Genomic DNA, 54,043 nt, shown 5'->3' on the forward strand with positions numbered 1-54,043 from the left:
GCCCTGGCGCAGCGTCCGGATGCGGTCGCGGCGGCCGGTGAGGATCTTGTGGGGGTAGGCCTGGTGTCCGACGTCCCAGATGATGCGGTCGTCGGGGGTGTCGAAGACGTGATGCAGCGCGACCGTGAGCTCGACCACGCCGAGCCCGGAGCCGAGATGGCCGCCGGTGACGGAGACGGCGTCGATCATCTCGGCGCGCACCGCATCGGCGACCGCCTGCAGGCGGCTCTCGGGCAGGTGGCGCAAAGCCGCCGGCTCCTCCAGACCGTCAAGGATCGACGTTACGCTCTCGTTCTCGGCCACGGCATCAATCCTCGTCCTGTCGGGATGGGCGGGCTACTCGACGTCCAGCGGCGCCACGCCCTCGGCGCGTCCCTCGGGGCCGAGCGTGATCCGCTGGATACGGGCCTCGGCCCGCTTGAGCAGCTGCTCGCAGTGCCGCTTCAGCATCTCGCCGCGCTCGTAGATCGCGACGGACTCGTCCAGCGGAACATCCCCCCGCTCAAGGCGGCGCACGATCTCCTCCAGTTGCTCGAGAGCCTTCTCGAAGGGCAGATCGGGCGCGGCGGGGGCATCGGAGCGAGGTGCGGTCATCCCTGTCAGTTTCCTTTGGACCGGTTCTAGGGCGGAGCGTGCGCCCGGGACAACCCGGCGGGCATGGCCGGGCCGCGATGACCCACCGCTTTCGCGCGGCCTGACGTGCCCGGGCAACACCCGCGACGGTGGTACGGTACGCCGCTGTACGCGATCCGGTGGCAGGATTGCGCCTCGCGCTCTTACACCGCGAACTGGAACGGCGCGCCCTCGTAGGCGTCGGCGCCGCGCCCGATCGCGGCGATCGCCGCGACCATGCGCCCGTCGCGCCCGAGGATCCGGTCGGCCAGCGCGACGAAGCGCGGGTTCGGCGTGGCGGAGGGCGAGGCGGCGCGGAGTTCCCGCGCGACCTCGGCCTCGTCGCGCTCGGGGTTCAGGGCGCAGGCCGCGATATAGGCCGCGGCCGTCGATCGGCTGATGCCGGCCCAGCAATGGATGACGAGCGGCCGCTCCCGCGGCCAGGCGCACACGAAGGCGATGATGCGCTCCACGTGGCTCTCGTCGGCGAGAACATGGCCGTCGGTCGCCGCCGCGATGTCGCTCACCGCGATCACCGCGCGGCATTCCGGCGGCACCGTATCCGGAAGGTCCGGAGCGTTGCCGGAGGTGAGCAGGCTGAGGACATGGCCCGCGCCGGTCGCCGCGACGGTCTCGGGCAGGCGCGCGAGGGAGCAGACGTGGAGGGTCGGCATCGGGCCTATCCGGCGAGCGCTTCGAAGCGGGCGATGTAGCGGTCCTGGGCGCGGGCGGTCGGCCAGGGGTCTGCCAGCGCCAGGACCGGTTCGGGCAGGGCCTCGGCCCGGCCGAAATAGCGCGCCGCCTCCTCCCCTGTGAAGCCCGCGAGCCGCACCGCCTCGACATGGGCGGCGATCCGGTCGGCGCGCTTCACGAGGCGGGCGAGGGCCGGGTCCGGTGCGTCGAGCCCGAAGCGGCGGCGGATCGCGGCGAGCAGGCGCCGCTCGACGCCCTTGTAGGCATCGCCGATCGCGGCCTTGAGGGGCGAGATGATGTCGCCGACCACGTATTCGGGCGCGTCGTGGAGCAGGAATTCCAGCCCCTGCGACGCGGTCCGCTCCGGCCGCAGGTGCAGGCCGATCGCCTCGACCAGCAGGGAGTGCTGGGCCACCGAGAAGACGTGCTCGCCCGCCGTCTGCCCGTTCCAGCGCGCGACCCGGGCGAGGCCGTGGGCGATGTCGGCGAGTTCGATGTCGAGCGGCGAGGGATCGAGCAGGTCGAGGCGGCGGCCCGACAGCATGCGCTGCCACGCCCGCGGGGCAGGGGGGCTCACGCGCGGCCCCCGAGCGCCGCGCAGGCCGCGTGCCGGTGGCAGCCGACGAGGTGGTCGTTCACCAGCCCGGTGGCCTGCATGAAGGCGTACACGATGGTCGGCCCGCAGAAGCCGAACCCTTCGGCCTTCAGCGCCTTGCTGACCTGCCGGGAGAGGGGCGTCTCCGGCACGATCTCGGCGCGGGTGCGGGCGCAGCCCTGGAGGGGCGCGCCGTCCACGAAGTCCCAGAGGAAGCGCGAGAAGCCGGGCCCGCGCTCCTCGATGGCGAGCCAGGCGCGGGCGCCGCGGATCGTCGCCTCGATCTTGGCGCGGTTGCGGATGATGCGGGCGTCGCCCATCAGCCGCTCGACATCGGCCGGCGTGAAGCGGGCGATACGCTCCGGCTCGAACCCCGCGAAGGCCTCCCGAAAACCCTCGCGGCGGCGCAGGATGGTGATCCACGAAAGGCCCGCCTGGAAGCCGTCGAGGATCAGCTTCTCGTATAGCGCCCGGCCGTCGTGTTCCGGCACGCCCCATTCGGTGTCGTGGTAGGCCATGTAGAACGGGTCGTGCCCCGGCCACCAGCAGCGGGCGCAGCCGTCGGGGTGCTCGATGAGGCCGGTCTCGGACATGGATCCGCTTTAGCGAGAACAAGAGCGGAACGCTATCGCGCGTGGCGTTGGAAGTCCCGAGCTTTGCACAGGCCTACCTGCGCACGCGCACCCATAACGGGCCCCGCCCTTTCCCGGACGCCTGGAGCGTCAGCGGAAGGTGATCCGGGATCCGGCACAAGGAGACGCGAAGCGTCCGAACCCTGCAACGTCGCTGAAGATCGAGCCGCTTCGCGGCACTTCTCCTGCTGGGTCCCGGATCACCCTCCACTCCGTTCCGGGCGTCCGGGAAAGAGCGCGGGTCCTCTGAAACCGGGCGGCCCGGCACGGGGTCGCGCTCAGGCGGCCGGCGCGCCCGCCGCCTCCGGCATGGCGAAGCCCGCGTAGGATGGGCGCTCCAGCGCCACGGCCCGGTCCCCGGCTCGCAGGGTCTCGCCCGCGGCGAGCGCGTCGCCCAGCCGGTCGATGCGGACCATCGCGAGTCCGCGGTCGCCCGCCGTGCCGCCGGTCGTACCCATCACCTTGCCGCCGGCGGTGATCTCGGTGCCCGGCGCGGCGGCCTCGCCCTCCGGGTAGTGCGCCGCGAGGATCCGGGTTCGCGCGGTGCCGCGGTGCTGCATGCGCGAGACCACCTCCTGGCCGACATAGCAGCCCTTCTTGAAGTCCACCCCGCCGAGCTGGTCCATCAGCGCCTCGTGCGGGAAGGCGTCCCCGAGGGCGAAGTCGCGCCCGCCCTCCGGCACCGCCAGGGCGATGCGGTGGGCGTGGTAATCGTCCGGCGCGGCGTCGGCCGAGAAGGCGCCCTCGGCGGCGTAGAGGCGGGCGCCGAGGCCGGGCGCGCGGGTATCCTCGACGCGCGCGACCTCCGCGGCGGTGGTGGCGCCGTCCCAGGCGGCGGCGACCGCGACGGTCGGATCGGCGGCGATCTCGGCCTTCGCGCGCAGGCGGTAGAGGCCCAGGCGCTTGGCGAGGGCGGGGGCTTGCTCGGCGGCGACGTCGAGGCGGAATCCCCCGGGCAGGCGGGAGATCAGGAAATCGAACAGGATCTTGCCCTGCGGCGTCAGCAGGGCGCCGAGCCGTGCCGCGCCCTCGGGCAGGGTGGCGACGTTGCAGGTCAGCACGCCCTGGAGCAGGTCCGTCGCGTCCGGGCCCGTCACGGTGACGAGGGCGCGGTCGGGAAGCAGCGCGATCGGCATGGAACCTCCATCGCCGCCGCGGGGGTGGCACGCGGCGCGCGCCTGACATAAGCCCCGCGGGAACGGGGCTCAACCGCCCGCCGAACCCGTGGAGACCGTGATGGAGCAGCCCTTCGACCTCGTCCTCGCCGGGGGCACCGTGGTCAACCATGACGGCCAGCACCGGGCCGACATCGGCATCCGGGCTGGCCGGGTCGCGGAGATCGGCGATCTCGGGGGCCGCGACGCCGCCGAGCGCCAGGACTGTACCGGCCTGCACCTGCTGCCCGGCGTGATCGACAGCCAGGTCCATTTCCGGGAGCCCGGCCTCGACCACAAGGAGGATCTCGAATCCGGGTCGCGCGCCGCCGTGATGGGCGGCGTGACCGCGGTGTTCGAGATGCCGAACACGAACCCACTCACCACGACGAGAGAGACGCTCGCCGACAAGGTCGCGCGGGCCCACCACCGCATGCACTGCGACTTCGCCTTCTGGGTCGGCGGCACGCACGAGAACGCCGCCGAGGTGGCCGAGCTGGAGCGCCTGCCGGGGGCCGCCGGCATCAAGGTCTTCGTTGGGTCCTCGACCGGCGCGCTGCTCGTCGAGGACGATGCGGGCGTGCGCGCGATCCTGAAGAACATCCGCCGCCGCGCCGCCTTCCACGCCGAGGACGAACCGATGCTGCGCGCGCGCAAGGGGCTGCGCGTGCCGGGCGACCCGTCCTCGCACCCGGTCTGGCGCTCGCCCGAGGCCGCGCTCAAGGCGACCGAACGCCTCGTGGCGCTTGCGCACGAGACGGGCGCGCGCATCCACATCCTGCACATCTCCACGCAGGAGGAGATGGTGTTCCTGGCCGAGCACAAGGACGTGGCGAGCTGCGAGGTGACGCCCCATCACCTCACCCTCGACGGCACCGAGGCCTACGCCCGCCTCGGCACGCTGGTGCAGATGAACCCGCCGGTGCGCGACGCCGGGCACCGGGCCGGGATCTGGCGCGGTCTCTCGCAGGGCGTCGCCGACGTGCTGGGCTCCGACCACGCGCCCCACACCCTCGAGGAGAAGGCCAAGCCCTATCCCGATTCGCCCTCCGGGATGACCGGCGTGCAGACGCTGGTGCCGATGATGCTCGACCACGTCGCGGCGGGCCGCCTCTCCCTCGCCCGCTTCGTGGACCTGACGAGCGCGGGCCCGCAGCGCCTGTTCGGGATCGCGCGCAAGGGCCGGCTGGCTGCGGGCTACGACGCCGACGTGACCGTGGTGGACCTGAAGCGCCGCGAGACCATCCGCAACGGCTGGATCGCCTCGAAATGCGGGTGGACGCCCTACGACGGCGTCACGGTCACGGGCTGGCCGGTCGGCACGGTGGTGCGCGGCAACCGTGTGATGTGGGAGGGGCAGCTCACCGCGCCCTCGCGCGGCGAGGCGGTGGTGTTCGAGGACGCGCTCGCGGCGGGCTGAGCCCGAATTCTCCCCCCTCTGCGGGGGAGGTCGATCTCCTGGGGCGTGCCCCTTTTCAAAATCGCGCGTGAATCACGACCGGCCCCCTCTCCCATAGGGAGAGGGTTGGGGTGAGGGGTATGACGTATCAGGACCGAGCACGCGGTCGACGCGCGTTCAGCGCCGCGTCCTATCCGGCGGCGTCATACCCCTCACCCGGCTTTCTGCGAAAGCAGACCTCTCCCTATGGGAGAGGGGACCCGCGCCCGATCCGGAATCCGGGCTGCCCCGCGAGGGACCCGGACTGTCCTATCAGGTGCGATCGGCCCGCTCTGCGGGATGGGCTGGCCGCGCGTCACGCCCGCTCGGCGTGCTCCCGCGTCACGAAGGCGATGCGCACGAGGTTCGTGGCGCCCGGCGTCCCGAAGGGCACGCCCGCCACCACGATCACCCGGTCGCCGACGTCCGCGAAGCGCTCGCGCACCGCGAACTTGCAGGCACGCGAGGCCATGTCGTCGACGTCGGACGCGTCCTTCGTCACGATCGGGTGCGTGCCCCAGGCCATGGCGAGCCGCCGGGCGGTCTCGCGCTTCGGGGTGAGCGCGATCACGGTGGCGTTCGGGCGCTCGCGCGAGAGGCGCAGCGCCGTCGAGCCCGAATGCGTCCAGGCCATGATGGCGGTGAGATCCAGCGCATCGACCATCTGGTGGGCGGCCGCCGCGATCGCGTCGGCGGCGGTGTGGTCCGGGGTCGAGGATTGCGCCCGGATGATCGACCAGTAGAGCTGGTCCCGCTCCACCTGCTCGGCGATCCGGCTCATCGTGGTGATCGCCTCGACCGGGAAGGCGCCCGACGCGCTCTCGGCCGAGAGCATCACGGCGTCCGCGCCCTCGTAGACCGCGGTGGCCACGTCCGAGACCTCGGCGCGGGTGGGCACCGGCGCGGTGATCATCGATTCGAGCATCTGGGTCGCCACGACCACCGGCTTGCCGAGGCGACGCGAGGCGCGCGTGATGCGCTTCTGCACGCCCGGCACCTGCTCCAGCGGCATCTCGACCCCGAGATCGCCGCGGGCCACCATCAGCCCGTCCGAGATCTCGATGATCTCCTCGAGCCGCGAGAGCGCCTGCGGCTTCTCGATCTTGGCCATGACCAGGGCGCGGCCGGCCGCGACCTTCTTCACCTCGGCCACGTCCTCGGGCCGCTGGACGAAGGAGACGGCGATCCAGTCGGCGCCCGCGTTCAGCCCGGCCTCCAGGTCGGAGCGGTCCTTGTCGGTCATCGCCGGCAGCGGGATCACCGTATGGGGCAGCGACACGCCCTTGCGGTTGGAGATGCGCCCGCCGACCTCGACGCGCGTCACGGCCCGACCCGCCTCGGCCTCCGTGACGGTGAGGCGCAACTTGCCGTCATCGACCAGGATGGCGTGGCCGGGCTCCAGCGCCTGCAGGATCTCCGGATGGGGCAGGTGCACCCGTTCGGCATTGCCGGGCGCCGGATCCGCGTCGAGCACGAAGGTGGCGCCGTTCTCGATCATCGCCGCGCCCTCCGCGAAGGTGCCGAGGCGCAGCTTCGGGCCCTGGAGATCGACCAGGATCGCGATCGGGCGCTTGGCCTCGCGCTCCACGGCGCGGATCACCTCGACCTTCTCGGGCAGCTTCTCGCGGGCCAGGTGGCTCATGTTGAGCCGGAATACGTCGGCGCCCGCGTGGAAGAGCTTCGCGATCATCTCGGGCGTGTCGGAGGCCGGCCCGAGGGTGGCGACGATCTTCGTGCGGCGCGAGCGTTTCAACAGGGACCTCCGGTCTCTTGTGTCCGGCGGCCGCTCTCTCGATCCGGCGGCCTGATCCGGCATCGCGGCCAATGACCCCGCGCCCGAGCCGGCGTCAAGGCTCGGCGAAGCTTTCGCCGGTGTTTCGCGCCGGGCGAGTTCCCGCATCGACCGACCTCCTGCGTCGGAACGAAGACGAGCCGGCTCGCGACACCGTGTTCCTGCGCGCTGCGGGAAAACTTCACGCCGTCTCGATGCGGCGCGACACGATGCGCGCGGCGCTCGGTCCGCTCAATGGGCCGTGCGCTGCTCCGCGACGGGGACCTCGCGCGGGACGCGTTGCGGGAGACCGATCCGTCTGGGCACGGGATAGGCCGCGAGGCCGAGCAGCATCCGCGCCCCGGCAATCGCCGCGAGCGTTTCCGGACCCGCACCCTCCCAGCGCGCCGCGTATTCGAGCCGGTCGAGCCGCTCGGCGAAACGCTCCGCCGCAGCACGGTCACGGCCCGGCGGGGCCTCGGCCAGCAGGGAGAACAGGCTTTCGAGAACGGGGCTGACCGGATCGACGGACGGCATCGTGCCAATCTCCGCTGCGGCTCGCGTCACGGTTAACGGATCGGACGATCGCGCGCCGCATCAAACGTTAAGCTCAACTGGCGCGGGCCCGGCGCGGGGAAAGCGCGGCGCTACGCCCTATCTGCCGGCGGAGAGGCGGGGGCGCGCGACCCGGCCCGACGGAACCCGAGCGGGAGGAACCGATGCTGCAGAATCCGATCGAGCCGCGACCGCCCGAGCTGCAGGCGCCCTGGCGCACGGAGCGGCGCGCCGCCCTGCAGGCTGAGGCCCGCGCCTTCGCCCGCGACGTCGTGCTGCCGCTCGCCGACGAGCTCGATCCCCGCAAGGGCGAGATGCCGCGCGCGCTCATCGACCAGATGGCGGCGAAGGGCTGGTTCGGCATCACGATCCCGGCCGAGCACGGCGGCATGGGCCTCGGCGTGTTCGAGTACTGCCTCGTCTCGGAGGAACTCGCCCGCGCTTGGCTGTCGGTCGGCAGCATCCTGGCGCGCGGGCAGGGGCTCGGCACCCAGACGATCGACGACGCGCGCCGCCTTGACCTGCTCGCCAAGTCCGCGCGGGGACGGTGGATCGGCAGCATCTCGCTCTCCGAGCCGACCGCCGGCTCGGACCTTGCTGGCGTTCGGACCCGGGCGGTGCGCGAGGGCGACGACTGGATCCTCACCGGCACGAAGCGCTGGGCCGGGTTCGCGCTGGCGGCCGACTTCATCGAGGTCCTGGCCCGCACCCGGGACCCGGAGCCGGGCGAGCCGCGCTCGGCCGGGCTCGAACCCTTCCTGGTGGTGAAGCGGCCCGGCACCTTCCCGGAGGGCATGACGGGCCGGGCCATCGACAAGGTCGGCTATCACGGCTTCCAGACCTACCAGCTCGAACTCGACGGGGTGCGCGTGCCCGAGAGTGACCGGCTCACCGGGCTCTACGGCGACATGGGCGCGGACGCCGATTCGGGCGGCTTCGCCGCCGTGCAGCGCGGCCTCAACATCGCCCGCGTCCACACCGCCGCCCGGGCGGTCGGCGTGGCCCGCGCGGCGGTGGAGGACACCCAAGCCTACCTGCAGGAACGCGAGCAGTTCGGGCACCCAATCGCCGAGTTCCAGGCGCTGCGCTTCGCGCTCGCCGACATGGCCGCCGAGGTCGCGCAGGCGCGGGCCTTCTGGTGCCAGGTCGCCCACCTCCTCGACCAGGGAGAGCCGGCCGAGAGCGAATCCGCGATGGTGAAGCTGCTCGCCACCGAGATGGCCGTGCGGGTGACCAACCAGGCCATGCAGCTCCACGGCGGCAACGGCTACACCACCGAGCGCCGCGTCGAGCGCTACTGGCGCGACGCCCGCCTCACCACGATCTTCGAGGGCACGAGCGAGATCCAGCGCCGCATCATCAGCGACCGGATGCTGCCGCGCGCCTGAGGCGCCTCAGGTCCCGCCGAGGAGCGCCGCGAACCGCTCGACCAGCCGGCGGCCGACCTCGTCCTTCGGAAGCGTCGGCCAGGTCTCCAGCGCGCCGTCGCGGCCCAGAAGGTGGATGGTGTTGCGCTCGCCGCCCATCACCCCGCCCGCGGGCGAGACGTCGTTGGCCACCAGGAGGTCGCAGCCCTTGCGGGCGAGCTTGGCGCGGGCATGCTCCAGCACCCGGTCGGTCTCGGCCGCGAAGCCGACGACGAGGCGCGGCCGGTTCTCCGCCAGACCCGAGACGGTGGCCAGGATGTCGGGATTCTCGACGAGCGCCAGCGGCGGGGGAGCCGAGCCGTCCTTCTTGATCTTGCCCGCCCGCTCGGCGGCCGGACGCCAGTCGCCGACCGCCGCGGCGAAGACCGCGAGGTCGGCCGGCAGCGCGTTCTGCACCGCCGCCAGCATCTCGCGCGCCGTCTCGACGCGCACGACCCTCACCCCGGCCGGATCGGGGATCGCGACCGGCCCGGAGACCAGGGTGACGTCGGCGCCGGCGGCCGCAGCGGCCTCCGCGATGGCGTGGCCCTGGCGGCCCGAGGAGCGGTTGGCGAGGTAGCGCACCGGGTCGATCGGCTCGTGGGTCGGCCCCGAGGTCACCAGCACGCGCCGTCCGGCGAGCGCGCCCGAACGGGCGCCCAGCATCGCCGCGACGGCGTCGGCGATCTCGGTGGGCTCGGCCATCCGGCCGGGGCCGGTCTCGTTCTCGGCCATGCGGCCGGCGTTGGGGCCGACGACCCGCACGCCGTCGCCGACCAGGGTCGCGAGGTTGCGCCGCGTCGCCGGGTGGGCCCACATCCGCACGTTCATGGCGGGCGCGATCAGGATCGGCAGGGTGGTGGCCAGCAGCACCGTGCCGGCGAGGTCCGGCGTCTGGCCGGTCGCCATCCGGGCCATCAGGTTGGCGGTGGCGGGCGCCACCACCACGGCGTCCGCCTGGCGCGCCAGCTTGATGTGGCCGATATCGGCCTCCTCGGCGCGGTCGAACAGGTCGGTATGGGCGCGCTCGCCCGCGAGCGCGGCCGCCGCGAGGGGCGTCACGAATTCCTGCGCGCCCGCGGTGAGCACCGGGCAGACGGAGGCGCCCCGCTCGCGCAGGCGCCGGATCAGGTCCAGCGCCTTGTAGGCCGCGATGCCCCCGCCGATGACGAGGAGGATGCGGCGGTCGGCGAGCGGCAGGGTCATGGGGGAGCGTTCTACCGGAAGGCCAGCACCAGCGCACCGACCGCGATGCCCCAGAGCGCCAGGGTCTGCAGGACGGCCCGGCGGCGCTCGTTGCGGGCGAAGCGCTCGATGCGCTGCGCGTCGCCGGTGCCCGACTCGTCGAGGCGCACGATCACCCGCTTCAGGCGCTGGGCGAGGTCGGGGAACTCCGCCACCACGTCCGCGAGGGTGCGCAGCGCGTCCGCGCCCTGCTCGAGGCGCCCGACGGGGCCGAGGTTGCGCCCGATCCAGGCGCGCACCACGGGCTCGGCGGTCGTCCACATGTCGAGCCGGGGGTCGAGCGAGCGGGCGACGCCCTCGACCACCACCATGGTCTTCTGCAGCATCACCAGTTCGGTGCGCGTGCTCATGTCGAAGAGCGCGGTGACGTCGAACAGGAGCGTCAGCACCTTGGCCATCGAGATCTCGTCGGCCCGGCGCTGGTGGATCGGCTCGCCGATCGCCCGGATCGCCTGCGCGAAATCCTCGACCGAGTGGTGCGCCGGCACGTAGCCGGCCTCGAAATGCACCTGCGCGACGCGGCGGTAGTCGCGCATGATGAAGCCGAGCAGGATCTCGGCCAGGAAGCGCCGCTCGTTGCGCCCGAGCCGGCCCATGATGCCGAAATCGACCGCGACGAGCTTGCCCTCCGCGTCCACGAACAGGTTCCCCTGGTGCATGTCCGCGTGGAAGAAGCCGTCCCGGATGGCGTGGCGCAGGAAGCTCTGGATCACCGCCCGGCCGACCGCCTCGGGGTCGAGCCCGGCCGCCACGATCTCGGCCTTGCTGTGCAGCTTCGTCCCGTCGATCCACTCGGAGGAGAGCACGTCGCGCGCCGTCAGCTCCCATTCGGGCTTCGGCACGCGGAAGTCGGGGTCGTCCCGCGTGTTCTGGGCGAGTTCGGACGCCGCCGCCGCCTCCAGGCGGAAATCCATCTCCATCATCACGGAGCGGGCGAGGATCTCGACCACCTCGCGCGGGCGCAGCCGCTCGGCCTGGGGCGAGAGCGCGTGGACCACGCGGGCGATGAAGCGCATCACCTGCAGGTCGCGCTGGAAGCGCTCGCGCACGCCCGGCCGCATGATCTTCACGGCGAGCGCGCGCTGCGTCCCGTCCGCGTCCTGCACGACCGCCTTGTGCACCTGGGCGATGGAGGCCGCGGCGATCGGCTCGCTGAAGGCCGCGAACAGGGCGGTGATCGGCTTGCCGAAGGCGGCCTCCACCACCCGGACCGCAATCGCCTGCGGGAAGGGCGGCACCCGGTCCTGCAATTGCTCCAGGTCGTGGGCGGCCTTCATGCCGACGATGTCGGGGCGCGTCGCCAGGAACTGGCCGAACTTGACGTAGCTCGGCCCGAGCCGGGTCATCGCCGCCGAGAGGCGGGCAGCGCCGTCGCCGAGGCCGGGCCGCTCCAGCGAGCGGCCGACCTTCAGCGCGAGCCGCAGGTGCGGCGGCAGCTCGGAGGGGTCGACGAAGGACAGAGCGCCCTCGCGCGCCAGCACGAAGCCGACATGGGCGCCGCGCGCCAGGTGGAAGACCGCGCCGAGCATCGGATCAGCCCTCTCGGCCGCGCCGCGACGCGCTCACGAGACCTTCCAGCCGGAATGGATGGCGACGATGCCGCCGGACAGCGGCCGGTCGGTGACGTGGCGGAAGCCCGCCTGCTCGATCAGCCCCGCGAAGGCGCCGCGCGTCGGGAACTTGCGGATCGATTCCACGAGGTAGCGGTAGGATTCCGCGTCGCCCGCCACCCGCGCGCCGATGCGCGGGATCACGTGGAAGGAGTAGGCGTCGTAGATCCTGTCGAGCACCGGCAGGTCGACCTGCGAGAATTCGAGGCAGAGGAAGCGGCCGCCGGGCTTCAGCACGCGCCGGGCCTCGGCGAGCGCGAGGTCGATGCGCGGCACGTTCCGGATGCCGAAGGCGATGGTGTAGGCGTCGAAGGTAGCGTCCGGCAGCGGCAGGCTCTCGGCGTTGCCAGTGACGAAGTCGATCCGCCCCTTGAACCGTTCGGGCGCGCGCTCGGCGCCCACGCGCAGCATCGACTCGTTGATGTCGAGCACCGTCACGTCGGTGCGCGCGCCTCCTGCGTCGAGCACCCGGAAGGCGACGTCGCCGGTGCCGCCCGCCACGTCGAGGTGGCGGTGGGGCCGGCTCCTCGACGGGCGCAGCATCGAGACGAGCTGCGCCTTCCAGGCCCGGTGCAGGCCCGCCGACATCAGGTCGTTCATCACGTCGTAGCGGCGGGCGACCGAGTGGAACACCGCGTCCACGCGGCCCTGCTTCTGCGCGAGCGCCACCCGCTCGTAACCGAAATCGGTGGTCTCGTCGGCGGCCATGGGCTTCTCCATGGCCGCCTCCATAGCGAAGCCGTGCCGGGAGCGCCATCGGGCGCAATCGCACGGGACGGGTTCTCCCAGGCTACGCGACCGTTCGGCCGGCGGTCGGTCCTGGCCGATAGAGACCCAGATCCTCCCAGCCGATCGGCTCCTGCGCGGGATCCAGCCCTTTCAGAAGGGCCGAGTATACGGCCTCGGCCTCGGACGAGCTCGGGTCCTTCCCCGCCGCGATCACGGCGGTCAGCGAGACGCCGCGCCGATCGAGGCCAAGCGCCTTCTCGATCGTGGCGGCGAGCAGGTCGGGCGTCTTCTGTTTCTTCAGGGTCTCTACGGTCTCTTCGTCCAGGCTCAGGCGCTCGGCGATCGTGTCGATCATTTCCGGGTCGCCTGGCTTCGCCGTCAGTTTCGCGAAGGTTTCGCCGAGCGCAGCCACGAATTCGGATTGCGTCGCGTAATCGTCGGGCTCGATCCCGAATACGTGTCCGACGCGCACCAGCATCGCGCTCAGTTCCTTCACGGGATTCGGGCTGTTCACGCTGAACAGGGCCGCGTTGGACTCGGCCTCGGTTCGGTGCGCACTCGGATCGACGGATGACGACAGGAGGTTGTTCGGGTTGGAGTCCGACTTCCGCGCGACGGCCGCTGCGGATGATTGCCGCAACAGCAGGAGAGCCGTCGATCCGGAGGTCACAGATGAGAGCATGTCGTCGACCCCGCGGATCAGGCTCGGCGAGACCGCACCGATAGGCCCGAAATCTAATCGGTCCTGGTGATCGCCGGAGCATCGGATGTCCGGAATTGTTGACTCCGATGCGTGAAGATTGAGTAGCCGTCGCCCGCCTCGGCCGCGAGGGCCGGACCGTGGCACGGGGCGAGGGCCGTTCCCATCTGAGAGGCGCGCCGCTTCCGGCCGCGACATAGGACGACATGCCCGAGCTTCCCGAAGTCGAGACCGTGCGCCGGGGGCTCGTGCCCGCGATGGTCGGCGCCCGCTTCGCCCGCGTCACCCTGCGGCGGCCGAACCTGCGCTTCCCCTTCCCCGAGCGCTTCGCCGAGCGGCTGGAGGGGCGGACGGTCACGGATCTGGCCCGCCGGGCGAAGTACCTGACAGCGCATCTCGATTCCGGCGAGACGCTGGTGATGCATCTCGGCATGAGCGGGCGCTTCGACGTGGCGATGCCGGACGGGCGAAACCTCTCGCCGGGCGACTTCTACCTCGAGGGGGCGCAGGGCGTGCCGAAGCACGACCACGTCGTGATGGCGATGGGCACGGGGGCCACCGTCACCTACAACGACGTGCGCCGCTTCGGCTTCATGGATCTGGTGCCGACGGCCGACCTCGCCGCCTCCCGTCACTTCGCCGGCATGGGCATCGAGCCCCTGGAGCCGGGGCTCGACGGCGCGGTGATCGCGCGGCTCTTCCGCAACCGGTTCACGCCGCTGAAGGCGGCGCTGCTCGACCAGCGGCTGATCGCGGGACTCGGCAACATCTACGTCTGCGAGGCGCTGCACCGGGCGGGGCTCCACCCGGAGACGCCCGCGGGATGTCTGGCGAAGGCGGACGGCAAGCCGACACCGAAGGCGACGCTGCTCGCCCGCACGATCCGGCAGGTGCTGACCGAGGCGGTCGCGGCAGGCGGCTCGACCCTGCGGGACTACGCCCACACCGACGGCAGCGCGGGCGCCTTCCAGCACGCCTTCCGGGTCTACGACCGCGTCAACGAGCCCTGCCGCGCGCCGGGCTGCGGCGGCACGGTGGCGCGCATCGTGCAGTCCGGCCGCTCGACCTTCTTCTGCGCGACGTGTCAGCCAGCGTTCAAGGCGTGAGCGCGGTCAGCAGCTTACCTGCATCTGCGTGATCGCCCCGGAGGATCGGGCTCGAACCGCGCCGCGCCCCCTCTCCCGTGCGGGAGAGGGTTGGGGTGAGGGGTGAGAACTCTACGAAAGAGGCGCAAGGCTGCCGAGCGAGCCTGTCATGCCCGATCCTGACAGTTCTCGTTCCTCACCCGGCTTTCTGCGAAAGCAGACCTCTCCCGCACGGGAGAGGGGACTCGCGCCTCGGCCGGAACTGTGCGGATCGCAACATATCAGTTGAACAGCGAGCCCACCCCGCCCTGCACCCGTCCCAGGCCCTGCTTGGCCACCGCGTTGTTCGGGTCGATGCCGGCGGCGCGCTGGTAGTTCTCCAGCGCCTCCTTGCGGCGGTTCGACTTCTCGTAGGCGAGCCCGCGATAGGCCCAGGAGGTGGCGTCCTTGTTGTTGACGTTGAGGGCCGCGTTGTAGTCCTCGATCGCCTTGTCGTACTGGTTCGTGGCGATCAGGCTCTGGCCGCGGGCCGCGTAGGGCGCGGACACGAAGGGGTTGCGGTCGATGGCCGCGTCGAAGTCGGCGATGGCCTGGCTGTTCTGGCCCTGCTTCTGCCGCACGAGGCCGCGGGCGTGGTAGGCCTCGGCCGATTCCGGCATCAGGCGGATCGCCACGTTGAGGTCGGCCAGCGCGCCCTCCACGTCGCCTTGGGCTCGCAGCACGTTGGCGCGGCCGATATAGGCGGGGCCGTAGTTCGGGTCGGCGTTGATCGCCTTGCCGAAATCCTGCAGCGCGGCGTCGTTGCGGCCGGTCTGGCGCAGTGCCAAAGCGCGGTTGTTGTAGGCCGAGCCCGAGTTCGGGTCGATCTGCACCGCCTTGGTGAAGTCGGCGATGGCCTCGCTGAACTGGCCCGCGCGGGCGTAGGCGGCGCCGCGGGTGTTGTAGGCCGCCGCGTCACCGGGATTGCGCTGCACCACCTCGGTCAGCGAGGCGATGTTCGTGGTGGTCGCGCCGGTGGTGTCGGTCTCCAGCACCGCGAACTGGCGCGGGGCGGTGGCCACGCTGCCCATGGTCTCGCAACCCGCGAGCGCGACGGTCGCCACCAGGGCCGACCCGACCAGCGCCGTCCGCGACGCGCGCACGCTCATCCACCTCATCACCCGCTCCCCTCGGGGCACGATCCGCAGGTTCGTCCCCTCAAAACCCTGTCCGTCGCGCCGATACGCCGACGCTCGCTCCGGTCGGCAATCCCGCTGGACCGGACGGACGGCGGGACGATCGCGCGGCGCGGTGAACGCGCGCTTAAGACCGGGCGACGATGTCCCTGGAAGCCAGAGGATGTGGCGAAGGTATGGCCCCCCGGTCGGACGGCGTCCCCGAGGGCCGCTCGAGCCGCACGCGGCCGGCCGACTGTGTTCCGGTGGACTCAGTCCGCCCGGGGCAAGAGCCGCGTGACGTGGCCCATCTTGCGGCCGGCCCGGGCCTCGCCCTTGCCGTAGAGGTGCAGGTGCGCGCCGGGCTCGGCGAGGATCGCCCGCCAGTCGCCGGCCTCCTCCCCGATCAGGTTGCGCATCTCGACCGCGAGCCCGCCGGTGCGGGCGGCCTCGCCCAGCGGCCAGCCGCAGACGGCGCGCACGTGCTGGGCGAACTGCGAGGTCAGCGCCCCCTCGATCGTCCAGTGCCCGGAATTGTGCACCCGCGGGGCGATCTCGTTGACGATCAGGCGCTCGCCGGCCTCGTCGCGCACCAAGAACATCTCGACCGCCAGCACGCCCACGTAGTCGAGCGCCTCGGCGATGCGCCGGGCGATCTCGTAGGCGGCCGCGCCCGTCTCCGGCGACAGGCCCGGCACCGGTACCTGGGTCAGCGCCAGGATGTGATCCCGGTGCTCGTTCTGGCAGAGGTCGAACGCGGCAAAACCCCCGTCCTGCCCGCGGGCGGCCACCACCGAGACCTCGCGCTCGAAGGGCACGAAGCCTTCAAGGATCAGCGGCGCGCCGCCGAACTCGGCGAAGATCGCGTTGCGGTCGCCCTCGGCCGCGGTGCGGATGATGCGCTGGCCCTTGCCGTCGTAGCCGAAGCGGCGGGTCTTGAGCACCGCCGGCAGGCCGATCGCGTCGAGGGCGCGGGCGAGGTCGTCGGGCGTGTCGACCTGCCGGAACGGCGCGGTCGGGATGCCGAGGCCGTTGATGAAGCTCTTCTCCGAGAGCCGGTCCTGCGTGGTCGAGAGCGCGTCGGCGCTCGGGTGCAGCGGCGCGTGGCGGGCCAAGAGGTCCGCGGTCTCGCGCGGGATGTTCTCGAACTCGTAGGTGATCGCCTCGACGCTCTGGGCGAAGCGGGTCAGCGCCTCGGCGTCGTCGTAGGCGGCGCAGGTCGCGACCGCGGCGACGTCGAAGGCCGGGGAATCGGCGTCGGGCGCGAAGACGTGGACCTTGAGGCCGTAATTCGCCGCCGCGAGCGCGATCATCCGCCCGAGCTGGCCGCCGCCGACGATGCCGAGGGTGGAACCGGGCGCGAGGGTTCTGGCGGTCACGGGTGCTCGGTCTCCGGCCGCTCGGCCACGGCGGCGGTCTGGGCGGCGCGCCACGCGTCGAGGCGGTCGGCCAGTCCCGCATCGGTGAGCGCCAGCACGGCGGCGGCGAGGAGCGCCGCGTTGACGGCGCCCGCCCGGCCGATGGCAAGCGTGCCGACCGGGATGCCGGCCGGCATCTGCACGATCGACAGCAGGCTGTCCTGGCCCGAGAGCGCCTTCGATTCCACGGGCACGCCGAAGACCGGCAGGCTCGTCATCGCGGCGGCCATGCCGGGCAGGTGCGCGGCCCCGCCCGCGCCCGCGATCACCACGCGGAATCCCGCCGCCCGCGCGCCCTTGGCGAAGGCCACGAGCCGGTCCGGCGTGCGGTGGGCGGAGACGATGCGGGCGTCGTAGGCGACGCCCAGCGCGTCGAGGGTCTCGGCGGCGTTGCGCATGGTCGCCCAGTCGGACTGGGAGCCCATGATGATCGCCACGGGTGGCGCTGCCGGGTTGCTCACACGCGTGCTCTCGCGTTGGCGCCGGGTGGGTGAGCCCGGCCGAAGTCCGCCGTTACAGGCGTGCGCCCTGGCCCGCAAGCCATGCGCCCACGCGATCCACGGGCCGGCCCACCCTCAGGCGATGATGTCGGGGGTGATCTGGTCCTCGACGTAGGAGATGCGGTCGCGCAGCGTCAGCTTGCGCTTCTTCAGCCGCTGGATCTGGAGCTGGTCGGCGACGACGTTGCGTTCCAGAGCATCGATCGCGCTGTCGAGGTCGCGGTGCTCCTCCTTGAGCCGGGCGAGCTCCGCGAGGAGGTCCCCCTGGTTGTCGTTCTGGCTCTCTTCGACCGACTCGACCGTCATTGCCGCCCGCTGAAAACACGCACCGCGCCGCGCCCGAGGATGCGTCAGGCGTCCCCGCACGGCAACACAATCTCGCACCGCACCCGGAGCCGATCGACGTGGTTTGCCTTCGACAGCCGGCAAAACCTGTGGCAGGTTGGGTGCGTCGGAACAAGGACAGGAGATTCGCCTCATGTCGCTGCAGACGCATCTGAACCAACTCACCCGAAAGCACGAAGCCCTCGAGCGTGAGATTCAGGAAGCGATCCACAGGCCCTCGGCAAACGACCTTCACATCGCCGAGCTGAAGCGACGGAAACTCCACCTCAAGGACGAGATCAACCGGCTCCAGGACACCGCCGGCACGCTGCACTGAGCCCCGGTTCACGCAACTATCCGGATCGACCCTGCCGCCGCGCCCGAAAGCGCGGCGGTTTTCGTTTCCGGCGGGCTGCCGCAGGCCGGTCGGCCTCTGCTAGAACAGGTGGGCCCGCCCCGAAGAGCGGTTTCGCCGAGGAAACGCCCCATGACGTCCGCCAGCCTGCCCGGCCGCTATCCCGAGGTCTACGCCGCCGCGAGCCGCGATCCGGACGCCTTCTGGCTGGAGGCCGCCCGGGCGCTCGACTGGAACCGGCTGCCGGACCGCGCCTTCGATCCCGATTCGGGCCCCTACGGCCGCTGGTTCCCGGACGGCGAACTCAACGCCTGCCACAACGCGGTCGACCGGCACGCGGACGGGGGGCGCCGCGAGCAGGTCGCGATCCGCTACGATTCGCCGGTGACCGGCACGAAGCGCGCGATCACCTACGGGCAGTTGCAGGACGAGGTGGCGACGCTGGCCGCCGTGCTCGTCGATCTCGGCGTGAGGAAGGGCGACCGTGTCGTCATCTACATGCCCATGGTGCCGGAGGCGATGTTCGCCATGCTGGCCTGCGCGCGGCTCGGGGCGATCCACTCGGTCGTGTTCGGGGGCTTTGCCGCCAACGAGCTCGCCGTGCGCCTGGACGACGCCCGTCCGAAGGTCGTGCTGGCCGCCTCCTGCGGCATCGAGCCGAGCCGCACCGTCGCCTACAAGCCGCTCCTCGACGCCGCGATCGGGATGGCCGCGCACGCGCCGGATTTCTGCCTGATCCTCCAGCGCCCGCAATGCGCCGCCGCCCTGGCCGAGGGGCGCGACCGCGACTGGGCCGAGGCGGTCGGCGCCGCCAGGGCGGCGGGGAAGCGGGCGGCGTGCGTGCCGGTCGCGGCAACCGACCCGCTCTACGTACTCTACACATCGGGCACGACCGGCAAGCCGAAGGGCGTGGTGCGCGACACCGGCGGGCAGCTGGTCTCGCTCGCCTGGACGATGCCGAACCTCTACGGCGTCCAGCCCGGCGAGACCTATTTCTGCGCCTCCGACATCGGCTGGGTGGTCGGCCACTGCTACATCGTCTACGCGCCGCTCCTGCACGGCTGCACCACGGTGCTGTACGAGGGCAAGCCCGTGGGCACGCCGGACGCGGGCGCGCTCTGGCGGGTCGTGGCCGAGACCGGCACGGTCTGCCTCTTCACCGCGCCGACCGCGCTCAGGGCGATCAAGAAGGAGGACCCGCGCGGCGCGCGCGTGGCCGACCACGACCTCTCCGGCTTCCGCACCCTGTTCCTGGCGGGCGAGCGGGCGGACCCGGATTCCGTCGCCTGGGCCGAGCGGGTGCTCGAGCGGCCGGTGATCGACCATTGGTGGCAGACCGAGACCGGCTGGCCGATCGCCGGCAACCCGGTCGGGCTCGGCCTGCTGCCGGTCAAGCACGGCAGCACCTGCGTGCCGATGCCGGGCTACCGGGTCGAGATCCTGGACGAGGGCGGCAAGCCGGTGCCGGCCGGCACGATGGGCACGATCGCGATCCGCCTGCCGCTGCCCCCGGGCTGCCTGCCGACTCTCTGGGGCTCGGACGAGCGCATGCGCGCGAGCTACCTCGCGACCTTCCCGGGCTACTACGACACCTCGGACGCCGGCGTGATCGACGCGGACGGCTACATCACGGTGCTCGGCCGCACCGACGACATCATCAACGTAGCGGGCCACCGGCTCTCGACGGGCGGCATGGAGGCGGTGCTGGCCAGCCATCCCGATGTGGCGGAATGCGCCGTCATCGGCGTCCGCGACGCGCTCAAAGGGGAGGTGCCCTGCGGCTTCGTGGTGCTGAAGGCCGACGTCGCGCGCGAGCCCGCCGAGATCGAGCGGGAGCTCGTCGCCAAGGTGCGCGACGAGATCGGGCCGGTGGCGGCCTTCAAGCTGGCGCTGACGGTGCCGCGCCTGCCCAAGACCCGCTCCGGCAAGATCCTGCGCGCCACCATGAAGCGCATCGCCGACCACGAGCCCTGGACCATGCCGGCCACGATCGACGACGCGACGGCGCTCGACGAGATCGGCGCGCGCCTCGCGCAGCGGGGCGTCGGCGGCGCCTGACGCCGCCCCGCCATGCCGCCGGCCGACTGGCATACCGGGTACCTCCGCGACAGATAGGGTCGGTCCATCCGGAGCGCCCTTCATGACCGCACGCCTGTTCGAACCGCTCACGCTCGACGGCCTGACCCTCGACAACCGCATCCTGATCGCGCCGATGTGCCAGTACTCGGCCCGCGACGGGCAGGCGACCGACTGGCACATGATGCATCTCGGGCAGCTCGCCATGTCGGGCGCCGGGCTGCTGACGCTGGAGGCGACCGCCGTCTCGCCCGAGGCGCGCATCACCGCCTGGGACCTCGGCCTCTACGACGACGGCTGCGAGCGGGCGCTCGCGCGCGTCCTCGACGCGGTGCGGGACTACGCGCCGATCCCGGTCTGCATCCAGATCGCGCATGCGGGCCGGAAGGCGTCGAGCGAGGCGCCCTGGACCGGCGGCGCGCAGATCCCGCCCGAGCACCCCTACGGCTGGCGCACCGAGGCGCCCTCGGCCGTCCCGCACGCGGAGGGCGAGGTGGCGCCCCACGCCCTCGACGCCGCCGACCTGAAGCGGGTGCGCGAGGATTTCGTGGCGACGGCGAAGCGCGCGGTGCGCCTCGGGATCGAGGCGGTCGAGCTGCACGGCGCCCACGGCTACCTGCTGCACCAGTTCCTCTCGCCCCTCGCGAACAAGCGCACGGACCAGTACGGCGGCAGCCTCCAGAACCGGATGCGCTTCCCGCTGGAGATCTACGACGCCGTGCGTCAGGCGGTGCCCGCGGGCAGCCCCGTCTGGCTGCGCGTCTCGGCGACCGACTGGGTCGAGGACGGCTGGGACCTCGAGGAGACCCTCGCGCTGGCGCAGGCCCTGAAGGCGGCGGGCTCGCCCGCGCTCCACGTCTCGACGGGCGGCGTCTCCCCGAAGCAGGCGATCACCCTCGGGCCGGGCTACCAGGTGCCCTTCGCCGAGCGGATCAAGGCGGAGACGGGGCTCGCCACCATCGCGGTCGGCCTGATCACCGAGGCCGAGCAGGCGGAGGCCATCCTGCGCGAGGGACGGGCGGACGCGATCTCGCTCGCCCGCGCCATGCTCTACGACCCGCGCTGGCCCTGGCACGCGGCGGCCGAACTCGGCGCGCAGGTCCGCGCCCCGAAGCAGTACTGGCGCTCCCAGCCGCGCGCGTACAAGGACCTGTTCAAGGACACCGCCTTCGGCCAGCGCTGAGACGGCGGGCGGCGGCGTCTACCGCGCCACCGCCCCCACCATTGGCCCGAGCGGGCGGCTCAGGTCGCTGCGGCCGAGGTTCGGCGCGTAGAGGCTCGACACGCTGCCGTCCAGGAACAGCGCGTTGCGGCAGCCCAGGTCGTCCCGGAACAGGCGCGCGAAGGCGCCGAAGGTCACCGGCCGCTCCGAGATCGCGAAGACCGCGGTGCGGCCGTCGTCGCGCGTGCCGACCCCGTTGCGGATCTTCTGGGACGGACCGTCCGCCGAGATCTTCGGGTGGATCTGGCCGTCGATCACCAGCATCGGGCCGGATTGCGTGGCGAAATCGGGCTTGACCTTCGCCTTGAGGTAGCGGGCGGTGTCGAGCACGCCCGCGCGCTCGCCCTTCACGTAGAACACGCCGTTGGGCTTGAGATGAAAGTTGCCCGGCCCGTTCGCGGTCGAGACCGGCTTCATCTCGCGCCCGTCCTCGACGTAGAGCCCGACCGGCGCCTGGCCCTTGTCGTACATGCCGGCATTCATGGCGAAGCTCAGGCCCGCGCCCTGCCGCGCCGCGAGGCTGCCGAGCGAGGCGTAGGGCAGGCCGTCGGCACCCAGCCAGAACAGGCGCACGCGCTGGCGCCGCAGGTCCACCGTGCAGACCGTGAAGCTCTCGCCCTGGGCCTGAACCGCCGCGCAGGGGGCGCCCGCCCGCGCGGCGTCCGGCGCGGCCACGGCCGGCGCCGCCGCCGGTGCGGCGAGCAGCGATCCGACGAGGCCGGCTGCCGCCAGGCGGACAGGTGCGCGGTGGAGCATGATCGAGGGATCCCAGGAGCGGCCGGAGGGTCCGCAAGCTGGGCCGGTTCCTCACGCCAAAAGACGGCGGCTTTCGGGCCCTCCGCCGTCGCGCGCCCCGCCAGAACACGAATCTTTGAGCCCCGCGGACCGATCTCTCGCGGAGGGGTCACGAACCGTCGCGGGCTCCTGCACGTTTCAGGTGGCGTAGGGGCATTCTCAGGTTGGTCTCGGAGAATCAGATGAAGCGGGTTGTTCTCGCATCCAGCCTCGCGCTCGGCGCGCTCGCGATGGTCCCGGCCTCCGCCGACGCGCGCGGGTTCGGCGGGGGCTTCCACGGCGGCGGCTTCCACGGCGGCGGCTTCGGCGGCTTCCGTGGCGGCGGGTTCGGCGGTTTCCGCGGCGGCGGGTTCGGCTACCGCGGCGCAGGCTTCGGCGGCGGCTGGCGCGGCGGTTACGGCGGCTGGCGCGGCGGCTATTACGGCGGCGGCTGGCGCCGCGGCTACGGCTACGGCCTCGGGGGGCTCGGCCTCGGCGTGGGACTCGGCCTCGCGGCCGGCGGTCTCTACGGCGGATACGGCTACGGCTACCCCGCCTACGGGTACGGCTACGCCCCGGTCGGCTACGGCGCCTACGATTACGGCTACGGCGGGTGCTACACCGTCCCGCGCGTGCGCTGGACGCCCTACGGCTACCGCCGGGTGCTGGTGGAACGCTGCTACTGACACCGAAGCGGCGTCCGCACACGATCCGGAGGGCCGCCCGCGGGCGGCCCTTTCTCGTCGCGCACCGTGGCGGAATGGCTGCGTCAGCGGCTCCCCCGCATCTCGTCGCGCCGCATCGGCATCGCGTCGATCGTCGCGAACAGACGCTCGGGTGCGACCGGTTCGGTCGCGGTCAGTTTCGGCCCGCCGTCCTTGCCGATCAGCACGGCGCGGAACGCCCGGTCCGGCAGGCCGAGGCGGCGCCGGAGCGCGGACGCGTCGGCACCCGCGCCGACCGCCTCGACGACGACGAGATCCCGCTCCCGCAGCCCCGCGCGGGCCGACGCGAGGGCCTCGCGCTGCGCCAGCAGGGCCGGGTCCCGCGCCTCAGGTGCCGCGACCACGAGGATCCGGGCCTGTCCCCGATGGGCCGCGAGCGGATCGGAGGCGGCCGACCCGTCCGCACCGAGCGCGAGCGCGAGGGCAAGTCCGAGGGTGAGGGGCCGCATGTCGGTCTCCGGATGGCGGTTCGTCGGACCGAGACAACGCGCGAGAGCCGGTGAGGCGCCGCCGCGTGCGGATCGGGTTTTCCGGCCGGATTGGCCAGCCGGGTTTGCCAGCCGGGTTTGCCAGCCGGGTTTGCCATGGGCGGCACACGGTCCAGATTGACCGGACGATCGGGATTCCGAGCCAGCAGGAGAAGCCGTGATGGCCGCCATGAACCGTCGCATCGTGCTCGCCTCGCGCCCGCACGGCGAGCCGACGCCCGCACATTTCCGCATGGAGGAGGCTCGGGTGCCGACGCCGCGGGAGGGCGAGATCCTGCTGCGCACCCGCTGGCTCTCCCTCGACCCCTACATGCGCGGGCGCATGAGCGCCGCGAAGTCCTACGCCCAGCCGGTGGCCATCGGCGAGCCGATGGTCGGCGGGACGGTGAGCGAGGTGGTGCAGTCCAACAACCCGGACTACGCGGTGGGCGAGCTGGTCTCGGCCTACGGGGGATGGCAGGACTACGCGATCTCGGACGGTCGCGGCCTGCACCGGCTGCCCCCTGGGCTACCGCCGACGACGGCGCTCGGCATCCTCGGCATGCCCGGCATGACGGCCTATACGGGGCTTCTCACCATCGGTCGGCCGAAGGCGGGCGAGACCGTGGTGGTCGCAGCCGCCGCCGGCCCGGTGGGCTCGCTCGTCGGCCAGATCGCCCGCCTCAAGGGCGCCCGGGCGGTCGGCATCGCGGGCGGACCGGACAAGTGCCGCTACCTCACCGAGACGCTCGGCTTCGACGCCGCGCTCGACCACCGCGCCGACGACTTCGCCGACGCGCTGGCGGCCGCCTGCCCGAAGGGCATCGACGTCTATTTCGAGAATGTCGGCGGCGCGGTCTTCGAGGCGGTGCTGCCGCTCCTCAACGACTTCGCCCGGGTGCCGGTCTGCGGGCTGGTCTCCGGCTACAACGCCACCGAGCTGCCGCCCGGGCCCGACCGGCTGCCGACGCTGATGCGCACGATCCTCACCAAGCGCCTGCACCTGCAGGGCTTCATCGTCTGGGACTTCGCCGACCAGCAGGAGGCCTTCGTCCGCGACGTCGGCGGCTGGCTCGCCGAGGGCAAGGTCCGCCACCGCGAGGACGTCGTCGAGGGCCTGGAACGGGCGCCGGAAGCCTTCATCGGCATGCTGCGGGGCCGGAATTTCGGCAAGCTCGTCGTGCACGTCGCCTGAATCGCCGGCCGTCCGTCCCCGGGGCGCCGGGGCGGGCGGCTTGCCGGCTTTCTCGAACAAAGATAGAACATCACCGCGACCCGCGCCGCATGTGTTTACCGGGAACAAGGGCCCGCCCCGCGTTGCGGCGGCCGCTCCCGGGGCTCATCAAGGACCGGCCCGGGCTCGTGAGACGAACGCCCAGTGAGATCGGAACGGTAGGAGAGAGCGATGGCGGGCAGCGTGAACAAGGTGATCCTGGTGGGCAATCTCGGGCGCGACCCCGAGACGCGCCGCCTCGGATCGGGTGATCCGGTCGTGAACCTCCGGCTCGCCACCTCCGAGACCTGGAAGGACAAGGCCTCCGGCGAGCGCAAGGAGCGCACCGAGTGGCACTCGGTGGTGATCTACAACGAGAACCTCGCCCGCGTGGCCGAGCAGTACCTGCGCAAGGGCTCGAAGGTCTACATCGAGGGATCGCTCCAGACCCGGAAGTGGACGGACAATTCGGGCGTCGAGAAGTACACGACCGAGGTGGTGCTCCAGCGCTTCCGCGGCGAGATGACCATCCTCGACGGGCGCGGCGGCGGTGGCGGCGACTTCGCCTCGGACGAGGAGGGCGGCGGCGGACAGGTCAGCCGCGGCGGCGATTTCGGCGGCGGCCGCGCGCAGGGCGGCGAGCGGGGCGGCGAGCGCAGGCCGGCGCCCGCCAGCGGCGGCGGCGGCTCGCGCGGCAACTACGACCTCGACGACGACATCCCGTTCTAGGCCGCTCCCCCGAGAGGCCGGCCCCGGCCCGGATCGCGAGATCCGGGCCGTTTTTTTGTCCGCGTCCGGACACGGGGCGCGGCGGAACCGCGATGGCGGGCGCCCCGTTCCCGCCGCGCAGGTGGAACGGAGCCGGGGATGGCGCGAGCGACGATCGATCTCAACGCCGCGACGGCCGAGGAGCTGGACGAGATCCCGGCGCTCAGGGGGCACGGGTTCGAGATCGTGCGCACCCGGGAGGAGCGCGGCCGCTTCACCAGCCTGCGCCAGCTCGACGAGGTGCCGGGCCTCGCGGGAAAGACCGGCGACCTCACCGCATCGCTGACCGTCGACGACCGGTCGCAGGAGCCCGGGTGAACCGCGGCGGGTTTCGCGTCGTTCTGGTGCTGTAGCGCCGCGAGGCGGGCGGAAGAGCCGGGGACGAAGCGTGACGACGAGCCGCAACATCGCGGGCCTCCTGTGCCTGGGCCTCCTCCTGGGACTTGGACCATCGGGGCCCGCCTCCGCCGAGGAGGGCGCGCGGCTCTCCACAGCCGCTCCGCGCTTCGTCGAGGGGCCGCTGCCCGGAGCGATCCGGGCCTCCAAGATCATCGGCCTGCCGGTGATCGGGATGGACCACGTCCGCGTCGGCAAGATCGAGGATGTCCTGGTCGACGGGAGCGGGCGCGTGCAGGCGGCCGTCATCGGCGTCGGCGGCTTCCTGGGCCTGGGCGAGAAATCCGTCGCCGTCCCGTTCGACCAGCTCGCCTGGAATTTTCGCGATGCCCCGCTCACGAGCGGCCCGAGCTCGGTCGTGACGCCCGAGACGGCGCCCGGCCCGCGGGAGGCCGCAAAGGCCGGTCCGGAGACGATGCCGGGCGCGGATACGAACCGCGACGTGCTCGCCGCGGTCCAGAACCAGCACAGCGGCCGCGTCACCGAGGCGACCGGCTCCGTGGAGCCGCGCGCAGCGGGCGATGCCCCCGCGACGGTCCTGGCAGGCGACGGGTTGTGGCACGCCGAGATCCGCCTGACCAAGGCGCAGCTGCAGGAGGCCCCGGCCTTCCGCTTCGACGCGGCCCGCCCCTGAGGCGCCGACGAGCGCCACCCCCTTGCGAGGAGACCCGATGCGCAACGCCGTCGCCACCGGCCTGATCTGGACCGCGAGCCTGCACGCGGCCCTGGCCCAGCAGATGAACCCGGCCCCGCCGATCCCCGAGACCGGCCCGGCCGGATCGAGTTCCGGCCCGGCCACGGGCGCGGCGATCGACTTCAACTGGGTCTGGCTCAGCCTCCTCGTGGCGGTAATCGTCCTGGCGCTCTGGTACGTCGCGCGGCGACGCCAGTCCGGCCCGCGGCGCTGACCGGGCCCGGCCTCAGCCGTAGGCCCGGGCGGCGTGGCCGCGCAGGAGGGCGGCGGCGGCGTTCACCACCACGACGAGGCTCATCAGCACGAGGCCGAGGGCGAGGGCGAGGCTCAGGTCTCCCTTCTGGGTCTCCAGCGAGATCGCGGTCGTCATCGTGCGGGTATGCCCGTCGATGTTGCCGCCCACGACCAGGACGGCGCCGATCTCCGAGATCGCGCGGCCGAAGGCCGCCAGCGCCGCCGTCACCAGCGAGAAGCGCACGTCGTAGATCAGGATGCCGGCCTGCCGCGGGGCCGAGAGGCCGAGCGAGCGCAGCTGCTCGCCGAGATGGACCTGCGCGTCGGACACCACCTGCCGGGTCAGCGCTGCGACCAGCGGCGTGGCGAGCGTCGCCTGCGCGGCGACCATCGCGGCAGGCGTGAACAGGAGGCCGAGCGAGCCGAACGGACCGGACCGGGACAGGACGAGGTAGAGGACGAGGCCGACGATGACCGGCGGCAACCCCATGAAGGCGTTCAGCAGCCCCGCCACCGCTCCGCGCCCGGGGAAGCGGGCGACCGCCACGAGGGCGCCGAGCGGGATGCCGAGGAGGAGCCCGATAGAGACCGCCGTCAGGCTGACCCGCAGCGACAGCCACGCGATCGCCAGCACGTCGCGGTCGAGGGTCCAGAGGCGGGACAGGGTTTCGTGGAGGATCGGCACGGACGGACTCACCAGAGGAGCGCGTGCGGGTAGTAGGCGAGGCTCTCGCCCGGCGCGACCGCCGTCGCGGCGTCGGGCAGTTCCACGAGGCCGTCGCTCCCGGTCAGCGAGGTCAGCACGCCGGCCCCGTCGCGGGGGAACTTGCGCGCCTCGAGGCCGCCGTCGGCGGCCCGCGCGAGGCAGACGCGCACGAATTCGCGCCGGCCGGCCTTCTTGCGGTAGGCGAAGGCCGAGCGGACCGGCCAGGGGAGCGGCGCCTCGGGGCTCGCACCGCCGAGGCGGGCGAGGAGCGGGCGCACCACGAAGAGCAGGGTGACGTAGACGGCGACCGGGTTGCCCGGCAGCCCGACGAAGGGCGTGCCATGGACGAGGCCGACCGCGACCGGGCGGCCCGGCTTGATCGCGAGGCGCCAGAGCACGAGCTGCCCCAGGGACTCGACGGCGCCCTTCACGTGGTCCTCCTCGCCGACCGAGACGCCGCCCGAGGTCAGGACGACGTCGTGGTCGCGCGCGGCCTCGGCGAGGCGGGCGGCGAGGCTCGCGGGCTCGTCGCGCAGGATGCCGAGATCGGACACCGCGACGCCGAGGCGGGCGAGCAGGGCACCGAGCAGCAGCCGGTTCGAATCGTGGATCGCGCCGGGCCGCAGCTCCGAACCGGGCTCGGCAAGCTCGTCGCCGGTCGAGAACAGCGCGACCCGCAGGCGGCGGCGCACCGCGAGCGCGCCGTGGCCGGTGGCGGCGGCGAGCGCGAGGTCGGCGGGGCGCAGGCGTCGGCCGGCCGGGATGGCGAGAGCTCCGCGGGCCAGATCCTCGCCCGCCGGGCGGGCGTTCGCGCCGGGCTTGAGCCCCGGCGGCAGGACGACCCGGTCGCCCTCGGCGCGCACGTCCTCCTGCATGAACACGGTGTCGGCGCCCGGCGGCATCGGCGCCCCGGTGAAGATGCGCACCGCCCCCGCGATCGCCCCGGCGCCCGCCGCCGCGCCCGCCGCGAGCCGGCCGCTCACCGGCAGCACGCTCTCGCCGGCCGGCGCCAGGTCGGCGTGGCGCACGGCGTAGCCGTCGACCGCCGAGTTGGCGAAGGGCGGCAGGTCGTGGCGGGCCAGGACATCCTCGGCCGCGATCCGCCCGTCCGCCGCGTGGAGCGGCACGGTCTCGATCCCGGCCAGGACCGGCATGCGCTCGGCGATGAGGGCGGTGGCCTCCTCGATCCGCATCGGCCTGTTCCCGAAGGCGAAGCAGTCGTCCGTGACCTGTGCCATGGCTCAAGGGTGCTCCAGCCGGGTCAGGACCGCATCGAGGGGCTCGGCCCGGGCGAGGACGAGGTCGGCGATGCCGGCGACGTCGTCGAGATGCAGCACGGGCCGGCCGGCATCCGGGAAGGGCCGGTCGCTCGCGATCCCGACGATGCGGGAATCCTGCGGATGCAGCGGCTCGCGGCCGTTGGCGGCCCTGAACACTTCGAGCTTCGCGTGCGCCTCGCGCTTGAAGCCTTCGACGATCGCGAGGCCCTCGGGGGTCAGGCGGCGCAGCAGGTCGGCCAGCCTCGCCTCCTCGCCCTCCGCCACCTCGCGGATCTGGGCCCAGCGGCGGGCGGACGAGACGATGACCTCGCTGGCTCCGGCCTGCCGGTGGACGTGGGAATCCTTGCCCGGATGATCGAGGTCGAAGGCGTGGTGGGCGTGCTTCAGGGTCGCGACCCGGACGCCGCGCCCGACCAGCAGCGGGATGAGCTTGGCCATCAGCGTGGTCTTGCCGGCGCCGCTCCAGCCGGCGAGCCCGATGACGCGAAGGCCGCTCATGTCGGGCTCCCCGGGGCGCGCTCCGCCGGGGCGAAGCCGAGGTCGCGCAACGCGGCCGCCGCCTCGGGTGTGCCGAGGAGATCGAGGAAGGCCGCGAGCGCGGGGCTGCGCACGGTGTCCGCGCGGCAGGCGAGGTCGTACTGCTCCTCGGTGAGGGCCAGGAAGCCGAGGCCGTAGGCCTCCGCGACGCTCGCGATGGCGACGCCCCAATCGGCCCGGCCCTGCGCCACGGCGGCCGCCACGGCGTTGTGCGAGCGCGGCTGGTTCCAGAACCCGGCCGGCCGGGCGCCGTCGAGGAGGCCGTCGACGAGAAGGCGCGTGCCCGAGCCCGCGTTGCGGTTGACCATCACGGAATCCGGGTCGGCGAGCGCCGCGGCCACCGCCTGTGCGGCGCTCCGGCCCTCGAAACGCGGGTCCCCGGCGCGGAAGACCACGCCCTGCAGCCGGCGCCATCCGGGGATCAGGGCCATGCTGGGGTCGAGGAAGGGCGCGTTGTAGCGCCCGCTCGCCGGATCGAAGAGGTGCATGGCGGCGAGGTCGCACTCGCCTCGGCGCAGGGCGGCCAGACCGCCCGCCGAGCCGACCCACATGGTCCGGGCGCGGTAGCCGCGCTCCCCGAGAAGCCCGACCACGCGGTCGAGCCCGACGCAGTGGCTGCCCACGATGGTGAGGTCGGGTGGCCGCACGCCGCCTCCCAGGCGCACCACCGGCACGCTCTCCCCCGCCTCCATCCCGGCCCGGGCCGCCGGCACCGCGAAGAAGCCGTCCGCCTGCGAGAAGGCGGTGACGGAGCCCGAGCCCTTCGGCAGGGGCAGCGCCGCCAGTCCCCGCGGGCCGTGCACGAGCGAGGCCATCACGAACTCGGTGCGGCCGAGTTCGGAGGACAGCCGCTGCGGCAGCACCGCCGCGACCGTTTCCTCCTCGCGCGGCGGCAGGCCGGCGAGCGCGCGCACCAGCGGCACGACGAATTCGTGGAAGGTGAACATCGCCGAGGTCGGGAAACCCGGCAGCACCACGATCGGCCTGCCCTGCGCCGCCGCGAGGCAGAGCGGCTTGCCGGGCTTGAGGGCGACGCCGTGCACCAAGATGCCGGGCGCGCCGAGCCGCGTGAGGATCCGGTGGGAGACGTCGCCCGCCCCCTTGGAGGTGCCGCCCGAGAGGACGACGAGGTCGTGGTCGCCGAGCGCCTCCCGCAGGGCCGTCTCCAGGGCCGCCTCGTCGTCGCGCACGATGCCGCGCGGTACGGGCAGGCCGCCGTTCTCCGTGACGGAGGCCGTCACGATCGCGCCGTTCGAATCGTAGATCGCACCGGGCCGCAGGCGCTCGCCCGGTGCCACCAGCTCGTCGCCGGTGGAGAGGACCGCGACCTTCGGGCGACGCACGACCGCCACTTTGGCAAGCCCGCAGGCCGCCAGCATGCCGATTTCGCGGGCGGTGATCACCGTGCCCCGGCGCAGCACCGTCTCGCCCGCCGCCATGTCGGCGCCCGCATAGCCCACGAACTGGCCGGGCCGCACGGCGGCGGCGACCTCGACCGCGAGCGCGTCGGCGTCGAACTCGGTCTGCTCGACCATCACGACGGCGTCGGCCCCGCGCGGGATCACCCCGCCGGTGGCGATGGGCGTCGCGGTCCCGGCCTCGACCGCGCGCGACGGCGCCACGCCGCAGGCCAGGATCTCCCGGTTGAGGGCGAGGCGCCGCGGGCTCGCGGGGCCGGCCCCCGCGACGTCGAAGGATCGCAGCGCGAAGCCATCGACGAGGGCGCGGTCGAAGGGCGGCACGTCGATCGGTGAGGCGACGTCGGCGGCGAGCACCCGGCCCAGCGCCTCGGCCAGGGGCACCGGCTCGGCCGGCAGCGCCGCGTGCGGCACGGCGGCCCGGAAGGCCGCGAGCGCCGCCTCGCGGCTGACCACGGTGAGGAACTGCTCCTGCCGCGAGGCGGCGGCGAGCCGCCCGGCGAAGGCGGCGGAATCGTCGGACATCATAGCGGCCGGACCTCGACCCGTTCCCCGGCAGGATGGCCCTCGCGCTCGGGCGCCACCAGCACGAAGCCGTCCGCCCGGAGGAGTTGGCGCAGCGGAAGCTCGAAACCGCCGAGCGGCTCCGCGCCCTCCGGGTGGCGGCGGACGAAGACGACCTCGGCGAGACCGATCGCGGAGGCGATCTTGCGCAGGAGCGGGGTGGGCGAGCCCGGCGCCTCCGCCGTCCCCGCGAGACGCGCGAGCAGGGGCGCGCCGAGCGCCAGGAAGGCGGCGAGCGCCGCCTCGGGCCGTCCCGGCAGGACGAGGACCGGCCGGCCCTCCGCCTCGCCCAGGACCGCGGTCTCGCCGGGCCGCAGGGCGATGCCGTGGGCGCGGATCCGTCCCGCCCGGGCCAGCCCCTCGGCGCTCCGGTCGGTGCGGCCGTAGCCGCTGCCGCCGAGGACGAGCACCGCGTCGGCAGCGCCCGCTCCGATGGCGGCGGCGATGGCCTCGACCTCGTCCGGGACGGCGACGCGCTCGGTGGCGCCGCCCCTGTCCGCGATCAGGGCGGCGAGCAGCGGCGACGATCCGTCCGGCGTCGGGGTGCCGGTCGCGACGAGGCGCAGGCGGGGCGTCCGGACGGCGACCATGTCCAGCCCGGCCATCGCCAGGGTGAGGAGGTGGAGGGGACCGACCCGCTCGCCCGCCGCGAGCAGGCACGCGTCCGCGGCCAAGTCCTCGCCGGCCTCGCGCGTGCCCTCCCGCGCGGCGAGATCTTCCACCGCGCCGTGCTCCGCCAGCCCTTCGGGCGGCAGGACGGCGTCGGTGCGGGCGGGCAGCCTCTCACCGGCCTCGACCCAGGCCGGCCGGGACGGCAGGGGCACCGGCGCGTAGGGCGAGGCACCGGCGATCGCGGCGGAATCGATCGCGAAACCGTCCCGCAGGGCCTCGCGGCCGGCGGGCAGCGGGCGCGGTGCCGCGACCGCCCGCGCGGCGATCCGCCCCCGCGCCTCCGCGAGCGGGACCAGCCGCTCGGCGACCGGCGCGACGCCGGCACAGAGCAGGCCGAGCGCGTCCCCGAGCGGCGTCAGCGCCGCGGAGGCGGACCGGCTCATCGGCGCCCGCGCCCGTGGCGGGGTGCGGCGCGCGGCGGGCCCGGCGGCAGAGATGTTCCGGCTCGCATCATGGTCGGAGCGATGCGTCATCCGCGGGCGCGGATCAAGGCTTCGTGCGATGCGCGTCGGAGAACCGCAGGTCGGGAGCCGGCGACATCCGGACCGTCACTCGGCTATGCTTTGCCGTCCGACCGAGGATCATCCCCGATGACGTGTCTCCGCCGGCTCGCCGGCCTTTTGCTGACCGGGTTCTTCGTCGTCACGCCCGCGCTGCTGCTTGCCCTGCCGGCCTCGGCCCAGATGCGGGGGCATGGCGGCCCGGTCCGCGCCCTCGCCCTGAGCCCGGACGGGCGCCTGGCGATCTCGGGCAGCTTCGACCAGTCGGCCATCCTGTGGGGCCTCGATACCGGCACTGCGCTCGGCGTGCTGCGCTTCCACGAGGGCGCGGTGAACGCCGTCGCGGCGCTGCCCGACGGGCGCTTCGCCAGCGCCTCCGAGGACGGGCGCATCGCCCTGTGGCGGCTCGGGCGCGCGGAGCCGGAGCAGGTGCTCGACGGGCATGCCGGGCCGGTGGCGGGCCTCGCGGTCTCGGCGGACGGCACCGCGCTCGCCTCGGCCTCCTGGGACGGGACGGCGCGGGTCTGGCCGCTCGACGGGGGCACCCCCCGCGTGCTGGAGGGGCATCGGGGCAATGTCAACGCCGTGGCCTTCCTGCCGGACGGGCGGCCGGTGACGGCGGGCGCCGACGCGACCGTGCGGGTCTGGCCGCGCGAGGGCGCCTCCCCGGACGTCGCGACGCTGCCCACGGCGCTCAGCGCGCTCGCGGTGAGCGCGGACGGGGAGATCGCGGCGGCGGGCGCCGACGCGATCCTGCGCTTCCTGCGCCCGGACGGGACGGTCCGCGCCGCCGTGGAACTCGGGCCCCAGCCGGTGATCGCGCTGGCGCCGTCGCCGGACGGAACCCGGGTCGCCGCCGCGACGGCGGGTGGGACCGTCGCGGTCGTCGAGCGGGAGACGGCCCGCGTGCTGCTGCGTCTCGTCGGGCCGGGCCTGCCGGTCTGGTCCGTGGCGTGGCGGCCCGACGGGCGCGAGCTCGTCACGGGCGGCGGCGACCGCCTCGTGCGCCGCTGGGATGCCCGGAGCGGCGAGCCGATCGGCGCTCTTGCCATGCCACGCCCGGGCGATCCGCTGGCGGCCTATCACGGCGAGCGCGGCGCGGAGGTGTTCGGGGCCTGCGTCGCCTGCCACACCCTGACGCCGAACGAGGGCACGCGGGCCGGGCCGACGCTCGCCGGCCTGTTCGGCCGCCGCATCGCGAGCGTGCCGGACTACCGCTACTCCGAGCCGTTGAAGCGGATGGACATCGTCTGGACGCCCGAGACCGTGGCGCGCCTCTTCGAGGTCGGGCCGGCCCGCTACACGCCGGGCACGAAGATGCCCGAGCAGACCATCGGCAGCGCCGCCGACCGGGAGGCCCTGGTCCGCTTCCTGGAGAAGGCGACGCGTCTGCCCTAGCCGTCCGCCCGCTCGCGGAAGTAGTCCTCGCTCGTGCGCGGCTTGGCGCGCTCGGGCATGGCGTGCGGGTCGAAGCCCTGGTTGAGCGCTGCCTCGACGCGGCAATCGTCGCACATCGTCAGCGAGCGGAGGCGCTCCGCGCCGGCCGAGCCGGTGAACATCCAGTGCCGCTCGGCGAGGCGCTCGATCACCCGCTCGATCGTGGCGCGCGTGCCGAAGGGCTTGGCGCAGGCCGTGCAGCAGAAGGGCTCCTCCTCCTTCACGACGCGCCGGGGCGCCGCCCAGGCCTCGAAATCCACCTGCGGGATCAGCGCGATCACGTCCTCCGGGCAGGTCGCGGCGCAGAGGCCGCACTGCACGCACAGGCTCTCCTCGAAGGCGAGCAGCGGCTTGTCGGCGCTGTCGGTGAGCGCATGGGTCGGGCAGGCGCCGACGCAGGAGAGGCACAGGGTGCAGTCCTGCGTGCGGAAATCGAGGCCGCCGAAGGGCGCGCCAGCCGCCAGCGGGACCCGCGCCACGGGGGCGGGGGCCGCGACGTGCATCTCCCGGAAGGCCTGACGCAGCACGGCGCGCTTGGGCCCCTCGGGCACGAGGCCGGCCGGCTTCGCCGTGGGGGTCCCGAGCGGGGCCGCGCGCAGCGCCTCGCCGAGGGCGTCCGGGTCGTCGGTCTCGATCGTCGCGACCAGCGCCGCGCCGCTCTCTGCTCCGTAGCCCAGCGCCCGCGCCAGGGTGTCGGCGAGGTCGAGTGTGCGGTGGAGCGGCGCGATGTCGTGCTTCGGGCGCGCCCGGGTCAGCACGCGGACCGCCGCCGCACCGTAGGCGCACAGGGCCGCGATCGCCTCCGGACCGATCTGGGTGACTTCGTTGACCTGGACCGGCAGGACATGGGCCGGCAACCCGTCACCGTACCGCCCGAGCGCGTCGATCAGGGGCTCGCCGTGGTCGCCGTCGTGGAAGAGCACGAGCGCGCGCTCCCCGCCCGCCGCCCGGTAGGCCCGCATCAGGCCGCGCAGGCGCCGCATCAGCGCGTCGGCCGGGGGCAGCGCGTAGGCGGCGGCGCCCGTCGGGCAGACGGCCGCGCAGCTGCCGCAGCCCGCGCAGACATGCGGGTCGATCGCGACGGTGTCGCCCGCGGACGTGATCGCCCCGGTCGGGCAGACCTCGAGGCAGCGGGTGCAGCCGGTGATGCGCGAGCGCGAATGGGCGCAGAGCGAGCCGTGGAAGTCGATGAAGCGCGGCTTGTCGAATTCGCCGACGAGGTGGGAGGCCTCGCGGACCAGGCGCTCGACGGCGGCCGGGTCGCGCGGGTCGGCGCGCAGGTAGCCGGGGCGGACCTCGTGGGCCGGGAACAGGGGCGCGCCGCCCGAGAGGTCGAGCACGAGGTCGCAGGTCGAGACGGCGCCGTCGCGCGGCGCCCCGAAGAGGAGGTGGGTGCGCGACGACGGCGCCGGCAGGGCGTAGTCGTCGATGCGCAGTTCGAACGCGCCGAGATGCCCCTTCGCACCCCGGATCGTGCCCCGCAGCACCGGGAAGGTGTTGCGGTGGAGCGGCGCGACCTCGCCCGGCCGCGACAGGAGCACGGTGACGTCGAGATGCTCGGCGAGCCGCTGCCCGGCCTCGACCGCGACGGCGTCCCGCCCGTAGACGAGGGCGACGCCCCGGCTTACCAGCGGCACGGTCCCGGCGGGCGGCACCGGCTCGGCGGCCGCCGCGAGCAACGCCGCCATCTTCGGGCCGGCCGCTTCGGCCTCGGACGACCAGCCGGCGCTCTCGCGGATCTTGGCGTAGGTGACGCGCTCCTCGGCCCCCATCTCCTCGGCCACCTCGTCGAAGAGGGGAGCCTGGAGCGTGCAGGAGACCGTCACGGGCCCGCCCGCGTCCAGGGCGTCGCGGAAGCGGTCGAGCTCCCGGCCGCAGAGCTGGTCGGCCGTGACGAGGCGGGAGCCGCAGCCGCGGGCGATGGCGGCGGTATCGAGGGGCATCGTCCGCTCGCAGGAGCAGGCGAGGATGAGACGGTCGGACACGGGTGAACCTGAGAGGAGACGTGATACGCGGATCCCTTCGCCTGAAGGGTTACAGCCCTTATACTCGAAGCATTCGAAACTACGATCCGACATGCGGGCGCAGGCCGCGACGATCCCGCGACGCTCTCCTGCCGGCCCCGCCCCCACACACGCCATGCGATCGCCAGCCTCTCCCATCCCCGCGCCGCATCCCGGCCTCGTCCTCCCGCCGGGTTTCAGCCACCGCCCCACCGCCCGCGGTGCCCATGCGGAGGCCTGCCGGCTCGCCGCCTCGGGCGAGGCGGAGGCCGCGACCCTCCTGCTCGGCGCGCGTCCCGAGCTCCTCGACCTCGCCGTCGTGCTCGCGCCCGACGAGCCGCTGCGCACGGCGCGGCGCGCCTTCTTCGCCGGCATGGCGGCGCTCGCCGACGCGGTGGGGATCTTCGGGCCGCCGGAGATCCCCGTGCGGATCGTCTGGCCCGGCACCCTGACGTTCAACGGAGCGCGTCTGGGCGGCGGCCAGCTCGGCTGGCCGGACGACTGCGCCGAGGATGCGGTGCCGGACTGGCTCGTCTTCTCCGCCACCCTCATCGCCTCCAAGGCCGCCGCCGGCGATCCCGGCCTGACCCCGGACTCGACCGCCCTGGAGGAGGAGGGCTTCCCGCCGGACCTGCACGGCCCGTTCGCGGAGAGCTTCGCGCGCCACCTCACCAAGACGTTCGAGGTCTGGCGCGAGGACGGCTTCGGGCGCGTCGCGGCCCGCTACGGGGCCCGGCTCTCCGGCGCGGACGCGGCGCTCGACGGCGCGGCCGCGCGGCTGACCTATCCGGACGGGCGGACCGAGCCGGTCGCCCTGGCTGCGGCCCTCGCGACGGCCGCCTGGCGCGACCCCGAGACCGGAGACGTTCGCCTGTGAGCCTGAAGCTTCCCCGGACCCTGCGGCTCGACCCCTCCGACACTTTCGTCTTCGCGCAGGCCGCCGAACCCGGCGAATGGGCGGTGACGGGCTCGTTCCTGTTCCTCGACAGCGACGTGGCCGCGCTCTCCGGCAAGGCCCGGGCCGCCTTCCGGTCCGGCTTCGTCGGCGTCGGCTCGCTGGGCTTCTCCACCCTCGTCGTAGTGAGCGAGGCGAGCGAGGCCGAGCGGGCGGCGGCGGTCGAGGCCCTGGCCGAGCAGATCCACGCGCGTCTCGGCGCGCCGGACCGCGAGGCGGCCCGCGAAGCGGCGCGCGAGGAGATCGACGTGGCCGCCTCGCTGTGCAATCTGCCGGTCGGCAGCGTGGTGGCGATGCACCGGACCGCGGAGGGCGGCGAGATCCGCGAGGAGTTCCGCACCCTTTCCCAGCGCCCGGGCGCGGACCGGCTGCACGGGCGCGCCTTCCACTTCGTCGAGACCGACGAGGACGAATCTTCGGACGCGCCGGAGGAGCAGGCGGACCTCGTCGGCCTGTTGCGCGGAACGCCGACGGGACGCTGAGGATCATGACCGAATTCTGGGTCTCGAGCGGCCATCATCTCACCCAGCGCGATGCGGGCGGCGGTCTCGCGGTGACCGACGAGCTGATCCTCGCCTACCTGGCGCGGCCCGAGCTGGTCCCGCCCGAGGAGGCCTGCGCGGCCGAGCGGGCGCTCTACGCGAGCCTGACGGCCGCGCCGCGCCGCCCGGTCGCCGCGCGCGAGATCGCGGCGCTCGCCGACGCGGACGCCCGGGAGAACTGGGAGGTCATCCTCGCCTTCCGGGACCGCCTGCTGGGCGCGCGCTCGGTCGAGGCCGCCTACCTGTCGCTGGTGCGCGGCAACCTGCAGGGCGTGCCGTCGCTCTTCCTGAACCAGCTCGTCCACCTGATCCTGCGCAACGCGCTGGACGGCTGCGACGACCCCTTCGTGCTCCGGGCGGCCGAGCTGTTCTTCCGGCCCCAGCGGGTGAGCTTCCACGAGGGCCGCGTGCTGCTGGCCGACGCCGAGGTCATCGCCGCGCGCGAGGGGAGCGCGCCGCTCTCGCCCCTCGTGGCGATGCTCGGGCAGGAGGCGGCCACCGAACTCGACGTGCTGACCGAGGCCAACGCCTGGACCTACTGGAGCCGGTCCGACGCCTTCACCATGGCGCTCGACCTCGGCTCCGATCCGCGCAGCCGGGCCGGGCTGGCGCGGGTGATCGAGGTCTTCGTGCAGCACCTGCTGAACGCCGCGGTGCGGGTGAGCCCGCTCGACCGGCTGGAGGATTCCGACTGGCGCTGGTTCGTCGGGCTCGATGCCGAGGGAACCCGCATCGGCAACGCGCTCTGGCGCGGCGAGACGCTCGACGCGGCCGCCCAGGCGCGGATGCTCGTGGCTTTCAGCCTCGTCTTCGACGATCCGGCGCAGGTGGAGCCCGCGGTCGGCGCGCGGCCGGTCTACCTGCTGCTCGCATCGCCTCAGGACAGGACCCTGCAGGTGAAGCCCCACAATCTCATCGTCGGGCTGCCCCTGGCCGCCGGCCGGGAGGCGGGCTGACGGCAAGTCGGCTGACAGTAAGTCGGCTGACGGCAGGTCGGCGCAGGGCACCGCGTCGTCCCGATCCCGGATCGCCTCCCCGTCGCTCCGGGTCTTCCGCAGGTATCCGGGACGTCGGGCCGAGCAATCCCGCATCGGTGATCCCACATCATCCACGCGTCACCATCGAGGTCTCCGCAATGCCCGAGGATCGATTCGAGGTCGGCATCATCGTGGCGCGGCGGCGCCTGAAGGGCCCCTGGGCCGACCACGCCTGGCTGCCGGTGGAGGCCCTGCCGGCGGCGGCGGTCGCCGCGCCCGGCACCAAGCTCTCCGAGACCGAGAACGAGGCGCGGTTCTACGCCGGCTCCTACGAGGTCGCGCTGCACCCGGCCGAGACCGCACATTACCGCGACAACCTCGTCTCCGGTCGGCCGGCCCTGTGGGTGGCCCTCCGCGGCACGGGCGAGGAGGCCTACGCGGTGGCCGGCGTCACGGCCGATCCGTACGAGGGCGAATCGATGGCGGAGGGCATCGGCGAGATCGTCGAGGCGGTGCCGATGCCGCCTGAGGTGCAGGCGAAGCTGCTCGCCTTCTACGAGGCCTTCCACGTCGAGCGCAGGTTCGAGAAGCGCAAGCGCGACCGCGCCGACCCCGAGGCGCTCGCCCACCGCGTTCCCGCCGCGCGCGGGAGATCCGGGAGATCCCAATGAGCGACGGCTTCCTCAGCCGCTGGACGCGCCGGAAGCAGGCGGTCCGCGCCGCCGAGCAGGCGGAGCGCGTTGCCCCCGCCGAGGCCACCGCGAACACCGGCGCAGACGCCAGCGCAGACACCCGCGCGAACCCCGGCGCGAACCCCGGCGCGGGGGAGCCGGCGGCGTCCGAGGACGCGCGGGCCGCCGCAGCCGCGCCCGCGTCGTCCGATCCGCCGGAGAGCGACGCCCCGCTTCCGGAGCTCCCCGACCCCGGCACGCTGACGCGCGACAGCGACCTCGCCCCGTTCCTGCGGGCCGGCGTGCCGACGGTCCTGCGGAACGCCGCGCTCAGGCGAATGTGGTCGATCGATCCGGCCATCCGCGACTTCGTCAGCGAGGCGCGGGAATATGCCTACGACTGGAACAGTCCGGGCGGCGTGCCCGGCCTGGGTCCCCTCCTGCCGAGCGACGACGTCGAGGCGATGCTGCGCAGGATCGTGGGCGTGCGCCCACTGGAAGCCGGGACGCCCGACGGATCCCGGTCCGCGGCCGCGGAGGAAGCCGAAACCCCGGATGCCGCGCCGCCGAATGCGGCGCTCCAGAGCGCCGAGCCTCAGGTGGCCGATGTCCGCGATGCGCCCGTCGCGCCGGACCCGGAACACGCGGCCGGGATCGAGCCCGCCGCCCTGCCGGATCGAGCGCCCGCCCTCGTGGGAGCAGCCCTCGCGCACCCGGCGCGCGAGACCGTGCCCGCGGCCGTGCAGCCCACGCCGGAGACCGCGGCGATGGCGGGACCGCGGCTGCGACGACACGGCGGCGCGAGGCCGGCCTGAGAATATCAAATTCCAGTTGCGAGCGATCGAAATGCTTTTTAAGACCAGTCTAAAGTACCGCTCCTGAGGCGGGCTCGGGGAGGCCGATGGGTTCGGTAGCGTCTGCGTTGGAAGGTCCGGCCGGTGGCGCGTCGGCGACGGCCGAGCGCGTCGATGAGATCGACCTGCTGCGCGCCGAGCACTACGATCTGCTCGCGGTCCTGCTGGGCCGGGCGCCGGCGCAGCCGCTTCTCGACGGGCTCGCCGCGCTTCGTCCGGGGGAGGGTGCGCTCGGTGCCGCCACCGCGGAGCTGCGCCGCGTCGCGGCCGAGACCGATGCCGGGGCCGTCGAGCGCGAGTTCTTCGAGCTCTTCATCGGGGTCGGGCGGGGCGAACTCCTGCCCTACGCCTCCTACTATCTCACCGGCTTTCTCAACGAGCGCCCGCTGGCGCGGGTGCGCGAGGACCTCGCCGCCCTCGGGCTGGCCCGGGTCGAGGGAATGAGCGAGCCCGAGGATCACCTCGCCTTCCTGCTGGAGATCATGGCGGGGCTCGCGGCCGGGCGGTTCGGCGCGGAGGAGGGGGCGCAGCGGCGCTTCTTCGACCGGCATCTGGCGCCCTGGGCACCGCGCCTGTTCGCGGACCTCGAACAGGCCAAGGCCGCCCGCTTCTACCGCGCGGTGGGCGGGCTCGGCCGCGTCTTCCTGGACGTGGAGGCGGAAGCCTTCCGGATGGAGACCTGACGACCGCACCGGGCCCCGGGCCCGGTACGAATGGAATCGCGGCGCGTTGTCCCGATGGGCAAGCGCCACTCTAGGAGATGGATCGATGCGACAGGATCCGAAGACACTCGGTCGTCGCCAGTTCTTCCGGGCGCTGGGCGGCAGCACCGTGGCGGCGGCCGCCGCGGTCGCCTCGCCGATGGGCGCGACGGAGGCGCAGGCCTACGATCCCGGCAACGCCGAGACCAAGGCGCGCTACCGGGAGAGCGACCACGTCAAGGCGTTCTACCGGACCAACGGCTACGAGACGCTCCTGAAGAACCCCGACCCCGCTCCGGGCACGAAGTGAGTCTGCCATGCTGACGAAGCGCAAGAGCGGCGAGACGAGCCGCAGCAAGCACCAGGCGGTCGCGGCGGGCCTCGCCTCCGGCGTGCTCGACCGGCGCAGCTTCCTGCGCCGGTCCGGCCTGACGGCCGGAGCGCTGGCCGCCGCCGGCACGATCCAGCTCGGCGCGGTGCGCCGGGCCGAGGCCGCCGGCTCCTCCGCGGTCGGCCCCGACACGGTGGTCAAGAAGAACATCTGCACCCACTGCTCGGTGGGCTGCACGGTGACGGCCGAGGTCGTGAACGGCGTCTGGGTCGGCCAGGAGCCGTCCTGGGCGAGCCCGATCAACCGCGGCACGCACTGCGCCAAGGGCGCGGCCATCCGCGAACTGGTCTCCTCCGACCGCCGCCTCAAATACCCGATGAAGCTCGAGGGCGGGCAGTGGAAGCGGGTCTCCTGGGACCAGGCGATCGACGAGATCGGGACCAAGCTCCAGGCGATCCGCGAGAAGAACGGCGCCGACTCGGTCTACTGGCTGGGCTCGGCCAAGTTCACCAACGAGGCCGCCTACCTGATGCGCAAGTTCGGCGCCTTCTGGGGCACGAATTCGGTCGATCACCAGGCCCGCATCTGCCACTCGACCACGGTGGCGGGCGTGGCCAACACCTGGGGCTACGGCGCCCAGACGAACTCGTACAACGACATCCGCAACGCCAAGACGATGATCATCCTGGGCGGCAACCCCGCCGAGGCGCACCCGGTCTCGCTGCAGCACGTGCTGTCCGGCAAGGAGATCAACCGCGCCAACATGATCGTCATCGATCCGCGCTTTACCCGGACGGCGGCGCACGCCACCGAGTACGTGCGCATCCGCTCCGGCACCGACATCCCGGTGGTCTGGGGCATCCTCTGGCACATCTTCCAGAACGGCTGGGAGGACAAGGACTTCATCGCCAAGCGCGTCTACGCGATGGACGACGTGCGCAAGGAAGTCGCCAAGTGGACGCCCGACGAGGTCGAGCGCGTCTCGGGCGTGCCGGGCGAGCAGCTGCGGCGCGTGGCGGAGAAGTTCGCCAAGGAGAAGCCCGCCACGCTGATCTGGTGCATGGGCGCGACCCAGCACACGGTCGGCACCGCCAACGTGCGCGCGCTCTGCATCCTGTGCCTGGCCACCGGCAACGTCGGCAAGCCGGGCACGGGCGCCAACATCTTCCGCGGCCACACCAACGTGCAGGGCGCGACCGACCTCGGCCTCGATGTCACGACGCTGCCGCTCTACTACGGCCTCGTCGAGGGCGGCTGGCGGCACTGGGCCCGCGTCTGGGACGTTCCCTACGAGTGGCTGCAGTCGCGCTTCGACGAGGTTCCCGCTGCCGCAGGTCGTAAGGCCCGGACGCGCAAGGAGAACATGGAGGCGCCCGGCATCACCTCCACGCGCTGGTTCGACGCCGTCAACCTCCCCCCGGAGCAGATCGACCAGCGTAGCCCGCTCAAAGCCTTCATGATCTTCGGTCACGGCGGCAACACCGTCACCCGGCTGCCCGAGGCCATCGAGGGCATGAACAAGCTCGAACTGATGGTGGTGGCCGATCCCCATCCGACCACCTTCGCGGCGCTCGACGCCCGGCAGGACAACACCTACCTGCTGCCGATCTGCACCTCGCTGGAGATGGAGGGCTCGCGCACGGCCTCGAACCGCTCGATCCAGTGGGGCGAGCAGATCGTGCAGCCGGCCTTCGAGTCGAAGAACGACTACGAGGTGCTGTACCTGCTGGCGAAGAAGCTCGGCTTCGCCGACACACTGTTCAAGAACATCAAGGTCGAGAACAACATCCCCTCGGCCGAGGATCTCCTGCGTGAGATCAACCGCGGCGGCTGGTCGACGGGCTATTGCGGGCAGAGCCCCGAGCGTCTGAAGGCGCACATGCGCAATCAGCACAAGTTCGACCTCGTGACGCTGCGCGCGCCCAAGGACGATCCGGAGGTCGGCGGCGATTATTACGGCCTGCCGTGGCCGTGCTGGGGCAAGCCGGAGCTGCGCCATCCCGGCTCGGCCATCCTTTACAACACCGAGATGCACGTGAAGGAGGGCGGCGGCACCTTCCGGGCCCGCTTCGGTACCGAGCGCAACGGGGCGACCTTGCTCGCCGAGGACTCGTTCTCGAAGGGCTCGGACCTCACCGACGGCTATCCCGAGCTCACCTTCGGGGTGTTCAAAAAGCTAGGCTGGGACAAGGACCTTACGGCCGACGAGCTCGCCACGATCCTGAAGATCGGCGGCGACAAGCCCGACACCGTGAGCTGGGCGACCGATCTGTCCGGCGGCATCCAGCGCGTCTGCCTGGAGCACGGCGTCTCGCCCTTCGGCAACGGCAAGGCGCGGGCCAATGCCTGGAACCTGCCGGACCCGGTGCCGGTCCACCGCGAGCCGATCTACTCCCCGAGGCCGGATCTCGTGGCCAAGTACCCGACCCGGCCGGACGAGCGGCAGCTGCGCGTGCCCAATATCGGCTTCTCGGTGCAGAAGGCTGCGGTCGATCGGAACGTCGCCAAGGACTTCCCTATCATCCTAACCTCGGGCCGGCTCGTCGAGTACGAGGGCGGCGGCGAGGAGACCCGCTCGAATCCGTGGCTCGCCGAGCTGCAGCAGGACATGTTCGTCGAGATCAACACGGGCGACGCGAGCGAGCGCGGCATCAAGGACGGCCAGTGGGTCTGGGTCTCGGGCCCGGAGAACAGTGCCAGGACCAAGGTGAAGGCACTCGTCACCGACCGCGTCGGCCGGGGTGTCGCCTTCATGCCCTTCCACTTCTCCGGCTGGTACCAGGGCAAGGACATGCGCGACTACTACCCGAAGGGTACCGACCCAGTCGTGCTCGGCGAGAGCGTCAACACCGTGACCACCTACGGCTTCGATCCTGTGACGGGCATGCAGGAAACGAAGTGCACCCTGTGCCAGATCGCAGCGGCCTGAGAGGAGCGACCCGACCATGGCCCGCATGAAGTTCCTCTGCGACGCGGATCGCTGCATCGAGTGCAACGCCTGCGTCACGGCCTGCAAGAACGAGCACGAGGTGCCCTGGGGCATCAACCGGCGCCGCGTCGTCACCCTGAACGACGGCAAGCCCGGCGAGCGCTCTGTCTCGATGGCCTGCATGCACTGCACCGACGCGCCCTGCGCGGCCGTGTGCCCGGTGAACTGCTTCTACACCACGGCCGACGCCGTGGTGCTGCACTCCAAGGATATCTGCATCGGCTGCGGATACTGCTTCTACGCCTGCCCGTTCGGCGCGCCGCAATATCCGCGCGTCGGCAACTTCGGCTCGCGCGGCAAGATGGACAAGTGCACCTACTGCTCCGGCGGCCCCGAGCCCGACTTCTCGACGGCCGAGTACGAGAAGTACGGCTCGAACCGGCTCGCCGAGGGCAAGCTGCCGCTCTGCGCCGAGATGTGCTCGACCAAAGCGCTGCTCGCGGGCGACGGTGCGATGATCGCCGAGATCTACAAGCAGCGGGTGATCAAGCGCGGCTACGGCTCCGGCGCCTGGGGCTGGAAGACGGCCTACCGCGAGACCATCGCGATCTGACGAGACCGGCGCCGCGCAGGCCGCGGCGCTCTTTGACCCTCGACCCGAAAGGTACGCCGATGCGGCGGGCATTGACGCTTCTCAGCACGCTCCTCGTGGCCGGTACGCTCTGGGCCGCCCCGGGCGCGGTGGCGCCGGTCCAGGCGCAGAACCCGATCCAGGCCGACGGCCAGAACCCGATGGGCGCCCGGCCCACCGCCGACTCGGTCAACGAGGAGTTCCTGTTCAAGCAGGCCCCGAAGATCACCGGCCGGATCAGCATTCCCGACCAGAAGGCCGCCAACCTGATCCAACCGCAGGGGCGCGAGTACCAGATGTTCCGTGAGGGCTGGCTGCCCTGGATCGGGGCGCTCGCGATCCTCGGCATGCTTGGGCTCCTCGCCCTATTCTTTCTCTGGCGCGGCCGGATCATCACCGAGCACAGTCAGGAATCGGGCCGGAAGATCCTGCGCTTCAACGCCTTCGAGCGCTTCACGCACTGGATGACGGCCGTGTGCTTCATCATCCTGTCCCTGTCGGGGCTGAACTACATCTTCGGTAAGCGCCTTTTGATGCCGCTGATCGGCCCCGACGCGTTCGGGGCGCTGGCGCAATGGGCCAAGTACAGCCACGTCTATCTGGCATGGCCCTTCATGTTCGGCGTGGCGATGATGTTCGTGGTCTGGATCCGCGACAACATACCCAACCGGATCGACTGGGAATGGATCAAGGCCGGCGGCGGCATCATCGGCAGCGGACACCCGCACGCGCACCGCTTCAACGCCGGCCAGAAGGGTGTGTTCTGGATGGTCGCGGGCTTCGGCGCGGCCATGAGCGTCACCGGCCTGATGATGCTGTTCCCCTTCGCGCTCGTCGACATCAACGGGATGCAGGTGATGCAGGTGATCCACTCGCTGATCGGCATCGCGTTCATCGCCGGCATCCTGGCCCACATCTACATCGGCACGCTCGGGATGAAGGGCGCCTACGACGCGATGGGCAGCGGCGAGGTCGATCTCGCCTGGGCACGCGCGCACCACGACCTCTGGGTCGAGCAGGAGCAGGCGCGCACGGCGAGCGGCCCGCAGCTCCGCGGCCGGCCCGCGCCGGCCGAGTGATCGCCGCGCGCCGCACCGCAACCTGGGGCCCTCGCCCCGACCAGGATCTGCAACGATGAAAGCCTTTATCGCCGCCGTGGTCGCCGCGATCCTGTTGGGGGTCGCGGCCATGCTGGCGCTCACCAGCAACCAGAAATTCGCCTACCAGGCCTTTGCGACCTCCGGCGCGCGGGTCTCCGAGCCGGGCACCAACCTCGTCGGACCCCGCTGGAACGGTGACCCGGCCCCGGACGAGTTCGCCGGCGAGCCCCACGGCAAGGCCGAGGGCGCCGCGTCCCATCCGAAGCGGTCCTGACGTCCGTGCGTCTCCGCCAGCCGGGGTTGGCCGGGACCGATACCTCATAGGAGAGCCCGTCCGATGAAGACGCCCGTGACCGAATTGCTGCTGGCCGCGAGCCTCGCGAGCACGCTCCTGGCTGGCGCCGCCATCGCGCAGGACAGTGGAGCTGTGCCGGCCGCGACCGCTCCGGCCGCGCCCGGCCGCCCGGCCGACCTCTGCCAGGAACTGCTCGCCTTCGTGAAGCAGCCCGAGCCGGCCAAGCAGGCGGCCGCGACCCCGCCCCAGCAGGCGACGGCGGTCTCGAACCCCTCCGGCCAGAGCCAGGGCACGCCGTCGGCAGCCGGCGGCGCCGTGCAGCAGAACTCGGGGCTCAGCGGCCCGACCAAGAACGAGGCGCCGGCACCGGCGACGACCGATCGCAAGGCCGCGCTGGCGCAAGCCAACGCGGCCGCCAAGAACCCGCCGGCTCCGGGCGCCGCGGCACCGACCCCGCAGGCGCAGGCGGCGACGGTGGCGCGGATCGAGGCCGCGGCGGCGGCCGGGGACCAACCGGGATGCCGGGCGGCCGCGCGGGAGATGCGCGTGGGCGGCGTCGTGCTCCCGCCGCCGCTCCTGGCGCTGGCGGCGCTCGACCCGAAGTTCTTCGCCCGATAACGGGTGCCCATCCGGACCGGACGGTCGGGCGATGCCCGGGCGGAACCGGGCTTGCGGGGCGGAACGGGCCGGGGGGGGTGGCGTCAGTTGACCCCTCGGCCTCGACCAGCGCCGACGCGGCGCGCGATCACGCGCCCGACTTCCAGCAGGAACATGTCGACGAGGAGCCGGAGCGATGCGCTGCCGTCCTCCTCGACCGCCTCGCGGGCGGCGAGCGCGTGGCGGGCCGCCCGCTCAAGCGGCGAAAGGGCGGCGCCTTCCGGGGCTTCGAAACGGTCCGGCGCATGTCGGGCCGTGATATCGATCAGAACGCCGTGGCCGTGGGCCGGGACGCCGGGTTGGGCCCCGTAGATCCGGCCGTGACTCAGGAGCCAGCGGACGCCATCGGGCGTCCGCACGCGGTACTCCAAGCTGACTGGGCCGCTCTGATGGGCGTTCCGGCCGAGCGCCGCCCGCACGGCCGCGCGGTCGGCGTCGAGGACGTGGCGAACCAGCGCGTCCGCCGGCAGGTCGATGTCGGCGAGATCCTGGGCGCCCGCCAGGAGTTCGGCGGCGTCTCGATCAAGGACGTGACGGTCGCCGCCCCGCCACATCCAGGTCCCGACGAGACCGGCACTGCCGGCTCGAAGCGCCAGCGCCCCGAGCGTTCCGGCGGCATGATCCTGCATCTGCACGCTCCCCCCGACGCAAGACCGGACTACGCCAGCGCGATGCCGATCAACTTGCCGTCATATCCCGAATTTCACGCGCCATCGCGAAGCGGTCTGCGTATTAGATCCGTCTTGTCCGACCAGGTCGTCCACGCGATGTCTCGCCGGACCGGGCTTAGCCGACGCAGAACGTAGCGAGGGTTGCACGTGATCGAGACAGATGACCCGCGCTCGTCCGACACCTCCACCGCGTCTAGGTTCCGCGACGGACGGGACGGCTGTCCCCCGATGCCGGCTGCGGCGCAGCGCACGCTGGACGATGTGGCCGAGGCCCTCGGGCTTGCGACCGACCTCCTCGGCCGGATCGATCAGCGCGGGCCGGACCGGGATGTCGCGGCAGCGAGCCTGATGGAGGCCTCCGCCCTTCTGCAGGCCTTCATCCGGATCGAGGATCCGGAAACGCGCCAGCGCTGCCTGGCCTTCGTGCAGGCCGCATCCGCGCAGGTGCGGGGCCGCGGCTGAGACGACGCCCGGAACGCGGGTCATCGTGCGGGATGCCAGCGGTAACGCGGCGCGGCCGTCCGGTCCGCGGGCTCGCGGCGCGCGGGCCGGAGGTAGACCAGCAGTGCCGTGCCGGCAGTGAGCGCACTCGCGCCCACAGGAGCCGCCGCGACGGCCAGGACGGGTCCGCACGGCCCCCAGAGGGCCGCGGTGGTCAGGAGGCCGCCGACCCAGGCGGTGAACGCGTAGAGCAGCACCATCGAAGCCTCTCACGCAAGCATCTTGAGTTGCATGAGAACAATGGCGCGGCCCGCCCGAAGAGAAGCGGCGTTTCTGGAAATCTGTTTCCCGCTCGCGCTCTACGGCCTCGTCCAGGTCGCTCCGGGCCAGGATCGGCGATGGATCGGCCGCGGTCCGAACGGCTGTTCTGAAGTCGGGCGGCGGGAACGGACCGCATACCACAAAGCTTTGCGGAAAACATTGAGCAACGTACGCCCAGGTTGGCTGGCATACTCAATACTTCGTAGTCAGACCTCCGCGTTTACCAAGTTTTCGCCGAGATCAGCTTCGCATGTCGATTTCAACTTGAACGCGAGGCCGGCCTGTCTACCTCTGGTTGCGGGATGCCGTAAGGCGGGACACGTCCGCCCGGCCGAGGCACGGGAGTGAGCCGGCGAACGATGCCACATCCTCAGGTTCTGCGAGACCTCGCCCTCTTCGTCGAGGTCGCAAAACGGCTCAGCTTCAGCCAGGCCGCCGCCGCGCTGGACATGCCGGTCTCGTCGCTCTCGCGCCGCATCACCCAGTTCGAGGCCGCGATCGGCCTGCGGCTCCTCGACCGGACCACGCGCAAGATCGCACTGACGGCCTATGGCGAGGCCTATCTTGCCCAGGCGACGCAGGTGGTCGAGGAGGCCCAGCGCAGCTTCGACGAACTCGTCGCCCAGGCCAGGGGTCCGAGCGGGCTCCTCAAGGTGGCCGTCCCGACGGATCACTGGGTGGTGCGGCACCTGTCCGAGATCGTCTCCGCCTTCGCCCGCCAGCACGAGCACATCCACGTTCACCTCGACCTGCGCGCGAGCCAGGTGGATCTCGTCCAGGAGAATTACGACCTTGCGATCGTCGGCGAGACGCCGCGCGAGGCCTCCCTCATCGTGCGCAAGATCAGCGTCATCGAGAACGGATTGTTCGCCGCGCCATCCTATCTGGCGGCACACGGGCGTCCCACGCATCCGAGCGAGCTGTCCGGCCACGAGGTCCTGCTGTCGACCGCGGCCGAGGCCGCGACATGGCAGTTCCAGCGCGGCGGCGAGACCGTTTCGGCGACGGTTCGCGGGCGCCTCTCCTGCAACAGCCTCAGCTTCGCCCGGCGTCTCGCGATCACGGGGCGCGGCATCGCTGCGGTGAGCGTGGTCAACGTCGAGCGCGACCTCGACAAGGGGCGCCTGGAGCCCGTCCTGGCGGATTGGGCGATCCCGCCGACTAGCATCTACGCGGTGACGACGTCGCGCCTCATACCGGCCAAGGTGCGGCACTTCATCGATTTCCTGGCGCTGCACCTGGGCCGGACCTTCTCGGAGGTGCCCCGCCTCGCGGACAGGATCGCGCACGGGGGGAACGATGCCGCAATCGGCGAGCCGGGGCCGGTCGCCGAGGCGTGCTGGCGTCCGTCCGATCGACCCTATCGGCTGCACCGCGCCGCCGCGTGGGCGCCCCCTTCCGGGAACGATTGACCGCGCCGCCGGCCGCGCGGCCGGACCCGGCACGCGGCGTCAGGTCGCCCGCAGGGCCGCCTTCACCTTGGCGGGCGTGAACGGGACCGAGCGCAGGCGGGCCCCCGTCGCGTCGAAGATCGCGTTCGAGATCGCCGCAGGCACGATGGCCGCGGAGGGCTCCCCCGCGCCCCAGGGCTTCTCGGTCGGCCGGTCGATCAGGGCCGTCACCACCTCGGGCACGTCCGGGAAGGTGATGATTGGGTAGCTCGCCCAGTCGAGGCTCGTCACGCCACCCCGGTCGAAGGTCACCTCCTCCATGAGCACCCGGCTGACTGTCTGGATGACGTTGCCGTCGAGCTGGTTGCGCACGCCGTCCGGGTTGATGATCTGCCCGCAATCCTGTGCCACGAAGAAGCGCGGCACCCGGATGCGCCCGGTCCTACGATCGACCTCAACCTCGGCCACCCCCGCCACGTAGGTGCGGTTCAGTTCGTACTTCACGTAGGACAGGCCGCGCCCGCGCAGCACGTCCCCGGACATGTCCGCCGCCGGCGAGGGGCGGGCCTGCCACCCGGCGATCTCGGCGACGCGCTCCAGCACCGCGATCCCGCGCGGGTCTTTCAACGCGCGCAGCCGGTATTCCAGCGGGTCCGCGCCCGCCGCCGCCGCGCACTCGTCGAGGAAGGCCTCGTTGGCGTAGGTGTTCTGCATCCGCCCCGGGGTCCGGATCCAGGAAGGCCGGAACGGCGTCGAGGCGAGGCGGTGGCAGACGGTCCGCACGTTCGGAAAGGCGTAGGGGAGCGCCGAGTTCTGGATGACGTTGCCCGGCGCCATCGCGGTCTCGTGCGGCAGGCCGGCGAGGTCGGCGGCCACGAGCGGCACGTTGCCGGCCGCGCCCTCCGGCACGTGGAACTGCGAGGACCACGCGGCGACGTTGCCGTCCGCGTCGAGTCCGGCCTTCAGGTCGATCAGAGTCGGCGGACCCTTCGGGTCCCAGCCGTGCTCGTCGGCCCGCGACCACTGCACCCGCACCGGGCGGCCGACCGCGCGGGCGAGCAGCGCCGCGTCCCCGGCCGCGTCCTCGTGCCCGTTGCGGCCGTAGCAGCCCGAGCCCTCGACGTAGATGCAACGCACCGCCTCCGGCGCGAGCCCGGTCATCGCCGCGAGCTGCTTGCGCAGCGCGTGCGTCATCTGCGAGGCGGTCCAGCAGGTGAGCAGCCCGTCCTTCAGCTCCGCGACGGCGCAGGAGGGGCCGATCGAGCCGTGGGTGTGGATGGCGAAGTCGTAGGACGCCTCCAGCGTTCGGGCGGCCCGGCCGAGCGCCGCCTCGGCATCGCCCGTGCTGCTGGTGAGGTCGTCCTTCGTCACCTTCGTGGCGCGCACGTGCTGCCACAGCTTGTCCTGCTCCGGGAGCCCCTCCCACTTCGACCACGTCGCCCCGAGCTGGCCGGCCGCCTTCACGGCCGCCCACTCCTTCTCGGCGACGACGGCCAGGAAGTTGCCCTGGCGGACCACCTTGAGGACGCCCGGGATGCCCGCGACCGAGCCCTCGTCCACGCTCTCCAGGCTCGCGCCGATCGCGGGCGGTCGCACCACGCGGGCGTGCACCATGCCGGGCACGCGGACGTCCTGCATGTAGGTGAAGCGCCCCATGACTTTCTGGGGGATGTCGATCCGGGCGACGGACTTGCCCACGAGGGCGAAGCGGGCCGGGTCCTTCGTGTTGACCGCGGGATCGACCTTCAGGTCGAGGCGCCCGTCCGTCACCAGCTCGGCGTAGGCGAGCCCCGGCCCGCCGGCCTTCGGCCGCACGGCGCCGTCCCGGGTCTCGAGGGCGTCGACCGGCACGCCGAGGCGCTCGCTCGCGCGTTGAACGAGGCGGGCGCGGGCGGTCGCCGCCGCATGCCGGATCTCGACGCCGCCCTTCTGGATCGAGAGGCTGCCGTAGGTCGGGCCCTGGTCGGGGGTCAGCGCCGTATCGCCCTGAACCACGGCGACACGGTCGAGGGGAAGGTCGAGCTCCTCGGCCGCGATCTGGGCCATGGCGGTCTCGATGCCCGTGCCGAGATCGACCTTGCCGGAGAAGATCGTGGCGCGGCCGTCGGCGCCGAGCGCCAGGAAGCTGTCGACCTGATCGGGCGCGACCGCCTTCGTGAAGCCGTCGGTCGCCACCGGCGCGAAGGTCTGCGCCAGCGCGTTACGGCCGGCCATCGAGAAGCCGACCACGAGCGCGCCGCCCTGGAGTAGCAGGCTGCGCCGCGAGAGTGCGGGAGCGTTCATCCGGTCCTCCTCAGAGCGTGCCGGCGGCGCGCTGAACGGCGCGCACGATCCGCAGATGGGTGCCGCAGCGGCAGAGGTTCTGCGCCAGCGCCTGCCGGATCGCGGCCTCGTCGGGCTTCGGCGTCTCGTTGAGGAGGGCCGCCGACTGCATGATCATGCCGTTGATGCAGTAGCCGCACTGCGCGGCCTGCTCCGCAATGAAGGCCGCCTGGACGGGATGCGGCATCTCCGGCGTGCCGAGGCCTTCCAGCGTGACGATCTTCGCCCCCGGCTTCAGGCCCGAGACGGGCGTGATGCAGGAGCGCACCGCCTGCCCGTCCACATGCACCGTGCAGGAGCCGCACTGCCCGAGGCCGCAGCCGAAGCGGGGGCCGTGCAGGCCGAGGTCGTCGCGCAGCACGTAGAGGAGCGGCGTGTCGGGATCATCGACGCTCACGCGCGCGGCGCGCCCGTTCACGTCCAGCGACATCTGCTGCGCCATGGGGCGTCTCCCTGGAACTATTTTGCTCTGCTCGGCCTATACCCGGCGCAGATCCGGGGCAACGCGACCGCGTGATAGGTGCCGTGACGCCGCGCGCCGCCCGCCATCCGCAGGGAGGATCCATGCCCGCGCCCCGTCGCAGCCCCCTCGCGCTCATCCTCGTCCTGGCCGCATCGCCGGTCTGGGCCGCCGAGTCCCCGGCTCCGGACTGGCCCGAGCCGGCGCGCGCGGCGGCCGAGGCGATCGCCGAGCGCTACGGTCCGCCCCAGGAGCGGACCGCGACCCTGCTGATCTGGCACCGCAACGGGCCGTGGATCCGGACCGTGGTGCACAAGGTCGGGGCCGAGCACGACTTCCCGGCCAAGCACAGCGACGTTCTGGAGCAGAGCCTTCCCTACAAGGTGCCGCTCAACCTCTTCAGCGCGGTCGCGACCTTCAACGGGAGCGTGATCCCGGACCGGACGCGGGGCACGCTGACGGCCTACGGTGCCAGCGAGGCCGGGAACGTGATGAGCCTCAACCTCGCCCGCGCCGTGGCCCGGGGCGAGCTGAGCCCGGAGCAGGCGCGCGAGAAGCAGGTCGCGGCGGCGCGGGCGCTCGCGGAGGGTGTTGTCCCGGAGGAGGCGGCCGAGCTGACGCTCGAGCAGCAGCAGGAAGGGGACGTCGCCGATCCCGATACGGCGATGCTCCTGCCGCCCGCTTCCCAGCAATGATGCCCGGTCGCGGCGCCCTCGGCGCGGCCGATCGCGTCCGCGTGGCCGAAACGCGGCCAAGCGGCCGATGCGGGCGTGGCTTCCCAGATCTGCCGACACACCGGCGGTCCCCTTCAGGCGGTGGACGGTGCGTGATAATGAACCCGATCATTTTTGCTCGCGCGCGGAGGCGGTACCCGGCCGGTCACCGCGTCGGCCGCAGCACGCAACGACCGATCCCGCCCCGGACCGCCCAAGCGTGACCGGGCAAGGGTCCCGGAGGAGCCCGAGTGTCTGACGTCGTAGAGGAACTGAACGCGAGACTGGACGCGCTCGACGGGTGGCGCTTCAGCGTGGCGCCGATGATGGACTGGACGGACCGGCACTGCCGGGCCTTCCACCGCACGCTCAGCCGCCGCGCCCGCCTCTACACCGAGATGGTGACCACCGGCGCCGTCCTGCACGGGCCGCGCGAGCGGCTGCTCGGCTTCTCGGAGATGGAGCACCCGGTCGCGCTGCAGCTCGGCGGCTCCGACCGGGGCGAGCTGGCGGCGGCGGCGCGGATCGCCGCGGATCTCGGCTACGACGAGGTGAACCTCAATGTCGGCTGCCCGTCCGACCGGGTCCAGGAGGGGCGCTTCGGCGCCTGCCTGATGCGCGAGCCGGCGCTCGTCGCCGATTGCGTCGCCGCCATGCGGGCGGCCGTGCGGGTGCCGGTGACGGTGAAATGCCGCATCGGCGTCGATGACCAGGATCCCGAGATCGCCCTGGACGCGCTCGCGGATGCCGTCGTAGCGGCGGGCGTGGACGGGCTCGTGGTGCATGCCCGCAAGGCTTGGCTTCAAGGACTCTCCCCGAAGGAGAACCGGGATGTGCCCCCCCTTGATTACGGCCGCGTCGCCCGCCTCAAGCGGGCCCATCCCAACCTCCCGGTCGCGCTCAACGGCGGAATCGCCGGGCTGCCGACGGCGCGGGCGCTGCTCGCCGAGGTCGATGGAGTGATGGTCGGCCGGGCCGCCTACACGGAGCCGGCGCTCCTCCTCGCGGTCGATCCGGAGATCTTCGGCGAGCCGGCGGCACACCCCGACGCCTTCGCGGCCGTGGAGGCCTTCGAGCCCTACATCGCCGGGGTGCTGGCGCGCGGTGACAGGCTGCACGCGGTGACGCGGCACATGCTCGGGCTGTTCAACGGGCGCCCCGGGGCGCGCGCCTACCGACGCCACCTCTCGACCGCCGGGATGCGGCCGGAGGCCGACCTCGGCACGCTCCGTGAGGCGGTCGCACAGGTCGCCCGCGCCGAGGAGCGGCGCGCGGCCTAGAGCGCTCTTGCGCCGAAGCGGACGCCGGTTCGGCGCAAGAGCGCGCGTTGATACAAGAGGTCAGAGCCGTTCCCGATTGCGACGCGATCGGGAACGGCTCTAGCGCTCGGCCTCGGGCGGCGGCAGCGCCGCCCAGGCC

The 54,043-nt window shown here is 72.7% G+C and carries 58 protein-coding genes (1 of these 58 cut by a window edge); 29 read left to right on the forward strand and 29 right to left on the reverse strand.

The window, feature by feature from the left end; genetic code table 11:
* From MFF56_RS17905 to ygfZ, 6 genes are all read right to left on the reverse strand, one after another.
* The coding region (locus MFF56_RS17905; protein ID WP_373324109.1) for a 1-deoxy-D-xylulose-5-phosphate synthase N-terminal domain-containing protein at positions 1-303 on the reverse strand (303 nt) is incomplete at its 3' end.
* A gap of 33 nt (positions 304-336) precedes the next feature.
* Positions 337-594 (reverse strand): exodeoxyribonuclease VII small subunit, encoded by a 258-nt coding sequence (locus MFF56_RS17910; RefSeq protein ID WP_066920146.1) that lies wholly within the window; start codon positions 592-594, stop codon positions 337-339.
* Positions 595-776: 182 nt separating this feature from the next.
* A complete protein-coding gene (locus MFF56_RS17915) occupies positions 777-1,286 on the reverse strand; it encodes a tyrosine phosphatase family protein (RefSeq protein ID WP_066920147.1) in 510 nt (169 codons plus the stop codon).
* A gap of 5 nt (positions 1,287-1,291) precedes the next feature.
* Positions 1,292-1,849 carry an HD domain-containing protein gene (locus MFF56_RS17920; protein WP_066920148.1) on the reverse strand — a complete coding sequence of 186 codons (558 nt, stop codon included), beginning with the start codon at positions 1,847-1,849 and terminating at the stop codon, positions 1,292-1,294.
* Between the two features lie 29 nt (positions 1,850-1,878).
* Entirely contained in the window at positions 1,879-2,493 is a 615-nt protein-coding gene (locus MFF56_RS17925) for a DNA-3-methyladenine glycosylase I (protein ID WP_066920149.1), read from the reverse strand.
* 317 nt (positions 2,494-2,810) lie between these two features.
* On the reverse strand, positions 2,811-3,668 hold the full coding sequence (gene ygfZ / locus MFF56_RS17930) for a CAF17-like 4Fe-4S cluster assembly/insertion protein YgfZ (protein ID WP_066920150.1): 858 nt from the start codon (positions 3,666-3,668) through the stop codon (positions 2,811-2,813).
* 100 nt (positions 3,669-3,768) lie between these two features.
* On the opposite strand from ygfZ, the gene MFF56_RS17935 reads away from it, so the two are divergent.
* Complete coding sequence (locus tag MFF56_RS17935) at positions 3,769-5,106, forward strand: dihydroorotase (protein ID WP_066920151.1); 1,338 nt, start codon at positions 3,769-3,771, stop codon at positions 5,104-5,106.
* A gap of 334 nt (positions 5,107-5,440) precedes the next feature.
* Here the strand turns inward: MFF56_RS17935 and pyk are convergent, their stop codons facing one another.
* Positions 5,441-6,877, reverse strand: a complete 1,437-nt coding sequence (gene pyk, locus MFF56_RS17940; RefSeq protein ID WP_066927506.1) for a pyruvate kinase — start codon at positions 6,875-6,877, stop codon at positions 5,441-5,443.
* Positions 6,878-7,147: 270 nt separating this feature from the next.
* Positions 7,148-7,432 carry a hypothetical protein gene (locus MFF56_RS17945; protein WP_066927508.1) on the reverse strand — a complete coding sequence of 95 codons (285 nt, stop codon included), beginning with the start codon at positions 7,430-7,432 and terminating at the stop codon, positions 7,148-7,150.
* Positions 7,433-7,614: 182 nt separating this feature from the next.
* Here MFF56_RS17945 and MFF56_RS17950 point away from each other — a divergent pair, with 182 nt between their 5' ends.
* On the forward strand, positions 7,615-8,838 hold the full coding sequence (locus tag MFF56_RS17950; RefSeq protein WP_066927510.1) for an acyl-CoA dehydrogenase family protein: 1,224 nt from the start codon (positions 7,615-7,617) through the stop codon (positions 8,836-8,838).
* Between the two features lie 6 nt (positions 8,839-8,844).
* Here MFF56_RS17950 and coaBC read toward each other — a convergent pair whose 3' ends face one another.
* The 4 genes from coaBC to MFF56_RS17970 all read right to left on the reverse strand — a co-directional run bounded on the left by coaBC (position 8,845) and on the right by MFF56_RS17970 (position 13,110).
* Positions 8,845-10,062, reverse strand: coding sequence for a bifunctional phosphopantothenoylcysteine decarboxylase/phosphopantothenate--cysteine ligase CoaBC (gene coaBC / locus MFF56_RS17955; RefSeq protein WP_066927511.1), 1,218 nt, complete (start codon positions 10,060-10,062; stop codon positions 8,845-8,847).
* Positions 10,063-10,073: 11 nt separating this feature from the next.
* The gene (gene ubiB / locus MFF56_RS17960; protein WP_066927513.1) at positions 10,074-11,630 is read right to left on the reverse strand and encodes a 2-polyprenylphenol 6-hydroxylase; all 1,557 of its coding nucleotides are present in this window, start codon (positions 11,628-11,630) and stop codon (positions 10,074-10,076) included.
* 33 nt (positions 11,631-11,663) lie between these two features.
* Entirely contained in the window at positions 11,664-12,419 is a 756-nt protein-coding gene (gene ubiE, locus MFF56_RS17965; protein WP_066927532.1) for a bifunctional demethylmenaquinone methyltransferase/2-methoxy-6-polyprenyl-1,4-benzoquinol methylase UbiE, read from the reverse strand.
* Positions 12,420-12,501: 82 nt separating this feature from the next.
* The gene (locus MFF56_RS17970) at positions 12,502-13,110 is read right to left on the reverse strand and encodes a hypothetical protein (protein ID WP_066927515.1); all 609 of its coding nucleotides are present in this window, start codon (positions 13,108-13,110) and stop codon (positions 12,502-12,504) included.
* Between the two features lie 236 nt (positions 13,111-13,346).
* Here MFF56_RS17970 and mutM point away from each other — a divergent pair, with 236 nt between their 5' ends.
* On the forward strand, positions 13,347-14,246 hold the full coding sequence (gene mutM / locus MFF56_RS17975; RefSeq protein WP_066927517.1) for a bifunctional DNA-formamidopyrimidine glycosylase/DNA-(apurinic or apyrimidinic site) lyase: 900 nt from the start codon (positions 13,347-13,349) through the stop codon (positions 14,244-14,246).
* Between the two features lie 260 nt (positions 14,247-14,506).
* Here the strand turns inward: mutM and MFF56_RS17980 are convergent, their stop codons facing one another.
* The 4 genes from MFF56_RS17980 to MFF56_RS17995 all read right to left on the reverse strand — a co-directional run bounded on the left by MFF56_RS17980 (position 14,507) and on the right by MFF56_RS17995 (position 17,603).
* Positions 14,507-15,373 carry a tetratricopeptide repeat protein gene (locus MFF56_RS17980; RefSeq protein WP_156454041.1) on the reverse strand — a complete coding sequence of 289 codons (867 nt, stop codon included), beginning with the start codon at positions 15,371-15,373 and terminating at the stop codon, positions 14,507-14,509.
* A 278-nt stretch (positions 15,374-15,651) separates the two neighbouring features.
* Positions 15,652-16,758, reverse strand: a complete 1,107-nt coding sequence (locus MFF56_RS17985) for a 5-(carboxyamino)imidazole ribonucleotide synthase (protein WP_066927520.1) — start codon at positions 16,756-16,758, stop codon at positions 15,652-15,654.
* Positions 16,755-17,222: a 5-(carboxyamino)imidazole ribonucleotide mutase gene (purE, locus tag MFF56_RS17990; RefSeq protein ID WP_066927534.1), complete on the reverse strand. Its 468-nt coding sequence runs from the start codon at positions 17,220-17,222 to the stop codon at positions 16,755-16,757. Before purE ends, MFF56_RS17985 begins: the two co-directional genes overlap by 4 nt.
* A 150-nt stretch (positions 17,223-17,372) precedes the next feature.
* Positions 17,373-17,603: a YdcH family protein gene (locus MFF56_RS17995; protein ID WP_066927522.1), complete on the reverse strand. Its 231-nt coding sequence runs from the start codon at positions 17,601-17,603 to the stop codon at positions 17,373-17,375.
* Between the two features lie 172 nt (positions 17,604-17,775).
* Between MFF56_RS17995 and MFF56_RS18000 the strand changes: the two genes are divergently transcribed.
* The 3 genes from MFF56_RS18000 (at position 17,776) to MFF56_RS18010 (ending at position 21,235) form a co-directional block, all read left to right on the forward strand.
* On the forward strand, positions 17,776-17,958 hold the full coding sequence (locus MFF56_RS18000) for a YdcH family protein (RefSeq protein WP_066927524.1): 183 nt from the start codon (positions 17,776-17,778) through the stop codon (positions 17,956-17,958).
* A gap of 150 nt (positions 17,959-18,108) precedes the next feature.
* Entirely contained in the window at positions 18,109-20,034 is a 1,926-nt protein-coding gene (locus tag MFF56_RS18005; RefSeq protein ID WP_066927526.1) for a propionyl-CoA synthetase, read from the forward strand.
* Positions 20,035-20,116: 82 nt separating this feature from the next.
* Positions 20,117-21,235, forward strand: a complete 1,119-nt coding sequence (locus MFF56_RS18010; protein WP_066927528.1) for an NADH:flavin oxidoreductase/NADH oxidase — start codon at positions 20,117-20,119, stop codon at positions 21,233-21,235.
* Positions 21,236-21,253: 18 nt separating this feature from the next.
* On the opposite strand, the gene MFF56_RS18015 is transcribed toward MFF56_RS18010, so the two are convergent.
* Entirely contained in the window at positions 21,254-22,030 is a 777-nt protein-coding gene (locus MFF56_RS18015) for a phosphodiester glycosidase family protein (RefSeq protein ID WP_066927530.1), read from the reverse strand.
* Positions 22,031-22,251: 221 nt separating this feature from the next.
* Between MFF56_RS18015 and MFF56_RS18020 the strand changes: the two genes are divergently transcribed.
* Positions 22,252-22,734: a hypothetical protein gene (locus MFF56_RS18020; RefSeq protein ID WP_238230537.1), complete on the forward strand. Its 483-nt coding sequence runs from the start codon at positions 22,252-22,254 to the stop codon at positions 22,732-22,734.
* Positions 22,735-22,817: 83 nt separating this feature from the next.
* Here the strand turns inward: MFF56_RS18020 and MFF56_RS18025 are convergent, their stop codons facing one another.
* Positions 22,818-23,222 carry a DUF4174 domain-containing protein gene (locus MFF56_RS18025; protein ID WP_066920499.1) on the reverse strand — a complete coding sequence of 135 codons (405 nt, stop codon included), beginning with the start codon at positions 23,220-23,222 and terminating at the stop codon, positions 22,818-22,820.
* Between the two features lie 199 nt (positions 23,223-23,421).
* On the opposite strand from MFF56_RS18025, the gene curA reads away from it, so the two are divergent.
* The 5 genes from curA (at position 23,422) to MFF56_RS18050 (ending at position 26,525) form a co-directional block, all read left to right on the forward strand.
* Positions 23,422-24,435 carry an NADPH-dependent curcumin/dihydrocurcumin reductase gene (curA, locus tag MFF56_RS18030; RefSeq protein WP_066920497.1) on the forward strand — a complete coding sequence of 338 codons (1,014 nt, stop codon included), beginning with the start codon at positions 23,422-23,424 and terminating at the stop codon, positions 24,433-24,435.
* 210 nt (positions 24,436-24,645) lie between these two features.
* Positions 24,646-25,182, forward strand: coding sequence for a single-stranded DNA-binding protein (gene ssb / locus MFF56_RS18035; RefSeq protein WP_238230538.1), 537 nt, complete (start codon positions 24,646-24,648; stop codon positions 25,180-25,182).
* A 138-nt stretch (positions 25,183-25,320) separates the two neighbouring features.
* A complete protein-coding gene (locus MFF56_RS18040) occupies positions 25,321-25,539 on the forward strand; it encodes a ComEA family DNA-binding protein (RefSeq protein WP_066918654.1) in 219 nt (72 codons plus the stop codon).
* 70 nt (positions 25,540-25,609) lie between these two features.
* The gene (locus MFF56_RS18045) at positions 25,610-26,251 is read left to right on the forward strand and encodes a PRC-barrel domain-containing protein (RefSeq protein WP_066918652.1); all 642 of its coding nucleotides are present in this window, start codon (positions 25,610-25,612) and stop codon (positions 26,249-26,251) included.
* A gap of 37 nt (positions 26,252-26,288) precedes the next feature.
* Positions 26,289-26,525, forward strand: a complete 237-nt coding sequence (locus MFF56_RS18050; protein WP_066918650.1) for a hypothetical protein — start codon at positions 26,289-26,291, stop codon at positions 26,523-26,525.
* A gap of 12 nt (positions 26,526-26,537) precedes the next feature.
* Here the strand turns inward: MFF56_RS18050 and MFF56_RS18055 are convergent, their stop codons facing one another.
* Genes MFF56_RS18055 through MFF56_RS18075 form a run of 5 tightly spaced genes read right to left on the reverse strand, consistent with a single transcriptional unit; the run spans position 26,538 to position 32,105 of the window.
* The gene (locus tag MFF56_RS18055; RefSeq protein WP_156453486.1) at positions 26,538-27,230 is read right to left on the reverse strand and encodes an ABC transporter permease; all 693 of its coding nucleotides are present in this window, start codon (positions 27,228-27,230) and stop codon (positions 26,538-26,540) included.
* Positions 27,231-27,238: 8 nt separating this feature from the next.
* Positions 27,239-28,489 (reverse strand): molybdopterin molybdotransferase MoeA, encoded by a 1,251-nt coding sequence (locus tag MFF56_RS18060; RefSeq protein WP_066918648.1) that lies wholly within the window; start codon positions 28,487-28,489, stop codon positions 27,239-27,241.
* A gap of 3 nt (positions 28,490-28,492) precedes the next feature.
* Entirely contained in the window at positions 28,493-29,029 is a 537-nt protein-coding gene (mobB, locus tag MFF56_RS18065) for a molybdopterin-guanine dinucleotide biosynthesis protein B (RefSeq protein ID WP_066918646.1), read from the reverse strand.
* Positions 29,026-31,011, reverse strand: a complete 1,986-nt coding sequence (locus tag MFF56_RS18070; RefSeq protein ID WP_373324128.1) for a molybdopterin biosynthesis protein — start codon at positions 31,009-31,011, stop codon at positions 29,026-29,028. The genes mobB and MFF56_RS18070 overlap by 4 nt, the downstream gene beginning before the upstream one ends.
* Complete coding sequence (locus MFF56_RS18075) at positions 31,011-32,105, reverse strand: molybdopterin-binding protein (RefSeq protein ID WP_238230539.1); 1,095 nt, start codon at positions 32,103-32,105, stop codon at positions 31,011-31,013. Before MFF56_RS18075 ends, MFF56_RS18070 begins: the two co-directional genes overlap by 1 nt.
* A gap of 207 nt (positions 32,106-32,312) precedes the next feature.
* Here MFF56_RS18075 and MFF56_RS18080 point away from each other — a divergent pair, with 207 nt between their 5' ends.
* Positions 32,313-33,620: a c-type cytochrome gene (locus MFF56_RS18080; protein ID WP_066924854.1), complete on the forward strand. Its 1,308-nt coding sequence runs from the start codon at positions 32,313-32,315 to the stop codon at positions 33,618-33,620.
* Here the strand turns inward: MFF56_RS18080 and MFF56_RS18085 are convergent.
* The gene (locus MFF56_RS18085; protein ID WP_238230560.1) at positions 33,617-35,602 is read right to left on the reverse strand and encodes a 4Fe-4S binding protein; all 1,986 of its coding nucleotides are present in this window, start codon (positions 35,600-35,602) and stop codon (positions 33,617-33,619) included. The two genes, MFF56_RS18080 and MFF56_RS18085, sit on opposite strands and share 4 nt — an antisense overlap.
* 196 nt (positions 35,603-35,798) lie before the next feature.
* Here MFF56_RS18085 and MFF56_RS18090 point away from each other — a divergent pair, with 196 nt between their 5' ends.
* From MFF56_RS18090 to MFF56_RS18145, 12 genes are all read left to right on the forward strand, one after another.
* Positions 35,799-36,539: a biotin/lipoate--protein ligase family protein gene (locus tag MFF56_RS18090; protein ID WP_238230540.1), complete on the forward strand. Its 741-nt coding sequence runs from the start codon at positions 35,799-35,801 to the stop codon at positions 36,537-36,539.
* Positions 36,536-37,099: a DUF6505 family protein gene (locus MFF56_RS18095; protein ID WP_066920109.1), complete on the forward strand. Its 564-nt coding sequence runs from the start codon at positions 36,536-36,538 to the stop codon at positions 37,097-37,099. Before MFF56_RS18090 ends, MFF56_RS18095 begins: the two co-directional genes overlap by 4 nt.
* A 5-nt stretch (positions 37,100-37,104) precedes the next feature.
* Positions 37,105-38,115, forward strand: a complete 1,011-nt coding sequence (locus MFF56_RS18100; RefSeq protein ID WP_066920110.1) for a DUF6352 family protein — start codon at positions 37,105-37,107, stop codon at positions 38,113-38,115.
* 179 nt (positions 38,116-38,294) lie between these two features.
* The gene (locus MFF56_RS18105) at positions 38,295-38,807 is read left to right on the forward strand and encodes a DUF3305 domain-containing protein (protein WP_066920112.1); all 513 of its coding nucleotides are present in this window, start codon (positions 38,295-38,297) and stop codon (positions 38,805-38,807) included.
* The gene (locus MFF56_RS18110; protein ID WP_066920113.1) at positions 38,804-39,622 is read left to right on the forward strand and encodes a DUF3306 domain-containing protein; all 819 of its coding nucleotides are present in this window, start codon (positions 38,804-38,806) and stop codon (positions 39,620-39,622) included. The genes MFF56_RS18105 and MFF56_RS18110 overlap by 4 nt, the downstream gene beginning before the upstream one ends.
* Before the next feature lie 86 nt (positions 39,623-39,708).
* Entirely contained in the window at positions 39,709-40,344 is a 636-nt protein-coding gene (locus MFF56_RS18115; protein ID WP_066920117.1) for a TorD/DmsD family molecular chaperone, read from the forward strand.
* An 85-nt stretch (positions 40,345-40,429) separates the two neighbouring features.
* A complete protein-coding gene (locus tag MFF56_RS18120; RefSeq protein ID WP_066920119.1) occupies positions 40,430-40,672 on the forward strand; it encodes a formate dehydrogenase in 243 nt (80 codons plus the stop codon).
* 7 nt (positions 40,673-40,679) lie between these two features.
* A complete protein-coding gene (locus MFF56_RS18125; protein WP_066920121.1) occupies positions 40,680-43,622 on the forward strand; it encodes a formate dehydrogenase subunit alpha in 2,943 nt (980 codons plus the stop codon).
* Between the two features lie 16 nt (positions 43,623-43,638).
* Positions 43,639-44,235 carry a formate dehydrogenase FDH3 subunit beta gene (gene fdh3B / locus MFF56_RS18130; protein WP_066920122.1) on the forward strand — a complete coding sequence of 199 codons (597 nt, stop codon included), beginning with the start codon at positions 43,639-43,641 and terminating at the stop codon, positions 44,233-44,235.
* Between the two features lie 59 nt (positions 44,236-44,294).
* Positions 44,295-45,332 (forward strand): formate dehydrogenase subunit gamma, encoded by a 1,038-nt coding sequence (locus MFF56_RS18135; RefSeq protein ID WP_066920123.1) that lies wholly within the window; start codon positions 44,295-44,297, stop codon positions 45,330-45,332.
* 55 nt (positions 45,333-45,387) lie between these two features.
* Complete coding sequence (locus tag MFF56_RS18140; RefSeq protein ID WP_066920124.1) at positions 45,388-45,627, forward strand: hypothetical protein; 240 nt, start codon at positions 45,388-45,390, stop codon at positions 45,625-45,627.
* A gap of 63 nt (positions 45,628-45,690) precedes the next feature.
* Entirely contained in the window at positions 45,691-46,266 is a 576-nt protein-coding gene (locus tag MFF56_RS18145) for a hypothetical protein (RefSeq protein ID WP_066920126.1), read from the forward strand.
* 83 nt (positions 46,267-46,349) lie between these two features.
* Here the strand turns inward: MFF56_RS18145 and MFF56_RS18150 are convergent, their stop codons facing one another.
* Entirely contained in the window at positions 46,350-46,934 is a 585-nt protein-coding gene (locus tag MFF56_RS18150) for a PAS domain-containing protein (protein WP_066920130.1), read from the reverse strand.
* 189 nt (positions 46,935-47,123) lie between these two features.
* Here MFF56_RS18150 and MFF56_RS18155 point away from each other — a divergent pair, with 189 nt between their 5' ends.
* Positions 47,124-47,438 carry a hypothetical protein gene (locus MFF56_RS18155; protein ID WP_238230541.1) on the forward strand — a complete coding sequence of 105 codons (315 nt, stop codon included), beginning with the start codon at positions 47,124-47,126 and terminating at the stop codon, positions 47,436-47,438.
* Positions 47,439-47,458: 20 nt separating this feature from the next.
* On the opposite strand, the gene MFF56_RS18160 is transcribed toward MFF56_RS18155, so the two are convergent.
* Positions 47,459-47,677 (reverse strand): hypothetical protein, encoded by a 219-nt coding sequence (locus MFF56_RS18160; RefSeq protein WP_066920133.1) that lies wholly within the window; start codon positions 47,675-47,677, stop codon positions 47,459-47,461.
* Between the two features lie 420 nt (positions 47,678-48,097).
* Between MFF56_RS18160 and MFF56_RS18165 the strand changes: the two genes are divergently transcribed.
* On the forward strand, positions 48,098-49,150 hold the full coding sequence (locus tag MFF56_RS18165; protein ID WP_082772930.1) for a LysR family transcriptional regulator: 1,053 nt from the start codon (positions 48,098-48,100) through the stop codon (positions 49,148-49,150).
* A 39-nt stretch (positions 49,151-49,189) separates the two neighbouring features.
* Here the strand turns inward: MFF56_RS18165 and MFF56_RS18170 are convergent, their stop codons facing one another.
* Together MFF56_RS18170 and MFF56_RS18175 are read right to left on the reverse strand one after the other, a co-directional pair.
* A complete protein-coding gene (locus MFF56_RS18170; RefSeq protein WP_066920134.1) occupies positions 49,190-51,412 on the reverse strand; it encodes a xanthine dehydrogenase family protein molybdopterin-binding subunit in 2,223 nt (740 codons plus the stop codon).
* A gap of 10 nt (positions 51,413-51,422) precedes the next feature.
* Entirely contained in the window at positions 51,423-51,893 is a 471-nt protein-coding gene (locus MFF56_RS18175) for a (2Fe-2S)-binding protein (RefSeq protein ID WP_066920136.1), read from the reverse strand.
* Between the two features lie 122 nt (positions 51,894-52,015).
* On the opposite strand from MFF56_RS18175, the gene MFF56_RS18180 reads away from it, so the two are divergent.
* Together MFF56_RS18180 and dusA are read left to right on the forward strand one after the other, a co-directional pair.
* Positions 52,016-52,606, forward strand: coding sequence for a hypothetical protein (locus MFF56_RS18180; protein ID WP_066920141.1), 591 nt, complete (start codon positions 52,016-52,018; stop codon positions 52,604-52,606).
* A gap of 290 nt (positions 52,607-52,896) precedes the next feature.
* Positions 52,897-53,904 carry a tRNA dihydrouridine(20/20a) synthase DusA gene (dusA, locus tag MFF56_RS18185; RefSeq protein WP_283207436.1) on the forward strand — a complete coding sequence of 336 codons (1,008 nt, stop codon included), beginning with the start codon at positions 52,897-52,899 and terminating at the stop codon, positions 53,902-53,904.
* Positions 53,905-54,003: 99 nt separating this feature from the next.
* Here the strand turns inward: dusA and MFF56_RS18190 are convergent, their stop codons facing one another.
* Positions 54,004-54,043 carry the 3' end of a rhodanese-like domain-containing protein gene (locus MFF56_RS18190; RefSeq protein WP_066927048.1) on the reverse strand. The gene runs 545 nt beyond the window's last position, so only the last 40 of its 585 coding nucleotides appear in the window; its start codon lies off the right edge, out of view — the gene reads right to left on this strand; the stop codon is at positions 54,004-54,006.

The sequence above is a fragment of the Methylobacterium hispanicum genome (assembly GCF_022179285.1).
GTDB lineage: Bacteria > Pseudomonadota > Alphaproteobacteria > Rhizobiales > Beijerinckiaceae > Methylobacterium > Methylobacterium hispanicum.

Bases quoted from the DNA above. Each gene is read 5' to 3' on its own strand.
- purE (WP_066927534.1), bottom strand. From the start codon at position 17,222: ATGGGCTCCCAGTCCGACTGGGCGACCATGCGCAACGCCGCCGAGACC.
- MFF56_RS17950 (WP_066927510.1), top strand. From the start codon at position 7,615: ATGCTGCAGAATCCGATCGAGCCGCGACCGCCCGAGCTGCAGGCGCCC.
- MFF56_RS17995 (WP_066927522.1), bottom strand. From the start codon at position 17,603: ATGACGGTCGAGTCGGTCGAAGAGAGCCAGAACGACAACCAGGGGGAC.
- fdh3B (WP_066920122.1), top strand. From the start codon at position 43,639: ATGGCCCGCATGAAGTTCCTCTGCGACGCGGATCGCTGCATCGAGTGC.
- MFF56_RS18180 (WP_066920141.1), top strand. From the start codon at position 52,016: ATGCCCGCGCCCCGTCGCAGCCCCCTCGCGCTCATCCTCGTCCTGGCC.
- ubiE (WP_066927532.1), bottom strand. From the start codon at position 12,419: ATGGCCGCCGACGAGACCACCGATTTCGGTTACGAGCGGGTGGCGCTC.
- ssb (WP_238230538.1), top strand. From the start codon at position 24,646: ATGGCGGGCAGCGTGAACAAGGTGATCCTGGTGGGCAATCTCGGGCGC.
- MFF56_RS18175 (WP_066920136.1), bottom strand. From the start codon at position 51,893: ATGGCGCAGCAGATGTCGCTGGACGTGAACGGGCGCGCCGCGCGCGTG.
- MFF56_RS18090 (WP_238230540.1), top strand. From the start codon at position 35,799: ATGCGATCGCCAGCCTCTCCCATCCCCGCGCCGCATCCCGGCCTCGTC.
- MFF56_RS18080 (WP_066924854.1), top strand. From the start codon at position 32,313: ATGACGTGTCTCCGCCGGCTCGCCGGCCTTTTGCTGACCGGGTTCTTC.
- MFF56_RS18140 (WP_066920124.1), top strand. From the start codon at position 45,388: ATGAAAGCCTTTATCGCCGCCGTGGTCGCCGCGATCCTGTTGGGGGTC.
- MFF56_RS18000 (WP_066927524.1), top strand. From the start codon at position 17,776: ATGTCGCTGCAGACGCATCTGAACCAACTCACCCGAAAGCACGAAGCC.
- MFF56_RS18160 (WP_066920133.1), bottom strand. From the start codon at position 47,677: ATGGTGCTGCTCTACGCGTTCACCGCCTGGGTCGGCGGCCTCCTGACC.
- MFF56_RS18005 (WP_066927526.1), top strand. From the start codon at position 18,109: ATGACGTCCGCCAGCCTGCCCGGCCGCTATCCCGAGGTCTACGCCGCC.
- mobB (WP_066918646.1), bottom strand. From the start codon at position 29,029: ATGAGCGGCCTTCGCGTCATCGGGCTCGCCGGCTGGAGCGGCGCCGGC.
- MFF56_RS18150 (WP_066920130.1), bottom strand. From the start codon at position 46,934: ATGCAGGATCATGCCGCCGGAACGCTCGGGGCGCTGGCGCTTCGAGCC.
- MFF56_RS18115 (WP_066920117.1), top strand. From the start codon at position 39,709: ATGGGTTCGGTAGCGTCTGCGTTGGAAGGTCCGGCCGGTGGCGCGTCG.
- MFF56_RS18135 (WP_066920123.1), top strand. From the start codon at position 44,295: ATGCGGCGGGCATTGACGCTTCTCAGCACGCTCCTCGTGGCCGGTACG.
- MFF56_RS18010 (WP_066927528.1), top strand. From the start codon at position 20,117: ATGACCGCACGCCTGTTCGAACCGCTCACGCTCGACGGCCTGACCCTC.
- MFF56_RS18125 (WP_066920121.1), top strand. From the start codon at position 40,680: ATGCTGACGAAGCGCAAGAGCGGCGAGACGAGCCGCAGCAAGCACCAG.
- MFF56_RS17920 (WP_066920148.1), bottom strand. From the start codon at position 1,849: ATGCTGTCGGGCCGCCGCCTCGACCTGCTCGATCCCTCGCCGCTCGAC.
- MFF56_RS18105 (WP_066920112.1), top strand. From the start codon at position 38,295: ATGCCCGAGGATCGATTCGAGGTCGGCATCATCGTGGCGCGGCGGCGC.
- MFF56_RS18025 (WP_066920499.1), bottom strand. From the start codon at position 23,222: ATGCGGCCCCTCACCCTCGGACTTGCCCTCGCGCTCGCGCTCGGTGCG.
- MFF56_RS18040 (WP_066918654.1), top strand. From the start codon at position 25,321: ATGGCGCGAGCGACGATCGATCTCAACGCCGCGACGGCCGAGGAGCTG.
- MFF56_RS18145 (WP_066920126.1), top strand. From the start codon at position 45,691: ATGAAGACGCCCGTGACCGAATTGCTGCTGGCCGCGAGCCTCGCGAGC.
- curA (WP_066920497.1), top strand. From the start codon at position 23,422: ATGGCCGCCATGAACCGTCGCATCGTGCTCGCCTCGCGCCCGCACGGC.
- MFF56_RS17980 (WP_156454041.1), bottom strand. From the start codon at position 15,373: ATGAGCGTGCGCGCGTCGCGGACGGCGCTGGTCGGGTCGGCCCTGGTG.
- MFF56_RS17925 (WP_066920149.1), bottom strand. From the start codon at position 2,493: ATGTCCGAGACCGGCCTCATCGAGCACCCCGACGGCTGCGCCCGCTGC.
- ubiB (WP_066927513.1), bottom strand. From the start codon at position 11,630: ATGCTCGGCGCGGTCTTCCACCTGGCGCGCGGCGCCCATGTCGGCTTC.
- mutM (WP_066927517.1), top strand. From the start codon at position 13,347: ATGCCCGAGCTTCCCGAAGTCGAGACCGTGCGCCGGGGGCTCGTGCCC.
- coaBC (WP_066927511.1), bottom strand. From the start codon at position 10,062: ATGACCCTGCCGCTCGCCGACCGCCGCATCCTCCTCGTCATCGGCGGG.
- MFF56_RS18085 (WP_238230560.1), bottom strand. From the start codon at position 35,602: ATGCCCCTCGATACCGCCGCCATCGCCCGCGGCTGCGGCTCCCGCCTC.
- MFF56_RS18020 (WP_238230537.1), top strand. From the start codon at position 22,252: ATGAAGCGGGTTGTTCTCGCATCCAGCCTCGCGCTCGGCGCGCTCGCG.
- MFF56_RS18170 (WP_066920134.1), bottom strand. From the start codon at position 51,412: ATGAACGCTCCCGCACTCTCGCGGCGCAGCCTGCTACTCCAGGGCGGC.
- MFF56_RS17945 (WP_066927508.1), bottom strand. From the start codon at position 7,432: ATGCCGTCCGTCGATCCGGTCAGCCCCGTTCTCGAAAGCCTGTTCTCC.
- MFF56_RS17910 (WP_066920146.1), bottom strand. From the start codon at position 594: ATGACCGCACCTCGCTCCGATGCCCCCGCCGCGCCCGATCTGCCCTTC.
- MFF56_RS18100 (WP_066920110.1), top strand. From the start codon at position 37,105: ATGACCGAATTCTGGGTCTCGAGCGGCCATCATCTCACCCAGCGCGAT.
- MFF56_RS18050 (WP_066918650.1), top strand. From the start codon at position 26,289: ATGCGCAACGCCGTCGCCACCGGCCTGATCTGGACCGCGAGCCTGCAC.
- ygfZ (WP_066920150.1), bottom strand. From the start codon at position 3,668: ATGCCGATCGCGCTGCTTCCCGACCGCGCCCTCGTCACCGTGACGGGC.
- MFF56_RS18120 (WP_066920119.1), top strand. From the start codon at position 40,430: ATGCGACAGGATCCGAAGACACTCGGTCGTCGCCAGTTCTTCCGGGCG.
- MFF56_RS18110 (WP_066920113.1), top strand. From the start codon at position 38,804: ATGAGCGACGGCTTCCTCAGCCGCTGGACGCGCCGGAAGCAGGCGGTC.
- MFF56_RS18075 (WP_238230539.1), bottom strand. From the start codon at position 32,105: ATGAGCCGGTCCGCCTCCGCGGCGCTGACGCCGCTCGGGGACGCGCTC.
- MFF56_RS18165 (WP_082772930.1), top strand. From the start codon at position 48,098: ATGCCACATCCTCAGGTTCTGCGAGACCTCGCCCTCTTCGTCGAGGTC.
- MFF56_RS18060 (WP_066918648.1), bottom strand. From the start codon at position 28,489: ATGGCACAGGTCACGGACGACTGCTTCGCCTTCGGGAACAGGCCGATG.
- MFF56_RS17935 (WP_066920151.1), top strand. From the start codon at position 3,769: ATGGAGCAGCCCTTCGACCTCGTCCTCGCCGGGGGCACCGTGGTCAAC.
- MFF56_RS18015 (WP_066927530.1), bottom strand. From the start codon at position 22,030: ATGCTCCACCGCGCACCTGTCCGCCTGGCGGCAGCCGGCCTCGTCGGA.
- MFF56_RS17915 (WP_066920147.1), bottom strand. From the start codon at position 1,286: ATGCCGACCCTCCACGTCTGCTCCCTCGCGCGCCTGCCCGAGACCGTC.
- MFF56_RS18070 (WP_373324128.1), bottom strand. From the start codon at position 31,011: ATGTCCGACGATTCCGCCGCCTTCGCCGGGCGGCTCGCCGCCGCCTCG.